At 66.3% G+C, this 45,364-nt stretch carries 40 protein-coding genes and 3 pseudogenes; 28 read left to right on the top strand and 15 right to left on the bottom strand.

The genetic code is table 11. The features are described 5' to 3' along the window. Positions 1-184 precede the first annotated feature (184 nt). The 3 genes from HUX53_RS09815 to HUX53_RS09805 are packed head-to-tail and all read left to right on the top strand — an operon-like array spanning position 185 to position 4,393. Complete coding sequence (locus HUX53_RS09815) at positions 185-2,131, top strand: CDP-glycerol glycerophosphotransferase family protein (RefSeq protein ID WP_176402834.1); 1,947 nt, start codon at positions 185-187, stop codon at positions 2,129-2,131. Continuing rightward, positions 2,074-2,544 (top strand): CDP-glycerol glycerophosphotransferase family protein, encoded by a 471-nt coding sequence (locus tag HUX53_RS09810; RefSeq protein WP_176402833.1) that lies wholly within the window; start codon positions 2,074-2,076, stop codon positions 2,542-2,544. Before HUX53_RS09815 ends, HUX53_RS09810 begins: the two co-directional genes overlap by 58 nt. Positions 2,545-2,557: 13 nt before the next feature. Beyond that, the gene (locus HUX53_RS09805) at positions 2,558-4,393 is read left to right on the top strand and encodes an arabinofuranosyltransferase (protein WP_176402832.1); all 1,836 of its coding nucleotides are present in this window, start codon (positions 2,558-2,560) and stop codon (positions 4,391-4,393) included. Here HUX53_RS09805 and HUX53_RS09800 read toward each other — a convergent pair. Beyond that, positions 4,390-5,610: an MFS transporter gene (locus tag HUX53_RS09800; RefSeq protein WP_176402831.1), complete on the bottom strand. Its 1,221-nt coding sequence runs from the start codon at positions 5,608-5,610 to the stop codon at positions 4,390-4,392. The genes HUX53_RS09805 and HUX53_RS09800 overlap by 4 nt on opposite strands. Before the next feature lie 16 nt (positions 5,611-5,626). Further along, positions 5,627-7,147: an FAD-dependent oxidoreductase gene (locus HUX53_RS09795; RefSeq protein ID WP_309237139.1), complete on the bottom strand. Its 1,521-nt coding sequence runs from the start codon at positions 7,145-7,147 to the stop codon at positions 5,627-5,629. An 89-nt stretch (positions 7,148-7,236) separates the two neighbouring features. On the opposite strand from HUX53_RS09795, the gene HUX53_RS09790 reads away from it, so the two are divergent. Beyond that, a complete protein-coding gene (locus HUX53_RS09790; RefSeq protein ID WP_176402830.1) occupies positions 7,237-7,602 on the top strand; it encodes a helix-turn-helix transcriptional regulator in 366 nt (121 codons plus the stop codon). Between the two features lie 4 nt (positions 7,603-7,606). Here the strand turns inward: HUX53_RS09790 and HUX53_RS09785 are convergent, their stop codons facing one another. The 8 genes from HUX53_RS09785 to HUX53_RS09750 form a co-directional block, all read right to left on the bottom strand. After that, the gene (locus HUX53_RS09785; RefSeq protein ID WP_176402829.1) at positions 7,607-8,392 is read right to left on the bottom strand and encodes a class I SAM-dependent methyltransferase; all 786 of its coding nucleotides are present in this window, start codon (positions 8,390-8,392) and stop codon (positions 7,607-7,609) included. 212 nt (positions 8,393-8,604) lie between these two features. Next, a complete protein-coding gene (locus HUX53_RS09780; protein WP_255205086.1) occupies positions 8,605-10,188 on the bottom strand; it encodes a BBE domain-containing protein in 1,584 nt (527 codons plus the stop codon). 275 nt (positions 10,189-10,463) lie between these two features. After that, a complete protein-coding gene (locus tag HUX53_RS09775; protein WP_176402828.1) occupies positions 10,464-11,624 on the bottom strand; it encodes a sulfotransferase in 1,161 nt (386 codons plus the stop codon). Between the two features lie 14 nt (positions 11,625-11,638). Beyond that, positions 11,639-12,421, bottom strand: a complete 783-nt coding sequence (locus tag HUX53_RS09770) for an SDR family oxidoreductase (protein ID WP_176402827.1) — start codon at positions 12,419-12,421, stop codon at positions 11,639-11,641. After that, a complete protein-coding gene (locus HUX53_RS09765) occupies positions 12,421-13,641 on the bottom strand; it encodes a hypothetical protein (protein WP_176402826.1) in 1,221 nt (406 codons plus the stop codon). Before HUX53_RS09765 ends, HUX53_RS09770 begins: the two co-directional genes overlap by 1 nt. A 103-nt stretch (positions 13,642-13,744) precedes the next feature. After that, on the bottom strand, positions 13,745-14,206 hold the full coding sequence (locus HUX53_RS09760) for a nuclear transport factor 2 family protein (RefSeq protein ID WP_176402825.1): 462 nt from the start codon (positions 14,204-14,206) through the stop codon (positions 13,745-13,747). 114 nt (positions 14,207-14,320) lie between these two features. Further along, positions 14,321-14,731 carry an SDR family oxidoreductase gene (locus tag HUX53_RS09755; RefSeq protein WP_217919281.1) on the bottom strand — a complete coding sequence of 137 codons (411 nt, stop codon included), beginning with the start codon at positions 14,729-14,731 and terminating at the stop codon, positions 14,321-14,323. Between the two features lie 50 nt (positions 14,732-14,781). Next, on the bottom strand, positions 14,782-15,066 hold the full coding sequence (locus tag HUX53_RS09750) for an SDR family NAD(P)-dependent oxidoreductase (RefSeq protein WP_303623162.1): 285 nt from the start codon (positions 15,064-15,066) through the stop codon (positions 14,782-14,784). 20 nt (positions 15,067-15,086) lie between these two features. Here HUX53_RS09750 and HUX53_RS09745 point away from each other — a divergent pair, with 20 nt between their 5' ends. Further along, a complete protein-coding gene (locus tag HUX53_RS09745) occupies positions 15,087-15,638 on the top strand; it encodes a TetR/AcrR family transcriptional regulator (protein WP_176402844.1) in 552 nt (183 codons plus the stop codon). A gap of 14 nt (positions 15,639-15,652) precedes the next feature. On the opposite strand, the gene HUX53_RS09740 is transcribed toward HUX53_RS09745, so the two are convergent. Further along, a complete protein-coding gene (locus HUX53_RS09740) occupies positions 15,653-16,474 on the bottom strand; it encodes a hypothetical protein (protein WP_176402824.1) in 822 nt (273 codons plus the stop codon). Between the two features lie 319 nt (positions 16,475-16,793). Here HUX53_RS09740 and HUX53_RS09735 point away from each other — a divergent pair, with 319 nt between their 5' ends. From HUX53_RS09735 to HUX53_RS09695, 9 genes and pseudogenes are all read left to right on the top strand, one after another. Then, complete coding sequence (locus HUX53_RS09735) at positions 16,794-17,357, top strand: hypothetical protein (RefSeq protein ID WP_217919280.1); 564 nt, start codon at positions 16,794-16,796, stop codon at positions 17,355-17,357. Continuing rightward, positions 17,354-18,034 (top strand): dihydrofolate reductase family protein, encoded by a 681-nt coding sequence (locus tag HUX53_RS09730; protein WP_176402823.1) that lies wholly within the window; start codon positions 17,354-17,356, stop codon positions 18,032-18,034. The genes HUX53_RS09735 and HUX53_RS09730 overlap by 4 nt, the downstream gene beginning before the upstream one ends. 219 nt (positions 18,035-18,253) lie before the next feature. Then, positions 18,254-18,908, top strand: a pseudogene (locus tag HUX53_RS09725) (transposase family protein); the annotation flags it as partial. 136 nt (positions 18,909-19,044) lie between these two features. Next, positions 19,045-20,508, top strand: coding sequence for a PIN-like domain-containing protein (locus HUX53_RS09720; protein WP_176402821.1), 1,464 nt, complete (start codon positions 19,045-19,047; stop codon positions 20,506-20,508). 86 nt (positions 20,509-20,594) lie between these two features. Continuing rightward, positions 20,595-23,117: an ATP-binding protein gene (locus tag HUX53_RS09715; RefSeq protein WP_176402820.1), complete on the top strand. Its 2,523-nt coding sequence runs from the start codon at positions 20,595-20,597 to the stop codon at positions 23,115-23,117. Then, positions 23,114-24,871, top strand: a complete 1,758-nt coding sequence (locus HUX53_RS09710) for a DEAD/DEAH box helicase family protein (RefSeq protein ID WP_176402819.1) — start codon at positions 23,114-23,116, stop codon at positions 24,869-24,871. Before HUX53_RS09715 ends, HUX53_RS09710 begins: the two co-directional genes overlap by 4 nt. Before the next feature lie 16 nt (positions 24,872-24,887). Beyond that, entirely contained in the window at positions 24,888-25,472 is a 585-nt protein-coding gene (locus tag HUX53_RS09705; RefSeq protein WP_176402818.1) for a hypothetical protein, read from the top strand. Between the two features lie 211 nt (positions 25,473-25,683). Then, positions 25,684-25,794 (top strand): annotated as a pseudogene (locus HUX53_RS42975) (IS481 family transposase); the annotation flags it as partial. 88 nt (positions 25,795-25,882) lie between these two features. Then, positions 25,883-26,863: a NaeI family type II restriction endonuclease gene (locus tag HUX53_RS09695; protein ID WP_217919279.1), complete on the top strand. Its 981-nt coding sequence runs from the start codon at positions 25,883-25,885 to the stop codon at positions 26,861-26,863. 73 nt (positions 26,864-26,936) lie between these two features. On the opposite strand, the gene HUX53_RS09690 is transcribed toward HUX53_RS09695, so the two are convergent. Beyond that, positions 26,937-27,443 carry a very short patch repair endonuclease gene (locus HUX53_RS09690; protein ID WP_176402840.1) on the bottom strand — a complete coding sequence of 169 codons (507 nt, stop codon included), beginning with the start codon at positions 27,441-27,443 and terminating at the stop codon, positions 26,937-26,939. Between the two features lie 106 nt (positions 27,444-27,549). Here HUX53_RS09690 and HUX53_RS42485 point away from each other — a divergent pair, with 106 nt between their 5' ends. Continuing rightward, positions 27,550-28,815 (top strand): DNA cytosine methyltransferase, encoded by a 1,266-nt coding sequence (locus tag HUX53_RS42485; RefSeq protein ID WP_176402817.1) that lies wholly within the window; start codon positions 27,550-27,552, stop codon positions 28,813-28,815. 145 nt (positions 28,816-28,960) lie between these two features. Here the strand turns inward: HUX53_RS42485 and HUX53_RS09680 are convergent, their stop codons facing one another. Together HUX53_RS09680 and HUX53_RS09675 are read right to left on the bottom strand one after the other, a co-directional pair. Beyond that, positions 28,961-29,140, bottom strand: coding sequence for a DUF397 domain-containing protein (locus tag HUX53_RS09680; protein WP_176402816.1), 180 nt, complete (start codon positions 29,138-29,140; stop codon positions 28,961-28,963). Further along, positions 29,137-29,952, bottom strand: coding sequence for a helix-turn-helix transcriptional regulator (locus HUX53_RS09675; RefSeq protein ID WP_176402815.1), 816 nt, complete (start codon positions 29,950-29,952; stop codon positions 29,137-29,139). Before HUX53_RS09675 ends, HUX53_RS09680 begins: the two co-directional genes overlap by 4 nt. 698 nt (positions 29,953-30,650) lie before the next feature. On the opposite strand from HUX53_RS09675, the gene HUX53_RS09670 reads away from it, so the two are divergent. From HUX53_RS09670 to HUX53_RS09660, 3 genes are all read left to right on the top strand, one after another. Further along, entirely contained in the window at positions 30,651-31,067 is a 417-nt protein-coding gene (locus HUX53_RS09670; protein ID WP_176402814.1) for an ATP-binding protein, read from the top strand. Next, the gene (locus HUX53_RS09665) at positions 31,055-31,420 is read left to right on the top strand and encodes a hypothetical protein (RefSeq protein WP_176402813.1); all 366 of its coding nucleotides are present in this window, start codon (positions 31,055-31,057) and stop codon (positions 31,418-31,420) included. Before HUX53_RS09670 ends, HUX53_RS09665 begins: the two co-directional genes overlap by 13 nt. Positions 31,421-31,609: 189 nt before the next feature. Beyond that, positions 31,610-32,995 (top strand): hypothetical protein, encoded by a 1,386-nt coding sequence (locus HUX53_RS09660; protein ID WP_217919277.1) that lies wholly within the window; start codon positions 31,610-31,612, stop codon positions 32,993-32,995. Here the strand turns inward: HUX53_RS09660 and HUX53_RS09655 are convergent. After that, a complete protein-coding gene (locus tag HUX53_RS09655; protein WP_309237138.1) occupies positions 32,937-33,512 on the bottom strand; it encodes an NUDIX hydrolase in 576 nt (191 codons plus the stop codon). The two genes, HUX53_RS09660 and HUX53_RS09655, sit on opposite strands and share 59 nt — an antisense overlap. 124 nt (positions 33,513-33,636) lie before the next feature. Here HUX53_RS09655 and HUX53_RS09650 point away from each other — a divergent pair, with 124 nt between their 5' ends. From HUX53_RS09650 to HUX53_RS09605, 10 genes and pseudogenes are all read left to right on the top strand, one after another. Then, positions 33,637-34,677 (top strand): hypothetical protein, encoded by a 1,041-nt coding sequence (locus HUX53_RS09650; RefSeq protein ID WP_176402812.1) that lies wholly within the window; start codon positions 33,637-33,639, stop codon positions 34,675-34,677. A 182-nt stretch (positions 34,678-34,859) separates the two neighbouring features. Further along, the gene (locus HUX53_RS09645) at positions 34,860-35,570 is read left to right on the top strand and encodes a hypothetical protein (RefSeq protein WP_217919276.1); all 711 of its coding nucleotides are present in this window, start codon (positions 34,860-34,862) and stop codon (positions 35,568-35,570) included. After that, a complete protein-coding gene (locus HUX53_RS09640) occupies positions 35,564-36,259 on the top strand; it encodes an HAD family hydrolase (RefSeq protein WP_176402811.1) in 696 nt (231 codons plus the stop codon). Before HUX53_RS09645 ends, HUX53_RS09640 begins: the two co-directional genes overlap by 7 nt. 137 nt (positions 36,260-36,396) lie before the next feature. Then, on the top strand, positions 36,397-37,143 hold the full coding sequence (locus HUX53_RS09635; protein WP_217919275.1) for a hypothetical protein: 747 nt from the start codon (positions 36,397-36,399) through the stop codon (positions 37,141-37,143). After that, a complete protein-coding gene (locus tag HUX53_RS09630) occupies positions 37,140-37,934 on the top strand; it encodes an AP endonuclease (RefSeq protein WP_176402810.1) in 795 nt (264 codons plus the stop codon). Before HUX53_RS09635 ends, HUX53_RS09630 begins: the two co-directional genes overlap by 4 nt. Beyond that, entirely contained in the window at positions 37,889-39,007 is a 1,119-nt protein-coding gene (locus HUX53_RS42480; RefSeq protein WP_176402809.1) for a glycosyltransferase, read from the top strand. Before HUX53_RS09630 ends, HUX53_RS42480 begins: the two co-directional genes overlap by 46 nt. 41 nt (positions 39,008-39,048) lie before the next feature. After that, positions 39,049-40,110 carry a phosphotransferase enzyme family protein gene (locus HUX53_RS09620; protein ID WP_176402808.1) on the top strand — a complete coding sequence of 354 codons (1,062 nt, stop codon included), beginning with the start codon at positions 39,049-39,051 and terminating at the stop codon, positions 40,108-40,110. Positions 40,111-40,153: 43 nt separating this feature from the next. Further along, positions 40,154-42,883 carry a hypothetical protein gene (locus HUX53_RS09615; protein WP_176402807.1) on the top strand — a complete coding sequence of 910 codons (2,730 nt, stop codon included), beginning with the start codon at positions 40,154-40,156 and terminating at the stop codon, positions 42,881-42,883. Next, positions 42,880-44,112, top strand: coding sequence for a phosphotransferase family protein (locus tag HUX53_RS09610; RefSeq protein ID WP_255205085.1), 1,233 nt, complete (start codon positions 42,880-42,882; stop codon positions 44,110-44,112). The genes HUX53_RS09615 and HUX53_RS09610 overlap by 4 nt, the downstream gene beginning before the upstream one ends. 361 nt (positions 44,113-44,473) lie before the next feature. Further along, positions 44,474-45,364: pseudogene (locus HUX53_RS09605) on the top strand (transposase); the annotation flags it as partial.

The raw sequence follows: 45,364 nt of genomic DNA, 5'->3' as shown, positions 1-45,364 counted from the left end.
CTCCGCCTACGCGGCTGGGCCAACACCGCCGCCGGACGCCGCGCCCACACCTACCCCGAAACAGCCCTCACCCTGCACGGCATCCCATAACCAGAAACCGGCATTTCGGGAACACGCCGGGGCCCTGCCGGCGTCCGGCAGCGGCGCGCACGCCGCCTGGCACTACGTCGCCGATGACGTGCGCGTGGTCCCGCTGATCACGCGCGGCGGCACGCTGCGGCTTCGGGTGGAGACGGTGCGGGCGCGCGTCACCGGCCACCGAGTCGCCGATGACGGCATGGAGATCCGTGGAACGATCCTCGGCGGTGTGCCGGACGGCGCCGCGGTCGTCGTGCGCAGGCGCGCCGGGACGCCACTGAACCGCTACCCGGTGACGCAGGACGGCGGCGGCTTTCGCGTGCGGATTCCGCTTCGCGAACTGATCGACGACATGCCCGTCCAGGGTGAGGCCGCAGATCGCCTCCTCGGTGCCCGCCCCGACGACGAGACCGGCTGGCGACTCGACCTGAGCCTGCCGAGCGACCCCGGAGAGGGAGGCGCCGCCGCGCCGGCGACCGCTGCCGCAGTGGCGGACACCTCCACTGTGGTGGACGAGCCTGAATCGGCGGACGTCCGCGCAACGGTGGAAGCTGACACTGGCGCGGAGACGGACGACGACGCCGAGGCGGACGAGGAGCCCGCAACGCTGGACGTCCCGACGACGGCGTCCGCAGCGGCGAACCGCCGCGCGGACACTCCCGGTATGCCGGATGATTTCGCCGCCGCCGAGGCCCCGGGCGCGGCCGACGATCCCACGCCGGCCGACGCCCCCACGGCAGCGGACGATTCCACGGTCGACGATTCAGCCGCCGACGAGCTGGTCCGGATCGTCTTGGACGACGACGTCCCCGAGGGCCTCTACACCCACGCCGACAAGGAATTCGTCGTCTACCGCTCCCGCCACGGCTACGCGGGCCTCAAGGCCCGCACCCCTCGCCCGCTGCTCACCCATGCGACCTGGGAGCAGGACGGGACGCTCGTCCTGACCGGCGACTACCCGTCCAGCGCCCCGGCGGACCCGGCCGAGCTGGTGCTCCGCAGCCGCGACCGCAACGAGGAGCGCGCGTTCCCGATGTCCCGCGCGGACGGCCGTTTCCGCGCCGAACTCCCGCTGAGCCGCCTGGTCTCCCTGGGCGGCGTCCTGCCGCTGCCGTCCGGCAAATGGGACATCCGCGTCCGGCGACCGGCGAGCGCGACCGAACCGGCCGGGCCGAGCCTCGCCGTCCCCTTGGATCACGCGGCCCTAGACCGCCTACCGGTCGAAACCACCCTGAACGGCCGCCGCTACGTCTTCCGGGAACAGGGCTACGACATACCGCTCGTGGAGGCCCATTCCGACCTAAGGCCGAACGAACGCGGCGCATACCGCCAGGCACGAACCCGCGCCCGCCACTACCGCACGCCCCGCCGCCTGCGCCCCCTCCGTCCGGCGGTGCTGTACGACAGCTACTCCGGCAAGCAGTACTCGGACAGCCCGCACGCCATCCACGAGGAACTCGTCCGGCGGGACGCCGACGTCGAGCACCTGTGGGTCGTCCGCGACGCGCAGGTGGAGTTGCCGGAGACGGCGCGTCCCGTCCGGCTGTGGGGAGCCGAGTGGTACGAGGCCATGGCCCGCAGCCGCTACATCATCACGAATGCGCATTTGCCCGAATGGTTCGGCCGCCGTCCCGGCCAGATCGTCGTCCAGACGTGGCACGGCACGCCGCTCAAGCGCATCGGGTTCGACATCGAGGACGTGCAGTTCGCCAACGCCCGCTACCTGGAGAAGGTCGCCAAGGAGACGCCGAGCTGGAGTTACCTGGTCTCCCCGAACGCCTTCAGCACGCCGATCCTGCGCCGCGCGTTCCGCTATGAGGGCGAACTCATCGAAACCGGATATCCCCGTAATGACGTACTCGCCTCCCCCGACCGCCACATACTGACCGAACGGGTGCGCGAGCGGCTCGGCCTCCCGCCCGGCAAGCGCGCCGTCCTGTACGCGCCGACCTGGCGGGACGACAGCTACTACGGTCCCGGCAGTACCGCCTCGACATGCGCCTGGACCTGGAGCGGGCGGCGGCCGAACTCGGCGACGACCATGTGCTGCTGATCCGGCGGCACCCGAACGTGGTCGACACCGTCCCGGAGGTCGCGGGCGGCTTCGTCCGGGACGTCTCGGCGTATCCCGACATAGCCGAACTGTTCCTGGTCTCGGACGTCCTCATGACCGACTACTCGTCCCTGATGTTCGACTATGCGTCCACCGGCCGTCCCATGCTGTTCTTCACCTACGACCTGGAGCACTACCGGGACGAGTTGCGCGGCTTCTACTTCGACTTCGAGCACGAGGCACCCGGCCCGCTGCTCGGCACGTCCGACGAGGTGATCGAGGCGCTCCGCTCGATCGACGACGTCGGACGCGCCTACGCCGCCCCCTACGAGCAGTTCACCCGCCGCTTCTGCGAACTGGACGACGGCAAGGCCGCGAGCCGGGTCGTCGACCGCATCCTCCGATCCGGCTGACGGGGCGTCCGGCATGACGCAATCCGATGTGCGGACGGACGCCCCGAAAACGGTCAGGCGGTCAGTGCGGCACCCCGCCGTCCTCGCCCTGCTGACCTGGCTGCCGGCGACCCCGGTGGCGATGCTGCTCCCCACCCTCGCCGACCGCAGCCCCTTCAGCCCCCAAGGCGCGGTACTCCCGGTCGGCGCCGGCGGCCTGCTCCTCGCCGCCGGACTCGCGCTCGCGGCGGCCTTCCCCCGCCGATGGCACACCGACGCGCCGGCCGGGGTGGCCGCCGGCCTCCTGGCAGCCTGGGTGGCGCTCGCCCTGCGCAACAGCCTGCACGGCACCCCCTTCGGGTTCGCGGGCCTGCTCGGGGACGAGGGCCGGATGAGCGCGATGGCCACCCGCTACAGCGCCACCGCGTTCCCGTCGGACGGCATCGTCGCCGGAGTCCCCACCGAATACCCGCCGCTGTTCCCGTGGGTGGTCGGCCGCGCCTCCGCCCTCCTGGACGTGGACGCCTGGCGGGTGCTCGGCGACGCGCAGATCCTCACCATCTCCGGCGCCGTCCTGCTGACGTTCATGCTGTGGACCCGCCTGGTCCCGGCGCCCGCCGCGCTGGTCGCGGTCGCCGACCCGCGCAAGGCACACGAGGTCGTCGCGCTGGCCGTGTTCATCCCATGGGTTCTGGGGACGTTCGGCCGTCCGCCTAGGGGCCGGTTGCACTGGCTGCCGGCCGGGGTCCTGGGCGGCCTCGTCGTCGCCACCTATCTGGGGTTCGTGCTGTGGGGCGCGGCGGGCATCGTCGTCCTGGCCGCGCTGACGTGGCGGACGTCCGCCAACCGCCGCCGCTACGTGCTGTACCTGGTGAAGGTGGTCGTGGTGGCCGCCATCACCGCAAGCTGGTACCTGGTCCCCTACGGCTGGACGCTGCTGACCGACGGCGGCCAGATGGTCTCCGACCTCTTCCCCGCACCCGCCATCACCAGCAGGCTGTTCCCATTCCTGGCCGCCACCCCGCTGGGCCTCCTGCAGACGATCGGGCTGCTGGGCCTCGTCTGGTACCGCCGCGCCGCATGGTGGGCCACGCCGCTGCTCTGCCTGGTCGCCGGCGCCTACCTGTACCGCGCGGTCGCCACCGCCCGGTACCTCGTCACCGGACATACCGGCCTCTACTACCACACCGACCGGATGATCACGGTGCTGCTGGCGATCGCGGGCGTCCTCACGATCGTCCACGCGGCGCCGGGCCTGATCCGCCGGTTCGCCACCCGCGACACCATCCCGCGCGGCCTCACCGCCACGACCGTGGCCGTGCTGATCGGCTGGTGCGGGTTCACCTACTGGCACGCCTGGACGCCCCCGACCACCGACCCCGGCGGTGTCGGCGGCACCCGCCGCTACGCCACCCTGGCCCACACAGAACCTCGTCCGAACGGCGCGCTTCCTCGCTACGCCCCGGACGAGCCGGTCACCACTTGGTTCCCCGTGAAACCAATCAGAACGGTCGTGGAGGACGTCCTAGGCCGTGACGCCGCTCCCCGGACCCTCTCCTACGACGAACGGCTGTTCGCGTACCTGCCGTGGCCCGGATACATAGCCGTCGACCGCACCGCCGCGTCCAGCACAACCCACTGGGACGACCGCCACGCGGCATTGGCTGCGTTGGCCGCCATCCCCACCCCGGACGCCTTCGCGGCGGCCGCCGCCAACACCCGCTACGGCGCGATAGACGTATTCATCCTGCACGCCGACTCGACCGCGTGGACGTGGAACGACGTCCACTTCCGTCCAGCCCAGTTCACGCCTGCCCACTTCACGGTGCGTACGCTCCCGAACAACACCGTCCTAGCCATCCGCCACTAGCGGTGTGGGGTTGTTGCGGGGGCGACGGCCGCGGCGACAATGGCGCAGGCGGTGAGGAGGAGGAAGAGGCTCGGGTAGCCGCCGAGCGTGGTGGCCAAGGCTGCGCCTGCCCAGGGGGCCAGGGCCGTGGCCATTGTGATGGGCGCGGCGAGGATGCCGGAGAGGGAGCCGTAGGCGGCGGTGCCCCAGCGGTCGGTGACGGCGGTGGCCTGCAGGAGGGTGGTGATCCCGCGCGGGGCACCGGCGAGGACGGCGATGACGGTGAGCAGCGCGACAGGCCCGGGCAGGACGGCCAGGCCGGCGGTGGTGGCCGCGACCAGGGACAGGATCCAGACCGTCCGGGCGCGGACGGTGGTGCGTCGGGCGAGGGTGCCGTAGCCGAGGCGTCCGGCGACCTGGCCGACGCCGCCGAGGCCGAGCGCCCAGGCGGCAGTGGTGGAGTCGGCGCCGCGCGAGGTCAGCAGCGGGATGAGGTTGGTCATGACCGCGTACATCGCGAAGGCCGACAGCGTGAACGCCAAGGCCAGCAGGACGAACGGGCGACTCCGGACGATGTCGTTCACGCGGTGCGGATCGTCCCCGCCGCGTGGCCGGTCATGGGCGGGCGGCCAGGGGTGGCGCAGCGCGACGGCATGCAGCGGGATGGTGACGGCGGCCAGGATCACGGCGAGCACGAGATAGACGCCGCGCCAGGTCAGATGATGCGCCAGCGCGTCGGTGAGTGGCGCGAAAACGGTGCTGGCCAGTCCGGCGACGAGGGTGAGAGTGGTCAGCGCCGGGACGTGGCGGGGCGCGTAGTAGCGGGTGAGCGCGGCGAAAGCGGGCTGGTAGAGGACGGCGGTCATCGCGATGCCCGCGAGCAGCCAGGCGGCGGCGAAGCAGGCGAGGTTGGGCGCCACGGCGATCAGGGCGACGGCGATGGCTGCGGTGATCGATCCGGTGGTCATGAGGACACGGGGGCCGTGGCGGTCGAGCAGCCGTCCGGCCGGGATGCCGCCGATCGCCGCCACGACGAGGGCCGCCGAGAACGCGGCGGTGGCGGTCGCGATCGACCAGCCGGTGTCGGCGGCGATGGTGGGCGCCAGGACTGCGAACGCGTAGTAGAGCACGCCCCAGCTGGTGATCTCGGTGACGGAGAGCGCGATCAGGGGAGTTGGTGACGTGCGCGCCGCTCCCGTCCCTGCGGCGGGATGTGCCGCGGGGACGGGGGCGGGCATGTCTCGGGTCACCCGATCAGGTGCTGGAGTGGCCGTGCTGGTGACCGGTGGCGAACCCGACACCGGCCGGTGCGCCGAATCCGATCGAGACCGGCTCCGGGGCCGTCGCGGTGCCGCAGCAGCCTGCCTCGTCCTCGTTCAGCAGGTCCGTGGAGCAGACGCCGGTCTCGGGCAGGTCGAGCTGGACGGTGTCGGCGGCCTCGCGGTCCCCGGCCAGCGCGGCGACGATCGAGCGGACCTGCTCGTAGCCGGTCGCCATCAGGAAGGTGGGGGCGCGGCCGTAGCTCTTGGCGCCGGCGAGGTAGAACCCGGTCTCGGGGTGGGCGAGGTCGCGTTCGCCGTGCGGCGGGACGGTCCCGCAGGAGTGGAAGTTGGGGTCGATCAGCGGGGCGAGCTTCACCGGCGCCTCGGTGGCGGGGTCGAGCTCGACTCTCACTTCGCGGAGCATCCCCAGGTCGGGCCGGAACCCAGTGGCCGCCACCACCGTGTCGGCGGCGAGCGTTGTGTCCCCGTCCGGCGTGATGCCGTGCACCTGCACGCCGGTGCCGGAGGTGGTGAAGCGGTTGATGCTGAAGCTGCGCACCAGGTCGATGGCGCCCGACTCGACGGCCAGCTTCAGCCGTGAGCCGAGTGCGCCGCGTGCGGGCAGGCCGTCGGCGTCGCCGCCGCCGTAGAGCCGGGCGACGGAGCTTGACCGGACGGCCCAGGTGACGCGGGTCCTTGGGGCGTCCTTGGAGAGTTCGGCTAGGGCGAGCAGGGTGTTGGCGGCGGAGTGGCCCATGCCGACGACCAGGGTGTGCTTGCCCGCGAAACGGTCGCGGTCGCGTCCGAGAACGTCCGGCAGCGGCCCGGCCAGGTGGGCGGCGGCCTCTTCCTCGCCCGGTGCCGGGAGCCCGGAGTGGCCGAGCGGGTTGGTGTTCCCCCACGTCCCGGAGGCGTCGATCACGGCGCGGGCGCGGAGGTCGGTGATCGTCCCGTCCGGCTCCCGGACGCGGAGGAGCAGCGGATGCTCGTCGCGGCCGACGGTGCGGGTCGTGTCGACGCCGTCGCGGGTCACGGCGAGCACGCGGGTGGACGTGCGGATGCGTCCGGCCAGCTGCGGCGTCCCCGCGAGCGGGACCAAGTAGTCGCGAAGAAGTTCGGCGCCCGTAGGTAGGACGTCGGCGGGCGGTGCCGTCCAGCCGGTGGGTTCGAGCAGGCGGCGGGCGGCGGCGTCGGTGTCGTACCGCCAGGGGGAGAACAGCCGGACATGTCCCCATTCGGAGATCGCCGCGCCGACGGTGCCGCCGGCCTCCAGGACGAGGAAGTCCTGCTCGCGCTCGGCGAGGTGCGCGGCGGCGGCCAGCCCGACCGGCCCCGCTCCGATGACCACGACGGGGAGCGGGTCGGCATCGTCGGCGACGCAGCCGCAGCCGGCCTCGGTCTTGGCCTGCCGGACGGTCGTCTCCGGGTCCACGGGCCGCTCGCCGGCCGTGCAGCACGCGCTCACGCCGCAACAACTCGACTCGGTGGCCTGCGGGTCTCTGGTCTCGGTCACTGTTCCTCCCTGGCCCAGTCTGCTGCTTCGATGGCCATCGAAGCAAGGCCAGGTTGCTCCTGAAGTTAGATGGATGTCAAATTAGATGTATGTCCAAGTTCCTACGCTTCGATGACGTCACTGGTCAGGCATGCTGCGCTCCACTGAGCGGTCCGCTGCTCGGCGAGGCGGAGGCGGCCGAGCTGGCGAAGGTGTTCAAGGCGCTGGCCGATCCGGCGCGGCTCCGGCTGCTGAACATGATCGCCTCGGTGGACGGCGGTGAGGCGTGCGTCTGCGACCTGACCGACGCCTTCGAGCTGACCGCGCCGACCATCTCCCACCATCTGAAGGTGCTGCGCCAGGCGGGCCTGATCGAGGGCGAGCGCCGCGGGACGTGGGTGTACTACAGGGTGGTGCCTGGGGCGGTGGCCCGCCTGTCCGGCTTGTTCGCGATCCCGCTCTTCACCCCGGCCTGACGCCTCAGGGCTCCGCGTGGGTGATGCGGATCTTGGATTGCCCGTGCGGGAGTTCTTCCCAGTCGTCCATGAATCGGGCCGCGAAGCCGTGGCGCGCGGCGAGCTTGGTCAGCGTTTCGGTGCGGTAGTAGAAGTCCTCGCGGAGGACATGGTGCTCGGCCCCCTCCGTGCGGTCAAAGGTGAAGTCGAAGAAACCGTCGGGCGCGAGGACGCGGCCCACGTGGGCGAAGCATTCGTCGATGACGTCGATGGGCGAATGGCTGAACACGCTGTGCGCATGAACGACGGTGAAGTGCCGGGACGGCAGGAACTCCAGCTCCAGATCGTCGACGAGGGACAGGTGCGGAAGCTTCTCCTGCAGATCCTGGTGGACGAGGGTGCGCTGCGCGGCGAGCAGGATGTCGGGTGAGATGTCGATGCCGTAGTAGTTGCCGGCGTCCAGATAGTCGATGAACCGCCAGCCGGCGCGCAGATTGCCGCAGCCGATCTCCAAGACCCGGTCGCCGGGCTTGAGCCCGTGCTTGAGCAGGTAGTCGAACTGCATCTGGCCGAGCTTCAGCCAGCGTTCGCGGGTGGGGCTGCCGACGGCGGCCTCGGGGCTCCTGGCCGCGTCCGACTTCATCACGGCCCGGTAGTAGGCCACGTGGCTCCGGTTGGCGACACGGAGTTTCACGTCGCGGGTGACTCGCGAGAGGTATGCCTTGATCTTGTCCGGGTTCTGGGTGGCGTAGCGCAGTTTGTACGTCAGGCTCGCACGGTTCCTCTTCACGCGCGGCGGCGGTTTCGTCATCGAGTTCATCCCCGTGGACGGTTCGGGCAGGTGTGGAGAGTGCCCTACCCCGGCCGCCGACCGCCCTACCCATGGCCTAGGGCCTGGGGTTCCGTCCATCTGGCAGCCTTGGCATCTCGGTGGCAAAGCCGCAGTAAGGCGGGCACCCGCCGGGGACGCGGCCGCCCGGCGGCGGGCGGTCTGGCGGGTCCCCAGCGGGCGGTCTTCCTCTGCTACGCCTGGATGGACTGGCTGTTGCGGAAGATGTTCAGCGGGTCCCAGCGCCGCTTCACATCCTGGAGGCCGAAGTAGGCGTCCTTGTAGTAGAGGGCGAAGGAGTGTTGGCCTGATGTGTTCCACATCGGGTCGTCCAGGTCGACGTCCGGGTAGTTGATGTAGCAGCCGTCGGTCAGCGCGTCCTCGTCATTGGGGAGGCCCACCGTGGGGACGCCGCCGGTGGCGGAGAACGTCGCCTGGTAGATGGTGCGGATCCACTCCAGATAGGTGGATTCCTTGGGGTCGTTCTTCGTCCAGTAGACCTGGTACTGCATCTTCATGATGGAGTCGCGCTGCGGCACCGCCGTGTCGTACGGAGGGTTGTTGATGGCGCCGCCGTAGGAGTCGATCTGGATGAGGGACTGCGGGTTGGTGTAGTCGCCGTAAGGGCCGTCCTTGCTGAGGTAGGACCACATTTCGTTGATCTGCGTGGGGCTGAAGGGCTTGCGCATGTAGGCGGACTTGTACTTTCCGCACTGGTCTTCGCCGCTGCCGTCCATGACCTGGGTCGCCGTCAGCCATGGCATGTCCCGCGGGATCTTCATCTGGGTGAGGGGCGGACGCTCCCCCATCGAGGTCAGCATGTCCGTCCACTCCGAACGAATTCCGCTTTTGACCTGGTTGAGGAAGTCGTCCATGGCCGCGATGCCCGCGGGGTCGTCGATGTCCACCTGCGCCGTGAGCCCGATCTGACCGTTGCTGTGGTGGTTGAGATGGAGCAGGGCGAACAGTTTCCCGGCCGCCGTGGACGGGTCCTGGTGGTCGCGGAAGTAGTTGCCGAAGGAAGTGAGCAGGTGGGTGAAGTCGTCCTTGGTGAAATCCTCCCAGTTCCAGGCGACGCCCGCCAGGCGCACCCGGCTGGGCGGTTCCGGAACGTCCTTGAACCAGAACTTGGTGATGAGCCCGAAGTTTCCGCCGCCTCCTCCGGTGTGCGCCCACCAGAGTTGCCGGCGCTCGGGGTCGGAGTCGTCGCGGCGTGCCACGACGAGTTCAACGGTTCGGTCTCGGTTCACGACGGCCACTTCGACCGCGTAGAGATAGTCGACGGTCAGGCCGAACTGCCGGGACATCAGGCCGTATCCGCCGCCCGTGATGTGGCCGCCCAGACCCACGGAATAGCAGGAGCCGCCCGGCAGGGCCCTTCCGCTCATCGGATAGAGGTGGCTGTAGACGTGCCAGTTGGCGGCGCCGGCCCCCACGCAGTAGGCGTCCATGTCGTCGTCGTAGCCGATGTCGCACATCTCGGAGACGTCGAGTATGACCCGCACGTCGTCCCCGCAGACAAAGTTCTCGTAGCAGTGCCCGCCGGACCGGACGGTGATACGCGTCCGCTTGGGGTCGCGCGGTGTCTCCCGTACCGCCAGCCGCATCTTCGCGTCCGGTTCGGTGATCCTGATGTACCTGTGCCGGTCGGGGCTGATCGGCGGCGGTTCGCATCTGTGCGGCGAACCGATGGTCAGGTTGGGTTTCTCATCGAGCGGCGGGGTGACGAAGTTCTGATGCTCGACGCGGATCGACGGCCCGAGACCGTGATCCCCCATTTGGCACTCCAGGGCGGCCGTCCCAGGATCGAACGGCCGGACGGGACGCTGCTGGGTGAGATGACCTCGGCGCGAGGGCACACCGTCGACGTGCATTCCATCGTCCATCCGGACGGCAGGGAGGTCGGGCGTTTCGCCAGACTTCGGCGCCGGACCTGGGCGTTGTGCCTGTCGCCGGAATGCTCTCCCGTCCTTGCCTACTCGGTCCTCGCCTACCTTTTCACCGAGGGTCGAGCTGACTGAATTGCTCTCTTGGTCGGTGAGGTCGCGCGGTGTCAGGTGCGGAGGGTGGCGGTGTAGTCGGCGAAACGCTCGTCCACCTGGTCGGGGGTGAGGCCGAAATCTTCGAGCGAGTAGCGGTGAGCCGGCTTGGCGGCGCCGGTACGGCTCTCATTGTGGAGCTGCGTCATCGCGGTTCGGGCTTCGTCGGTGAACGGGAGGCCGAAGCGGGCGTAGACGGTCTCGACGGTGCCGATGGGGTCGTGGACGAAGTCGTCGTAGTGGACGTCCACGAACTGGTCGGGATTGTGGCGTGCCCGCTCTTCACGGAATTGGTCGAGACCCCGGCTCCATAGGTCGAGCTGGTCGCGACCGATGGTGGCGCCGGTGAAGACGTCCGACCAACCGGAGGTGGCGTGCGCCGCAAGACTGCACATGGAGGCCATGGCGGTGCGCGGTGTCCGATGGGTCTGGATGATGAGCGCGTCGGGGTAGACGTCGAGCAGCGCGTCCAATGCGAAGAGGTGGCTGGGGTTCTTCAGCACCCAGCGCTTACTGACGTCGTTCAGGCCAATGAGCTGAAGGTTGCCGCGGTGCCTGCGGTAGGCAGGCGTCCAGTCCTGCTCGGCGAGCCAGGACGAGTAGGTCGGCAGGTGCGCCAGGCATTCGAAGGAGATCGAGAGCATGCTTTGGCGGAGGAGTTGCCAGCACTCTTCGACGGAGTCTGCCGAGATGTAGTGGACGCCCATGAACTCAGGGTTCTCGATGTGGTGGCGTCGATAGCCGGCGTCGATGGCTTGGAAGACTGGGTTGTCCGCCCAGGTCTGGCGGGGAGGACGCGGCTGCGGCACTTCGGCAAGCCAGAGGTCGAGGCCCTGGTGGGTGGGGTCGGCGGTGAGGAGCCTGTGCAGCGCAGTCGTCCCGGTGCGCGGCAGGCCGGTGACAAATATCGGCCGGTCGATGGGCACGTCCGCGTGTTCAGGGTGGCGCTTCCACGCTGCCTCAGAGAACTGCCGGGCGGCCAGCGCACCCCGCAACATTGACCGCTGAGCCTTGTTTCCGAGGGAGGTGAGGTTGGCGTCCTTCGTGAGGGACTCCAGCAGGACTTTCAACCCGTCCAAGTAGTCGTGATCGCCGAAGTCGTCCATGCCGGTGACCTTGCTGGCGGACGCATGGAGGTCGTCGACCGTCCCAACGCTGTCGCGGCCTGCGCTCATCGGTACGCCCTTTCCTAGTGGTGCCACTCGCCGGAATTGACGTCCAGGCATTGCCCGGTGACCGCGCGGGCCAGCGGCGACAGCATGAACACCACGGCGTCCGCGACCTCATCGGGTTCGGGCAGTTTCCGCAGGTCGGTGGTGGCGGCATTCTCGTCGTAGACGTCCTGCATCGTGACGCCGCGCTTTTTGGCGAGGTGGTTGAAGTACCACTGAAGGTTGTCGGCCCAGATGTATCCGGGGGCGATGGTGTTGACCCGAATGCCGCGCGGGCCCAGCTCAGTGGCCAGATTCTGTGCCATAGCGAGGAGGGCGGCCTTGGCCATCTTGTAGGCCCCGAACGTTCGGCGAGAGTGCCTGAGGACGGCCGAGTTGATCATTACGACGGACCCGCCGTGTTGTTCGAGTGCCGGGACGAACAACCTGGTCAAGTGCAGTGCTGCGAGGACGTTCGTCTCGAAGCCGGCCCGCACCCCATCGAGATCGACCTTGGTCAGATCGCGTAGCGGCGGCGTCGCGAAGGCGTTGTTGATCAGGCCGTCCACGCGTCCGAACGCTTCTTGGGCCGTCTCCGCGAGCCGCTCGCATGCCGCCGAGTCGTTGATGTCGGTCGGGACGGCGACGGCACGACGCCCGATGTCCTCGACTTCCTTGGTGACCTCGGCGAGGCGTTCCTCGTTACGCGCGGCGAGCACCACATCGGCACCGGCCTTGGCGCATTGGATAGCGAGCCCGCGTCCCAGCCCGGGCCCGACACCGGAAACGACGACGACCTTGTCTTCCAGAAGACCCGCCATCAGCCGAGCATCCTCTTCGCGACGGCGACCTGTCGGGCCGCAATCTTCTCTGCCCATTCCTGTGGACTGACCCGCTGCTTCCCATAGAACGGGAGGACGCGTGGGAGATCGTCGAACTTCACGACCTCGACGTTAGGCCCGTCCTCGGGTGTGAGGTCACGGCTGATGCGCTGCCAGCGGAACTGCAGATAGCCGCGCCGATGCCCCGTCCGCTCGATCCAGTTGGCGAGCCCAGGATCGCGTTCGCTGACGATGTACCGGATCATCCCGTCCTCGTCGACGCGGGCTTGGTCGGCGGTGAGGCTCGTCTGATGGTTGATGTAGTCGAGCGAGATGTACCACATGCTGCCGAGCTGGAAGCCTTGATAAGGCGCCACGTCTCGTTCGGTGGCCGGCGCAGTGATGACCATGACCTCGTCATCGTCCAAGTCGTAGTGTCCGACGGACGAGAACTGCGTGGCCAGGCCGCCCGGCGTAGGCCGCGGCTCGGTCAGCGTGTTGACCGGCAGTTGCAGGTAGTGCCATTCAGGGAAGGCCAGGAAGGTACGGATCCTGGAGACCAGCATCTTTCCCGCGATCTGGTACCGCCGGGCCATCCTCTCGGACGGAACGGAGAGCGGCGACGTACCAAGCGTGTCGGCCCGGTGGATGCGAATCTCTCCCGGCCGCTCACTCTCCCAGTCGCTGAACACTTCCCGGACGATGAGCATCGCGGCCCCGGAGGGAAGCGTGACGTACCAAGGTCCGGCGTCGTCCTTGGGCGGCCCGAACCGAAGCTGGAACGAGCCATCCTCGGCGATATCGAGTTCGCGGTCATCGAACGCGGTCAAGCTGTCGGGCGACTGCGTCGGCGAGTAGTCGCCGTTCATGACCTGGAAGCTCAGATCGGCCGTCGTCCCCCGCCGTCCGGTCACCACGTATTCGGCGTCGTCCCGAATGTAGGCGTGGAAGTACAACGTGTCGGGGTTGTCGAGCCCCAACTTCGTATACGGACCAGTGGAGGACGCGAAGAACGGATAGTCCTGCTGGTAGGCGCCGACCATGTGCAGCGAGGCTTTGATGCTGCCGGCGAGGTAGTCGAGCCCCTCGGCCAGGTCCTGGTCGGTCTTGACATGCGGCGCGCTACGGATGATGCGCTCCGCCTCAACGATCGCATCGGCGAACGAGCGCGTCGCGGCGTCGAAGTTGTCGGTCTTGCCTTCGGCTGAGTCGGTGGCCACCGGGCTCTCCTGGGGACGCAGGGCGCGAACGCCGTTGAGAACGCGACACTGGAAGACCAGAACCTAGAACCCGTTCTATGGACGGGTCAACGTTCGGTCCCGATCAATGGGAGGTCGTGAACTTCAGGCTCGGGGCATCGTCCAGCGAAACCATGTACTCGTACGTCCGCCGGTGCCCGGTCTTCTCGACCAGCCAGCGCCCGTCCTCGCCGCGCCGGTAGACGTCGTGGTAGAAGGCAGCGCCGCGAATCAGCAGGTTGTGGGCCGGAATGATGATCGTGTCGTCCAGCGACCAGATCCCCGTCGCCCGGTCCCCGTCGATGTCGATCTCCGGCGCCCCAGCCGTATGCGCGCTGATCTTCCCGCCGTCCAGGTTCTCCCGCATGTACTGGACGATCGCGTCCCGCCCCTCCAACCTGAGGGTCTTCTTGAGCACCGGGGTGTCGTACTCGGCGACGGCGTCCTCCGTGAACACCTCGGCGAACTCGTCCCACAGCTTCAGGTCGACGCAGCGCAGGTAGCGGTGCTTGAGCCGCCGGATCTCTTCCAGAGCAACCAGGTCCATGCGCCCAAGACTGGCCGCTGGAACGCGATTAGACAAGAACAGGTTCTATTTTTCCGACCGACGTCCGTCCCCGACCGGCCGCCTTGGGGACGAACGCTCATACGAGCGCCAGCCTCACAACCTGGCACCGCCAGTCAGCTCGACGCCCCGCCCGGTGCCCCAGCCGACGTCGCCAGACGCAAGGAACGACACGACGCCCGCGATGTCCTCGGGCTGCTCGACCTTGCCGAGCGCGGACGCCGATGCCGCGAAAGCCCGCGCCTCCGGGTTTCCCCTCAGCCATCCGGCGCTGGTATCGGTGTCCACGATCCCGGGTGCGATCGAATTCACGGTGATCCCCCGCGGCCCCAACTGCTTCGCGAGGTTGAGCGTGAAGGTGTCGAGTGCACCCTTGGCCGCCCCGTAGGCCATGATCTCGGGCAGGGCGAGGAAGGCCGCGCCGCTCGAAATGTTGATGACGCGCCCACCGTCCCTCAGCCGCCCAAGACCTTGCTGGACGATGAAGAACGGCGCCCGCACGTTCACCGCGAAGAGCCGGTCGAACCCGTCCTCGGTCAGCGACCCCCAAGTTCGAACTACGCCCCAACGCCGCGTTGTTGACGCCCGACCGCTCGGTCACAGCATCGAAGTCGTCTCACACATCCCGAGCATCCCCATGCCGCCCCAGTTCCGCCTGGATCGCCAAGGCGCGACCGCCGTCCTTTCTTGATTCGCTCGACGACCTCCTCGGCCGCCGCCCGCTCCCGCGCGAAGGCCACCACGACGATGGCCCCGTCCCGGCCGAGCCGCTCGGCGATCGCCCGTCCGATCCCCCGACTGCCGCCCGTGATCAGCACGACCTTGCCAGACAGCGTGTCCATCCTTCGACCGAGACGCGGCGCTGAACACAGCCGTCCAACTGTTCTGGGAGCGCGGCTACGAAGGGACGTCCATCGGGGATCTGACCGAGGCGATGGGCATCAGGCCGACCAGCCTCTACGCGGCCTTCAGCGACAAGAAGGCGCTGCTCAGAGAGGCAGCAGAAGCGTACGGACGCTCGCCCGAGGGCAGCTTAATCACCAGGGCCCTAGCCGAGGAATCAACAGCACACGCGGCCTTCACCCGCATCCTGCACGAGGCCGCCGTGATCTACACCGACCCGTCCTACCCGCCCGGCTGCCTGGCGATCACCACCGCCACCAACGTCACACCGCAGGACGCGGGGATAGCGACCTTCCTGCGCGACGTACGCGACGCCGACTTGAAGAGATTCGAGTCCCGTCTACAAACCGCCCAGGCCGACGGCGAACTCCCCGCCTCCGCCAACCCGAAGACCCTGGCCCAATACTTCGCCGCAATCATGCAGGGCATGTCCCTGCAGGCCCGCGACGGCGCCACCCGCAAGACCCTGACCCACATAGCCGACGAGGCCCTTCGCACCTGGCCGCACTAGCCCGCTGCAAATCGTCAGAGCACAAAGGCGTCAGGATCGGTGTAGTACTTCTCCGAGATCTTCTTCGCGGCGGCCCGCGCCGCCGGGTCCGTCCCCGGCGTCGGGACCACGCCCCCGGTCGGGTTGGAGAACCAGCACAGGAAAGCACACCGCTCCCGATCACCGCCCGCGCTCGTCCGCGCAGCATAGGAAGTCTGCGCCTTCATCCACGAGGTATCGATCTTGTGGGCGCAACCGAGTTCGGCGACCCCCCAGGGGACGTCCTTCAACGCGGCGAATTTCACCGCCGGTCCCCACAGGTCACGACCGCTGCCCGTGTTGGAGTAGCCGTCCACGGCATAGACGTCAACGTAACCGTCACCAGGCCACAGGTCCTGGTACCTGGTGCCCTTCTTCGGGTGCTGCCCCGACCAGGCCTCCACGATCTGCGCCGTGTACACCCGTGGCTTTCCCACCGATTTGACGACCTCGCAGAAGCGCCGAAACGCGGGAAGGTACTCCTCAAGCGTGAACTGCCCCTTGCGGATCTTCCCGTCCGGCTCATGCCAGCAGGTCACCACCGCGGCGTGTGAGTCAGGAATGGACTGCACGAACTCCCGCAGTCTCTCGTCCAGCTTCTTACTGGCCAGACGCGCCAGGTCAGGCTTGCACGACCACACCGACAAACGCTTCCCGACGTCGATCCCCGCAACCGACGCGGCCCAACTCTCGGGAATCTCCCTGTCATACGACCGCCGCACCGTGAACGGCCCGGCCACCGCGTCCAACTCCCCGAAGTCCTTCCCCTTCAGAGACACACTGCTCGCCCCGACGAGCATCCCGTCCTGCCTTGCCATCCGGGCCCTCCCGCACGCTGGCCGCCACGATCAGGACCCCGCCCAGGCCACCGGACACCGCCACACCGGCCAGTCCGCATTAGACCAGAAGCTCTCCCGACCAGCTTCGCAGGACGAAACGGACCGTTCCATAACCCGCCCGTGAGACTGCTGAACGCCCCGGCCAGCCACTTCTTTCCATCGTCATCGGCTTCATAGTCCGCCGCCGACCCACACTGCTCGACTACTCTCCGAGGTCAGACCCGCACAGGCGTTGAATTCGGGCGGCCCCGCCGCCCAACAGGCCACTGACCATCCGGTTCTGATCTGAAGGAGCCTCGTGCGCAGCATTTGGACGGACTTGCCGCACGAACTACGGCTCGAGATCGAGGCCAAGGCCGGCCCGATCGAGTCCATCGAACCGGCCCCCACGGGCAACCACACGGACACCGACGCCAGTGTGATCGACGCCGCCGTACGGTGCCTGGCCCGCCTGGTCATGAGCCGCAACTACAAGGTCAGCCATGGCCCGGTCGGCGTGGGCATCGAGGTCATGACCTACATCGCCGATCAGTACCGTCCCCCTGATATCGCCCTGGCCATCGGGCTGTTCGGGCATCGCAACGTCATCCAGGACGCGGAGTTCGTCATCGTCCTCGGTGGCGGGGCGGGCACCCAGGCGGAAATCGACCTTGCCCTGTCGATGGGCAAACCGATCATCGCCCTACCAGCCAGCGGAGGCACCGCCCGCCGCTTCTACCACCAAGCGGCCCGCGACCACCGTCTCCGCGACCCGCTGGACGATGAACAGTTCACCGATCTCAACGCCTGCGCCGACCCCGGTGAAGACTTCGTCCGTATCGCCGAGCAACTGATCAACAACTACCCTCGGAGCACCACATGACCGAACGCCCCTACGTGCTGCTGTCCTGCGCCGCCTCGGTCGACGGCTACATTGACGACACGACCGACGAGCGCCTCCTGCTGTCCAACGACGAGGACTTCGACCGCGTCGACGAAGTCCGTGCCTGTTGTGACGCCATCCTCGTCGGTGCCAACACCATCCGCCGAGACAACCCGCGCCTGCTCGTCCGGACCGAGGAACGCCGCAAGGCCCGCGTCGCCCGCGGCCTGCCCGAGAGCCCCACCAAGGTCACCTTCACCTCCCGCGGCGACCTCGATCCCGACGCCAAGTTCTTTGCCACCGGCGACGTCGAGAAGATCGTGTACTGCTCCAGCGCCGCGGTCGACAAGTGCCGCGACCGCCTCGGCGACGCCGCCACCGTCGTGGACGCCGGCGACCCCGTCGACCTCAACACCGTGCTCGCCGACCTCGCCCGCCGAGGGGTACAGCGCTTGATGGTCGAAGGCGGCGGCACCGTCCACACCCAGTTCCTCACCGCCGGACTGGCCGACGAGCTCCAGCTCGTGATCGCCCCATTCTTCGTCGGCGACTCCGGCGCCCCGCGCTTCGTCGGAACGGGCGAGTTCCCGCACCACCCCGGCAACCGGATGGCGCTCGAAGAGGTCCGCCCCATCGGCGACGTCATCCTCGCCCGCTACCTCCTAACCCGCTCCTGACCCCCAGGACCGTCGAACCAATCGAAAGCGATCCCCCGGCCGGACACGTGACGACCAGTATCGACGTCACAGGATCCATCCCTCATGTGCGGGCCGAGTTCCTCGCCGCGACCGGCGAAGCCGCCCTGCAGTGTCTCCGCACCCGAATCCCGTTCGATTAGCCGATTCCGACAACCAGAGACAGTTCAGGAACTCGGCAGAAAGGGCCGGGCCCCGCCGCCGGGCATACAGGCGCTGATGACGCTGGCGTACTTAAAGAACGGGGAGACGTTCGCGCAGCCCGGCACAGGGTTCGGGGTCGGAACCAACACCGCCTGGCGCTACGTCAACGAGACGGTGACGCTGATGTCGGCCCGATCACCCAGACTCAGCCGGGGAGCCAAAGCCCGCAAGGACGGCCTGACCCACCTGGTCCTGGACGGCGCGATCACCCCGATCGACCGCGTTGCGGCCGACCGGCCCTTCTACACCGGCAAACACAAGAGAAACGGCGTGAACCTGCAGGTCATCGCCACACGGGACGGGACCATCGGGTGGGGGTCGGGACCGCTGCCCGGCTCCGTCCACGACCTCAAAGCCGCCCGCTTCCGGGGCCTGGTCCGCGAACTGGCCACCGCCGGGCTCCTGGTCCTGGCCGACAAGAGCCACGTCAGCCGGCCTGCACATCAAGACGCCCTACAAGCGCAAGAACAAGCCCAAGCCGCTCAAGGACGCCGACCGCTCCCACGCCAACCTCCGCGGCCCCGGCGAACGCGCCAACGCCCAACTGAAGAACTGGAAGATCCTGACCAAGCTACGCCGCTGCCCGCACCGCGCAGGTCACCTGGCCAAGGGTATCCACGTCCTCCAGAACCGCGAGCTCCCCGCACGTTGAAAAAGGTTCGCTGGAGCCACACCGCAGCAAGGACCAGCATCCACAGCACCACTCTGCTGAGTCAGTCCATCTGCCAATGACTTCGTTGGCCCTTCTTGACCGCGCACGGGCAGAGCGGGAGGCTTTCCCTGACTGGATGGGGGTGTACGTGACTGAGCGGGCCAGCAGTCAGCATCCGTTGTTGCTAGAGCGGTATCAGGCGTGGATCGAGCCTGACCGTACGGGGGTCGCGGCTGAGTTCGAGCCCTTCCTTACCAGCGGGCTCATCGTCCTCGACACGAACGTCCTCCTCGACCTCTACCGGTACACGCCGCAGGCTCGAGGCCAGATCCTCGACGCCCTGCAGCTTGTCTCTCCCCGTCTCTGGCTACCACACCAGGTTGGCCTGGAGTTCGTCAAAGGCCGATGGGGGGTCGTAGCGGACCGTACTGACCAGCTCCGCAAGGCAAAATCGCAGCTCGACCCTCATTTCCGGGATGCGTGGAGGAACGTTCAGCAGGCGCTCAGAAGCGTGCATGCTCTTCTAGGCAGGTTTGCGGCAGACGAGGTCGGCCAAGCTGAGCTAGACAAGTTTATCAATGCCCCTGGATTCGATGAGCTGATCAGGCCGTGGCGGGAGGCGCTCGGAAAGCAGATAGACGCGCTTAGGAATGCTCAGGACGTCATGCTCAACGACATCGTTTCGGGCACTGATCCGATACTTCCACAGGTAGCAGCGCTGTACGGTGATCGAGTCGGCCCCCGGCCGACCGAGGAGGAGATCCAGCAACTCGTAGAGCATGCTGTCGGATACCGCTACCCAAACAAGATCCCTCCAGGCTTCAGGGATATGTCCAAGGACACCCCTCTCCTCGCCGCAGGCGATTATCTCCTCTGGGAGCAAGTGATTACCCATGTGGGGCAGGCAGGGGCGCAGGAGCGAGTGCTAATTGTATCGGGTGACGTAAAGGACGACTGGTACGAGCCGCGCGGGATAGACTCGGGCTCGCCCAGGCCGTGGCCTCCCCTAATACAGGAATTTCGCAGTCGAACCCATGCGGACTTGCTTGTGGTGGACAGCAAATCATTCTTCCAAGGAGTCGCCGATGTCTTGGATGCAAAGATCACACCAAGCACGGTCGAGGAGATCAGCCGTACCACGGAGGCTCGAGACAAGGCGAAGGACGAGTTCAAAGGGCCTGTCATAGCCGAGGACGCGGCCGCCTTGCCACCACCTGAGGGGGCGGCCCTTGCTGCATATAGAGCCGCTCACCTATCCAGCTCCGTGATCAGGAACGCCGTCACCAGCAGCAACCATCGCATGTTCCAGTGGTGGCTAATAGGTGCCACCGAGGAGTGCGGCCTCCGCGAGCGTGGCCCAGGCGAGCCGTCGGTGGACTTGATCGCCCTCTCAGCAGACAAGCTGCCTCCAGCCCCTAACTGGATTCTGGCCAATGTGCTGCGTCATGGAGAGGTTCCGACGCCCAGCACGACCTGGATCGCCCCGTGGATGGTGCAGGTCATCAACATGTCCCCGAGGGCGGATCGTGCGTCAGTGCTCCGGCTTGCCCGTCGGCAACTGGCCAACCGAGCCGAAGGAGATTCTTCAGTGGGCGGGTAAATAGTTTTCAAAGCTAAAACTTGGACCGCTCAGCTACCGAGTAGAACGATCTTCGCAGTGTCGCATCCTCACTTAAAGGACCTCAGATGGCTCATAAGCTGCTTGACATTACACCAACTCCCGAAGTCTTGTTCGCGCTCACCCGCACACCCATCACCCCACTCGACGCGCTAAGCGAGCTTATCGACAACGCTATCGACTCATTTCGGGCGGCGGAGATCGCCGGAACGCCGTCTCCGGTACGCCACGTAGTAATCGAAGTGCCCGGTCCTAGCCAGATCGAGCGTGGTGAGGGGTCCATCCGAGTTCGTGACACCGGCCCAGGTCTGACGAGTGAACAAATCGCGAACGCGATGCGTGCCGGTTATACTTCGAAGAATCATTTCGACACCCTTGGCCTCTTTGGTATGGGGTTCAACATTGCCACCGGAAAGCTCGGTCGGACTACTCAAGTAATCTCGGCCCGAGCTGAGGATGACCACGCCATCCGAGTGACACTCGACTTGCCTGAACTGGTGCGCAGCCGCGCCTTTGAGGTGAAGGCCGAAGAAATCACTAAACCAGCATGGCTCGAGCACGGCACCGTCGTTGAAGTGCGTGGGTGGTGGCCCAAAGGAGACGCTAACCACGGTTTCATCCGAGAGGTTGCGCGGATTACAAAAAAGACACTTCGTGAGCGAATCGGTCGGCGGTACGCGACTATCTTGCGTGGCGCCTCCGGCCAAGACGTACGGATCACTCTCAACGGAGATCCATGCCGTGCTTTTGAACATTGCGTCTGGGCCGAGAGTCGTTTCGTCGAACGAGCATCCTACGGGCGCATCCCAGCCTTCATTCCGGTTAACAAGGAAGTTGGGCGGTCCTACCGCTGCCTCCACGACGGTGTGGACTTCCGCGGCGCGGAGGTTTGCCCTCGATGCCATCGCTCCGAAAGCCGCGAGATCATCCAGCGCGTGCACGGCTGGGTAGGCATCCAGCGATTCGACGACAAGGACAGGTTTGGGATCGATCTCATCCGCAATGGCCGCGCTATCCGGGCGAATGAAAAGGAGGCTTTTTTTGTTTACCAAGATCCCACAACCGGCATAAGTGAGCGGGAGTACCCGGTCGACGGGCAGTATGGGCGTATCGTTGGCGAAATACATCTGGATCACGTTCCCGTAGACTTCCAGAAGCAGCACTTTCAGATGAGCAGCCAGGAGTGGATTGACGCCGTCGAGCTGCTCCGAGGAAAATCACTGCTTCCCAGTAAATGGCCCGACGGAGAACAGAACGTGACTCCGGTAGCCAGACTATTCTCCGGCTACCGGAAGGTGCGCAATTTTGGACGGGCCGACATGTACATGGGTGTGTATAATAACACGAAAGGTAAAGGCGCTAGAATCTCGCGCGAGATTGAGAAGCAATTTTATGAGCGTTTCTTGAATCGTGAGCCCGGGTACTATGATGACGCCCGGTGGTGGGACCTGGTAGAGACGGCCAACGAGCCTCCTATCGAAGAACTTCCCGAATGTCCGTCATGTGCTTTTCAGAACATCAAGACCACCGAGTCCTGTCAAGGGTGCGGAGAAGTCCTCCTTGGCAGGTCTTGCTTGAACGCCGACTGCAGCCGAAAAATCCTGCGCTCCGCAGAAACCTGTCCGCACTGCGGAACTGAACAGAACCCAGAGGTCCACTTCCCCTGGAAGTGTGCGTTTTGTCAAGCCGACAACAAGCCTGGGGAGGAGCGGTGCGGGACTTGCGGAAGCCCTGAGGGAAGCCCCCATCCCGCCTCCTCCGAGGTCCTTCGTGAGCGATCCGACGAATTGCCTGGGCTCGGCGCTTCATCACTTATGGTAACCCTGAGTAGCGGAAAGACAACTACGCCAATCGACATTGCTGTACGTAATGTCTACCAGCCCATCGTCGCAGCCTACGGGCGCCCCCCAGTCCCACTGGTAACTGAGATCAAGCCTAGCTTTCTCACGCTGTTTATGGATCTATCGCATGCAGTGTTCGCCAGCAGTGGACTGCGTCCCGAGTACCTGATCGCCTCCGAAGCGGCCCAATACCTCTACCAACTCCACCCGGAGCTACATGGGAAGCCAGGCCATACTGTAGCCGCGCTAACCACCGACCTTCTAATGCAAGGTTGGGGCGACGCGGTTACTGACAATCCAGAAACCGTGCGTGAGGAGATCCGTCAACTGTTCGACGACATCACCGGAAGAATCTTGGACGTCCCCGAGGCCCGTGACTTCTATGACGAGCTTCCGGAAGCGGATCAAATGACTATGGCTCAAGAGATGGTCAGTGCAGGAGTCGATCTAGCGGAGCTCGGCAGCCTCAAGACCGGCGGTTATCTAAAATACTGCTCTCGCAGTGTCATCGCCAACTTCTTCGGTAAGCACCCGGCCCCCTGGTTTGGCGGCCGAGTATGGGTTGACGCCTGGCCCAGTGAAACAGAGCTGGGGACGGTCATCGCCGCGAAGCTTCAGGACGAACTCGGCCTCAAGTACCTCAGCTGCCTTCAAGACTGCGCCTCATACCTACGCTACGAGCGCCCCGAACAGCTCTTGGTCGTCCGTGCCCGCGCTGCTGTCGAGTTCCTCACCAGCAAACTGTCATGAACGCCGCACAACGCTTTGTCAACGATCTCCTTATCGCCGACAGCAGTTGGCAGGGCTTCGAGCGAACGATCGAGCGTCTTCTCATCACGCGAGGCTACGAGGCAGTTCAACGGATCGGTTCCTCTGGCGATGGCGGAGCCGACGTGATCGCGTCCTTGAACGGGCAACGGTGGCTGTTTCAAGTTAAACGCTGGCGGCATGCCGTCGGCCCCAGCGTCGTAGCTGAAACGCTCGCCGCCTGCCGTCGATATGACGCTTCCATACCTGTTATCGTTGGCTTGAATGGCTTCGAGGCATCAGTGCATTTGCAGCGCAACCAACTTGCTGCTAGCGGCATACCTCTGCAACTATGGGACCGACGTGGTCTTGCCAAGCAAGCTGCTTTGGTGCCTAGCGCACCACTGTCCCAGCGTTCACCTGATCGATATTCGCTGCGCGGATACCAGACGCAGGCTGTTGATCGAATTATGAACGAACATCTGGCCGGTAGCCGCAGCGCCCTCGTGGTACTTGCAACCGGGCTCGGCAAGACTTTTGTCGCTGCCGAGTTCTATCGGCGCTATGCCGCGCGTAGGCCGACTTCTAAGACTCTAGTTCTGGCTCACCGCAACGAATTGGTATACCAACTTGAGCGAGCTTTCTGGCCGATGCTGACGACCGAAACGTCAACCGGCGTTTGGAACGGATCCGAACGCCCAGGACATGATGCTCTGGCCGAGTTGGATGTCGTCTTCGCATGCGTCGACAGCGTCGCTGGCGCCGTCAAGTCCGGTCGTGAGCTTCCGGAGTTCGGCCTGGTCTTCGTGGATGAATGCCACCATTTGGGGACCACGGCCTATGACACTGTGCTCTCAGAACTATCGGCCGGTGACGGGGGGGCGTTTCTTGTGGGCATGACCGCGACTCCTTGGCGTCCGGATGGTAGAGCTCTGAGTCGGTGGTTCGACTCGCCAGTAGTTGACATCGACCTTATTCGTGGTTTGCGCGAGGGGTACCTGTCCAACGTCGACTACCGCATGTATACCGACAACATCAACTGGGAAGCACTCGCACAGGGCATCACGAAGGACAGGCCGGCTCTCTCTCCGAGAGGGATTAATCGAACGTTGTTCATCGAGGAGTGGGACGATGCCGTCGTTACACGTGTCGCCGAGGCGTGGCGTGAACAGTCGAAGCCACGAGGGATAATCTTTTGCGGCACTATCGATCATGCTGAACGGATGGCTGCCAGGATCAACGCTCTTGGCTTTACCAGGGCCGAGGTGATTGCTTCTAAGACCAGCAGCGGCAAAGCAATGGACATCCCAACACGGAGCCGTATCCTCTGGGACTTTGCTGATGGTCGGACTGGTCTTCTATGCGCCGTCGACATTCTCAACGAAGGTGTGGATGTTCCTGACGTCAACATCGTGGTCTTCCAGAGGGTTACTCACAGCCGCCGCATTTTTGTCCAGCAGCTAGGACGGGGGCTTCGCCTCGCACCAGGCAAGGGACGTGTCCTCGTCCTGGACTTCGTATCTGATATCCGGCGCTTTGCCGCGGGGCTCGACCTGCAGGATCAGCTGCCCGCTAACGACACCCTCGGCCCCCGCGTCCGACTTGGGAGCAAAGTCACCTTCATGCATGCGACATCTACGGACCAGCCGGCCGCTGACTTTTTGCGGGAGTGGCTCGGTGATGTAGATGCTGCCCAGGATGCCGGTGAAGATGCTCACGTTCTCCGGTATCCTCCTGAAATGACGCAATGTAGATGAGACTGAGGGGGTTGCCGTGACGCCGATGGACGACTGGAACAGGCTGAGGCCTGACACCGAGCTCGCCGTTCAGGCGCTATACACGCAGCTCAGCTCCAGCCGGTCATCCCAAGATTTGATCGACTCTTATCTTTATACTAAGCGGCTTCTCGCTGAGGCTATGCAGGCGTTCGTCCGGATTGACCTTGTCGGTTCGAATCAGACGTTTCAAGACCTGAGGTCTCAACTCCAGAAGGAGTTGCTTGACCGCTACAAAGACCTGCTACCTGAGCGTTATCTCAGAGTTCCTTACGGCACTCGCGTCCACGAGGAACTGTTTACTCTGCTCTTGCAGCGGCTTGGGCAGCCCGTGCAGGCCGCGTTTCTCCGCATGGTGACCGCCGACTCCGTTCACGCCGAGCGTCGTATCCGCGAGCTCCGCGAGCTGGGCATCGACATCCGCACCTCCAAGGAAAATGGCTTCGACTTCTACATTCTCGGCAGCCTGAACGTGGACGTGAGTTTCGTTCCGAGCATCGTCGGAAACCAGATTAAGAAGAACAAAACACTTGGACGCGCCAAACGGAAAGAATATCTAGAGATCGTAGGCTATTCCGAGTAACGGGTGGCGCCTGCGGCATCACCCGCATCAAAGGCACCCTCACCGACAAGGCCTGGTGTTACCGCAACAGACACGGCTTCGCCTCCACCCTCACCGCACCGGGCGTCGCCACAGACTTATCCGCCCGCACTGCCCCTGAGAGAACGGCAGGGCCGAATGCTTCAACCGCATCCTGACCACCGAATGGGCCTAACAGCAGGTATTCACCACCAACCCCCAACGAACCAACCACCTGAAATCCCGGCTTGAGTACCACAACACCCAGCGCCCGCACACCTCACTCGGCGGCCAACCGCCCATCAGCCGACTGTTACCAACGTGACGGTCGAGTACATCTAGGGCGGCATCGGTACCGTCCAACAACCGCAGACCCGCGTGCTCCGGGCCATCCATCCTGTTAGCCTCCTGCCGTGCTCATCCCAGAAGACCAAGCTCCCCAGTTTCCCTCGCCTGTGCCGCCGGACCGTAACCTGGAGCTCGTCCGAGCTCATCTCCTCGGACTCGATCCAGATGGTTCTCGGATTGCTTCGGCCTTACGACGTTCTCTCGACATGCTGCTCGATGGCCCTCACACCGGCCGCTATGCTTGGCACCAGCTCTACAAAACCGAAAAGACACACTGCGGCACCCTCGTTGAGATCAACCTTCAGCGGGAATTCGGATTCCCCGGAGGCCTTAACCTGGACTACTCGATCGCCGGACACGATGTCGACTGCAAGTACTCCCAGGATCTACACAAATGGATGATTCCTCCCGAAGCCATTGACCATCTCCTACTGGTCGTCTGGGCCAGCGATCAGGATGGGCTCTGGTCTGCCGGTCTGCTGCGCGCCCGCAAAGAGTGGCTTAATCCCGGAAATAATCGCGACGGAAAAATTACCCTAAAGGCAACTCATCGCAACAAAATTCGATGGCTATTCCAAAAAGCGGCACTACCCGAAAATGCTTTGCTGCGTATTTCCCAACGAGATCTCGAAGCGATCTTCACAAAGAGCTCTGGCCAGCAGAGAGTAAACGAACTACTCAGCCGCGCTACCGGCGTACGATTGACCAGGAACGTGGTCTGGACCGTCGCGACCGGCAACGACAAGCCGAAAGACGACCCAACGCGGCGGATCCGTAGCGGCAAAGAGGGCGCCCGAGGACAGTTGAGACCCAAAGGCATCGTGATCTTCGGCGACTATGAGAGCCACCGCGAAGCTGCACGCACCCTCGGCCTGCCTGCCCCAGGCAACGGTGAGTACGTCAGCATCCGACTTACCCGTCGGCGACTCCGCCACGGAGATGCTCCGTTCCTCCGCCTCGACGGGGAGGATTGGGTGGTAGCCGGCCCCGACGATCCTGTCGAGACAGCCCCGCTGCTTCCCGACGTCAGGAAGAGACAGCGGTAGGGTTCCTCATGTGTGTCAGCACGACACACTGATCGCTGTTACGCAGCGGCTGATTGCTCGTCACCTTCGCGCCTTACTCAGCCTCTGATGAATCTTCGAACTTGCGTTCGACTAGAGTGGGTCCGATCGCGTCTGTAACGGCCTGAAGGGCAGCGGGGAGGGGCTCGTGTTCCCACAGTCGCACGACACGCCACCCAGCCGCTTGAAGCGCGGCATCGGCTGCGCGATCCCGCTCAACGTTGCGCCGGAGCTTGGGCGTCCAGTACCACTCGTTGCTGGTGGGCTCACGCCCATGCTCGGGACATACATGCCAGAAGCAGCCATCTACAAACACCGCGACCTTGCGCGCAGTGAAGACGATGTCCGGACGGACCCGCACGCCGCTGGGCAGGTCCAGCCGGAAGTCCTTCCGGTACCGGTAGCCTCGCGCATGCAGTGCGCGGCGGAGGGCGATCTCAGGCTTGGTGTCCGAACGGCGGTTCGCCTTCATGTTCCGCGAGCGTCCCTCGCTCGCGGGCCGAGGGTAGGTTCCTGCGGCCCAGGCCCTCTCCCGTCGGTCCTTGCTGCTATCACTGGACACAGTGTTGCCGTCACTCACTCGAATCACTCTGCGGTGGTTGCATGGGTGAAGATACTGCGTATGACCTCATCCCCGCTGAACACACGAACATCATCAGGAGGCCAACGTGGCGGATCTTGAAATAGTCGAGATCTGCGCTGGTGCTGGCGGTCAGGCGCTCGGCCTGGAGCTGGCAGGGTTCAGCCATCGCCTGGCGGTCGAGCTGGATGACAACGCCGCGACCACCCTGGCCGAGAACCTGGAAGCCCGGCGGGGGTTGTTGCCAGACTCAATCGTCCAGCGTGGGGACGTGGCGGACCCGGAGGTCTGGAAGCCCGCTGATCACCAGGACATCGCCCTACTTGCAGGTGGAGTCCCTTGCCCACCGTTCAGCATCGCAGGCAAGCAGCTTGGTGCCAACGACGAGCGCGACTTGTTCGCCTGGGCCGTTGAGCAGGTCAACTACATGCATCCCCGTGCACTGCTACTCGAGAACGTCCGCGGGCTAAGTATGCACCGCTTCGCCGGCTATCGCCAGCATGTACTGGACCGCCTCCAGGAGTTCGGCTACGTCGCCGAGTGGCGTCTGCTCAACGCCTCGGACTTCGGCGTCCCCCAACTACGGCCACGGTTTGTGCTTGTAGCGCTCCAAGAAGAGTACGCCCCTTACTTCTACTGGCCAGAACCAGCCGGACCACCTCCAACCGTCGGTGAAACCCTCATCGACCTGATGGCTGCCAACGGCTGGGAGGGGGCCGAGGAGTGGGCAGAGAAGGCCAACAAGATTGCGCCCACCATCGTTGGCGGGTCCAAGAAACACGGCGGCGCAGACCTGGGGCCGACACGGGCCAAGCGCGCCTGGGCACAACTCGGCGTAGACGCCCTCGGGGTCGCGAATCACGCCCCGGAGCCTGGCGACACGTTCGAGATTGGCCCCAAGTTGACCTGTGAGATGGTGGCCCGCATCCAAGGATGGCGCGACGAGTGGGGCTGGGAGTTCACGGGCCGCAAGACCTCGCGATACCGCCAGATTGGGAACGCGTTCCCGCCGCCCGTTGCTCGTGCGGTTGGAGAAGCGATCGCCCGTGCCCTCCAGAAGCAGGGGACTCCTCGCGAGCGGGATATTGATCGCCATCATGATCCACTCTATCGCGCACTTCGCGATTACGGTGACTACATGACCGTCGCTCAGTTGCTGCGTGCATCGAAACTAGATCTTGATGTACCTGAGCTAGAATATCGGATGTCACTGCTCAGCCGAGATTTCGAGATCGACAAGCGCGTCACCAAGAGCACAACCGCTTACAAGCTCGGCCAGTTCAAGGCCTTTATAGGCCAGGAGGTCCACGACCGCCACGAACGTTTCCTCCAGCATAGAGCTAAGATCAGCTGACCTGGTGGACGGGGGTCAACTGACACTGCTTCAGACGGCCTCCATATTTCCATGCGCGCCCACCCGGCAATGGCGGCCCGTAGCGGTCAATAAGCTGTCCGATGAGGTCGACGGGCGGCCATCCCCTTGCCGGAGATCACGGTTCTCATCGCTCGGTCACCCGTCGGAGGGCCTGGCGGAGGGCCGCTGGGGGGACAATAAGGGGGCTGTTATCGGGGTCTTTGGAGTCGCGGATGCCGATGCCGGTGGACAGTCTGGCCAGTTCGACGCAGGTTGCGTCGTTGGCTCCGCCGCTGTACGAGCTCTTGCGCCACTGCTCGGTCATGGGTAGGTCTCCAGGTAGCGTTCGATGAGGGAGCGAGAGTCGTCCTCAGACGCGGCTTTCGCGCCGATACGGTCGAATATAAAGCTCAGCTCCCTGGCCTCGCTTGGGCCTTCGATCAGGCGGCCGCCCTTCTGGGCTCCGGCGTAGCCGATGTCCCTGTTTTCCAGGCCGATGACCTGGAAGTATCCGTCGACGCCGCGGTGTGCTCCGGCCGTGAACGGAACGACGCGCACGCTCGTGTGCGGTAGGTCCGTCATCGCACGGAGCTGGCGGAGCTGCGCCTCCATGACTGCGGGACCACCGACTTGGGAGGCGAGGGCTGCCTCGCCGAGCAGGAGCCAGGTGAACGCCGGCTCGGTACGTCCGAGCATGGCCTGCTTGCGTCCGAGGCGCGCGGTCAGCTCGGCCTCCAGGTCCTGGCTGTCGCTCACCTGGACGAACGCCTTCGTGTAGTCGTCCGTCTGGAAGAGGAGCGGGATCAGGCCGCCGTGGTAGATCTTCGTGAACGTCGCCTGCTTCTCGTACTCGGTGTACTGGCGGAACCAGTCGGGGTTGTGGGCCGTCCGGGCAAACCAGAGGAGCAGCTCGAACAGGCGGCCGGTGCCGAAGTGGCGGTCGATGAGCTTGGCGTGGTCCTCGTGGATGCGGTGTCGGCCGGCCTCCATGTTCGAAACAGTAGAGCGGGCAGCGCCGATGATCTTCCCCCACTGGGTTAGCGAGAGCCCTTCCTTCTCCCGGAAGAACCGCAGGTAGTACGAGAGCAGGTGCCACTGGGAGATCTTGGGGTCGAGCGGGTCGCGAACCTTCGGCATGGCCCCTCCAGTGTTTTGTGTTCTTGAGAGTAAAGCCGAGCCTAAGCACAACGCCTCATTCTTGGGAAGCGGAATCGCCAAGCAAAATTCCGGGGATGAGGAGGCAATCATGATCGCGAAATTCAATTGTCCGATTATGTCCATGCTTGCGCCATCGGTGGCGAGTGTTGCGACAACTCTCGACACGCGGGCTCTCCTCGGACGGCGATCTATCCCCTTTTCGGGCATATCAGGCTCGGTCGGCTTCGGGGTGACGGTGAATGCGCGGATATACGCCGGTAGTTCCGGCCATGTCTCGGACGCCTTCCCCCTCGGGACGGGAGTGTGACCGTGCTATCGGACGCAACGGTCCCTATAGACACCAGACCGATCGTCCGCGCTGAGATCCAGCACCTGGCGGTTCGGTTCGGTGTGGTCGCGTGGTTCGGGTTCTACACCCGTCGGTGGTGGGCGGTCGTAGAGGGCCGTCTCGTTGAGGCCGCCACCCCGGCGAGCCTTGCGGACGCGGTCATGACGGTGCTTGGCGCTGACGTCCGCCCGCCCCGGACCGCTCGTCCTAGCGAAGAAGCGCGGCGGCCACGGCAGCCGGTGAGGCCCGCCCGCCAGCGTCGCGCTCGCCGCCGAGCGCGAACGCCGTCCGGACACCGGCGAGGGCTGGACGTGCCCGAACTCACGACGGATAGGGAAGGTGGAACGCGTTGAACGACCCCGAAGAGGACGAGAAAATGATCGTCCACGTGGGTGATCTGGAGCTGTTTGTTCGGGGGCCAGCCGAGCGCGCCCCCGGGGCCGCCCGGCAGTTCGTCGGCGAGTGGTTCCAGGATCGGGGCATCGATGACGCCTACACGGCGCAGCTCATCGTGTCCGAGCTTGTGACGAACGCACTGCTGTACGGGGAGGGTCTGATCGTCGTTCGTGTGGTACGGGACGCGGCGGACGGGCTGCCGATCATCGAGGTCGAGGACGGCGGCGATGGGCTCCCCAGCGTGCAGCCGGAAAGCGAGACCGCGATCAACGGTCGCGGGCTCCTCCTGGTCTCCGCGCTCGCCAAGGAGTGGGGCACGTGTGCGCTCTCTGAAGGACGGAAGGTCACGTGGGCGAAGTGCGCGCTCTGAGTCTCCGGGCCGAACGTCAGGTGCTCCGCCTGCGCACTCGGCTCGGTCGGCGAACCGCCGTCCGCTACCTGGAAACACTCGCCGTCGCGCTCCAGCCGCAGGGGTGGCGCTTCGTCAAGTTCTACCGGCCCGAGGAGTTCCCGACTCCGCTGCCCATGCTTTGGGTGCACGCCGGTTTCTCAAAGGAGGTCGGGATCGTCGTCTCCGCCCGGGCCACTCCCGGTGGGACGTGGGGCTACTACGAGACGCTGCGCGGTCGGCAGGGGTTCTTGTGGCCCTGCGGGGACGCGAAGTCGGCCGCCGAGCAGATCGATCTGTTCCTCAAGGGCCGAATGTTCCCGGGCACCTGGTAGCTCGCGGACGAGTGACAGAGGCAAGCCAAGTACGTCGCCGAAGCAGTCGGCTTCTCATCCTTGAAAGCTGAATGACTATCGGCACGAGATACGGGTGCGTGAAAGGGGGGCGTGCGTCGCCGGTATCGGGTCGCTACTGGAAACCGCCAGTGCAAGACTGTCGGGCATTGGCCCAGGAGAGGTGCGGCGATGAAGGAGAAGCAGCCTAATCATCAACTCGCGAGGATGATCACGGAAGCCGGCTTCTCGAACAGGGGGTTGGCGGACCGCGTAGTTCGCCTAGGTGACCTACGCGGTGCCCCTGACCTGCACTACAACCACAGCTGGGTCGCCAGGTGGCTGCGCGGTGAGCAGCCGCGGCACCCGGTTCCGGAGATCATTGCCGAGGTCTTCACGATCGAATTGGGACGGCGGGTATCGGTGCCCGAACTCGGAATGAAACCGCATGTGTTGTCCAGGAGTGTCGGTTTGGAACTGCCGATGAACCAGGCCGGGATCGCGCGCACCGCCAGCATCTTGTGGAAGGCCGATCTCGATCAGCAACGGCACCTGGTCGACGCGGAGGTCGACTCGTCAGCCTTCGCCACCTCGGCCCTGCGCTGGCTCCTCGGCCCGTGGGATCCAGCGCCGGCGCCTGCCAGTGGACGCCGCGTCAGCCCACGCGATGTGGAGGAAATCCGGCAGGTCACTCAAGCATTCCGAATTCTGGATAATCGGCTCGGTGGCGGCCACGTCCGGAGCCCGGTGATCGAGTATCTGCACACCCACGTGGGCCCTTTGCTGCGCGACGGCCGCTCGACTGAGGAGATCAGACGCGGCCTGTTCGCCGCAGCCGCCGACCTGACCAAACTGGCCGCCTGGCTCTACCACGACCTGGACAAGCAGGGCCTCGCCCAGCGATACCTCATCCAGGCTCTCGCGATGGCGAAGTTCGGCGGAGATGACGGGCTGTGCGGTGAGGTCCTCGCCGCGATGAGCCAGCAAGCCCATTACCTCGCCCAACCGGCGTGCGCGGTTGACCTGGCGCGGGCGGCGCAGACCGCCGCGCGTCGCGCCGGCCTGCCCGCACTGATGACCGAATGCCTAGTCATGGAGGCGCACGGATACGCCGCTCAGCGTGAAGCCCGCGCGTGCACGCTCGCGCTGACCCGCGCTGAGGGCGCCTATGAGCGCGTGACAAGTTCGGGCCTGCCCGATTGGCTGACGTACTTCGGTGACGCCTACTTCAGCGCCAAGATCGCGCATTGCTTTCGGGATCTGGGAAGGGCCTCGGAGACTGAGCGGTACGCACTCCGGTCGCTGGATATGGATCCGGCGTATAGGAGGGGCAAGACTTTCAATATCGCGGTGCTGGCGATGGCTCTGGCCGCGCAGGGCCGCCTCGATGAAGCCTGCGAGCAGGGCCGGATGGCGATCGACATGGCATCCGGCCTTACCTCCGCGCGCGTCTACCGCTACATACGCGATCTGACTTGCGCATTGAACCCGTACGAGGCTGAGCGGGAAGTGCGTGATCTCATGGATTACGCGGAGGAGCGGTTGCCCGCCCTGCGAGTGCGTGGAGGACGGCCATGACGGTCGCGGCACCGATGATCTCGCCGCGCTGGATCCGCTGGCTGGCCTCGTCCAGCGGCATCCAGCGGACGGCTTCAGCCTCATCGACGTGGGGTTCGCCGACGAGATCGGCACCGCGGGCGAGGTACAGATCTTGCGGGGCGTCCGCAGAACCGATCATGGGCTGGTACGAGAACAGGAATTCCAAGTTCTTCGGCCGCCACCCGGTCTCTTCCTCAGCCTCTCGTGCGGCGGCGAGGGCCGGGTCCTCGCCGGGCTCGGCATACCCGCCGGGTACCTCCCAATCCCACTGGTCGACGATGAACCGGTGCCGCCAGATGAGGAGGATGTTCTCCCCCAAATCGTCGAGGACGGCCGTCATCACGCATCGGGGCACGCGAAAGACGTACTGGTCGAACACCACTCCATTGGGCAGTTCGATGTTGGCCATCGACACTCGGATATGGCGGTTCTCGTCCAGGACCCGTTCGCTGTGGACGATCCATTTGGTGCGTTCTGCAGGGCTATCGCGCGTCACTGACCTGACGGTAGCAACTTGTCCGTTCCTGGCGACAAACGCGCTGGAGGTGAGCGGTATGGCGAGGCGAGCGCGGTCCGCGTGGGCGGAGGCCGACCTCCATCTGGCCGGGTTGAGGTTGCACGTGATCACGCCACGCGATCATGTGCTTGAGCGCGTGACGGAGATGCTGGTGCCGCCGTGCGCATTGCAAGCACCCGCGGCCCATCCGGATTGGACAGTACGAGTCGACGATGATGCGGTATGGGACCAGTCGGGAGCACAGGCCGCCGAAGGCCCGGAGCTGGTCTTCCCACGTGGTGGTCCGCGGTTGCGGGTGCTGGATAACCAGGCCGGTCGTATTCGGGTTCTCGGCTTCTACCGTCCGTACTCGGCGATGGTCGTCATCGAAGCGGACGCGTCGATGCGCATGACGCGCTTCGCGTTGCCGTCTGACGACGTGAGCGCGGTGCGCTGGGCCGACTGGCTGGGGAAGGTGTTCTTCGCCTCCCGGCTGCTGGATGCGGGGTGGCTGATGCTGCACGCCTCTGCCGTGGCAGTCGACGGTGTCGCGCTGGTGTTCCTGGCCGAACAGCGCGGCGGCAAGTCCACCCTTGCCCACCGGGCGTGCACGGAGTTGGGCGCCGCCTTCCTCGCGGATGATCTGGTTCTTGTCGGTCTCGACGGGACCGTCATCGGCTGGCCCACCCGGGTGTGCCTCCCCGATGATCTACCGGTCCCGGATGGAGCGGGGACGGTGCTGGACCGTGTCGTGCGCGGTCGGACGCGGCGGCGCCGATTGCTGACCCCGGCCGAGCACCGTACGGCCTTGGGGATGACTCATTCTCCGCCGGTGCCTCTCGGCGCGGTGGTCGGCATCACCTCGGCCGACCACCGTGGACTCCCCGTTGTTCAGGGAGTCCGGCTGGAGTTCGACCAACTCGCGTCCACAGTGGCGGAAGCGCTCACAATACCGGCCCAACGCCTCTACACCAGCGATCTGCTGGGGCTGACCGGTGGGCCGCGCACGACCGGCCCCGCGGCCGATGATGCAGAGGTGGTGCACCTGCTGTCGCAGGTCCCTGGCGCTCTGCTGAGCGTCGGCGACCCGGCGGCACTGTCGACGGCGCCGGTCTGGGACGCGCTGAAGGCCCTCGTTCCCGGGATGGCTGGAGCAGCGCGATGAGCGGTACGCAAAGCCCGGGGGTATTCGCCGTTCCCAGCGCGGGCCGTGTCCTGCGGGTGGCGGCGGACGCCCGATTCACCGAACGGTGGCCGTGGATCGCCCCGCACGTACCAGGCAGCGCCCCGGGCACTCTCACCACCGCTGAGGCGGGCGTTCCGGTAGCTCTGGCCCTGGAGCGCCAGGTGAGCCTGGGCGATGCCAGGAGGCTCATCAATGCCCACCTGCATCGGATGCATCTCGGTCACGGCACTCTGTGCCTGCATGCGGTCGCGCTCCGCTGCCCGGGCGACTGCGGAACGGTCGTTCTCTTGGGCGGGCACGGAGCAGGCAAGACGCTGGTTGCGATCGCGCTTGCCGAGCAAGGATGGTGGCCAGTCGCCGGCGACCTTGTGCTACTCGATGTTGGTCACGTGCCCGCGTTCCGGGGCGGGACGAGCGCCTTCCTGGCCCGCAGCGACGCGCTCCGCCGCTGGTTCCCGAACATGCCTGCCGGCTCGTCGCATGAGGAAAAGGTTGATCTCCGCAGCCAGTGGGACGACGGAGGCGGCGACGACCTGGGCAGGACCGCCCCCTTGCTCGCGGCCGTTCTGGTCGACGTCGATGGTGATCCCCGGGCGCATACGGCCGGCCTGGGGTTGGCGGACGGCCACACTGCCGCCACGGCGTGGCTGCGCGCCAGTACGCACGTACTGGACCGGATCCTGGACTCCTCCTCCACCGTGCTGCGACTGGTGGAAAGCGCGGACGGCGCCCACCACCGTGTCGCGCTTATCAGGAGGCTGGCTCGACACGTACCGCTGCACATGGCGTGGGGCGCGCCGCAACGTATCGCCGCACAGGTTGATCAGCTCACCCGTGCGGTACCGATCCCCAGTGGAGGAGCGGCGTGGTGACGGTACGAGCGCTGGCGGTGGACTTCGGCGGCACCCTGGCACAGCCGGGCCCGAGTCCGGACGGCGCTATGGTCGCGGGTGCGCTGAGGAACCTCAAGGGCACCTCGGTTCCAGAGGACTTCGCCACCGCGTTCGACGCCGTCGCCCGCCAGACGCGGCGGGAAGACCGTGCGCACGGCACGCAAAGCCCCTTCGCCGACCAACTGATGGCCGCAGCGCGTGCATGCGCAGCCGTGATCCCGGATCCGCACGGCGCCACCGAGGCCGTGTTCACGGCCGTCCCCGACGCCGGCATCCTCCCCGAAGCCGCCGCGACGCTCCGGCGCCTGCATAGCGACGGCCTCGTTTGCGTGCTGGCGTGCGATACCCAGCGTCCCGAGGCTGTACGGCGCCGCACGCTGCGCGCCGCCGGCATCGAGGATTGTTTCGAGGCGCTGGTCCTCTCCAGCACGATCGGGGTCCGCAAACCCCATCCGTACTTCTACAACGCGGTTCTGGAGAAGGCCAGGTGCCCGGCCGAGGAGGTCATGTTCGTCGGCGATATGCCGGAAAAGGACGCCATAGGGCCGCACCGCCGCGGCATGCGGGCCGTTTTGATCAGCCCTGGCTCACGCCCGGACAACTTGCCGGATCCCGTTGGGGTCATCAGGCATTTCACCGAGCTGCCCGGATATCTGGAGGCCCTGTGACAAGTTCCGCGGCATATGCCGGTGCACGGATACGTTTCGTCTCTGGACGAGCCCGCTTGCAGCCCGCTCGGCCGACGCCGGACGGCATGCTGGGCGGGCGAATCAGCATCCTCAGCCCCGGGACGGAACGACGGCAGATGGACGACACCGCGGGCGGCGGGATCCGGGATGCCGGTTACATGTGTCTTGGCGAGTCCGGTGGCGGTTGGGTCCTCGCCCCCGTGCCCCACGGTGCCGCCTTCGCCGCCGATATCACCGGAGCGCTCGCGGTCCCGCCCGGGACGCCACTGCCCACTGCGGCTGTCGGCCGTTTCCAGCTCATGGCAGCCCTCGGCCTGAACCGCCTGCCAGCGGCGACCATGGTGCGGAACGCCATGGTGGTGGGGTCCGGCCCGGTCGCGCTCGGTGCGGCACTGGAACTGCACCGTCGCGGCGCCGAACGGATACCGGTCCAGACGGCCCGGCCGTCCCCACCCATTGGCCGGGCGCCAGGTGCGAAATGCGTGCCCACGGGAAAGGCCGGCGGCGTTGAGCTGGTCCTTGACGCCACCGGACGACCCGAACATGCGGCGAACCTTGTGGCGCCAGGCGGCACCCTGGGGCTTCTGGGCACCCCGGACGACACCAGCGTTCTTCCCACGCTGGCAGCGCACCGGGGCGGCTGGACCATCGTGGGGATGCACGAGCTTCTTCCCGTCCCGGATGGCGCCTACCAGCAGACCTACACCGACACCGTGTCGTGGCTCAACGAGCACGTGGACCCGCGGCTTGCCGCTTCGTGGTGCCGGCGTGTGCCCGGCCACCTCGCACCGGGGGTCTTCGGGCAACTCAACCGGCCAGAGCGCGTGGACGAACCCATCGTCTTGTTCGACTGGGTGCCATGAGCGGCCCCGCCCCGGTCGGGCTGTACAGCATTTCCGTGCGCGGTCTGGAGGTCCCCGAACTGCTGTCGTGGGTGGCGCGCCACAACATCCCGTCCGTGCACCTGCGCGGTGGAAGCCGCGGATACGACATCGCCGGGCAAGACGCGGGGACATGGTCGCGATGGCGGCAAGTAAGCGCGGCCACGGTTCCGATCACCGGCATCACCGCAGATACGGATCTGGCCGACCTGATCAGCAGCGATTCCGCTGTGCACGCCCGAGCCCATGACCAAGTGCGCCGACTGGCGAACGCCGCCCGTTCACTCGGAGCGGGCTGGGTGCGTCTACTCGCCCGGCACCCGCTCCACAGGTTCCCCGGCACTCCGCTTGCGGAATTTGCCGTGCCGCTGCTGGTCGAGCTCCACCACAGCGCGTGGCTGGCCAGGCGCCCCCATTCGGTGCTGCTCCGCCTGCTCAAGCAGCAGCCGAACCTGCGTCTTCTCGCCGATTCCGCGCAACTGTCCAACGCACTCGCACAAGTGGACGATGGACGCGCCGATGAACGGCTGAGGCAGCTTGCACCGTGGATCGGGGTCCTGCATCTGTCCGACCCCGGTCTGGGACTCACCGGCCTGGGACATGCGCGGGTCGCCGACCATGTCATCGACCTGATCGCGGACGGGCAGCACATCGAAGTCGCCGTGGAGTGGACGGGCACCGACCGGGCCCCGTCCACGGCGCTGGTCCGATACCAGGAGGCCGTGACGTGGTGGGCTCGGCGGCATGCCACGCGATGGGGGCAGGACCGGTGAGCGCGCATGTCACCGATCGAACCGGACCGTGGGTGGTGATCTGCAATTATCCGGCGTGGCCCAGCCCGTACTTCGCCGAGATGGAGCGCCATTTCCCGCACGCTCTGCGGCTGGACTTCGCCGCGCACCCCAACATGCTCGCCAAGCATCCGGGGCCTCCCGGGGTGATCAACCTGCACCGGCTCAAGCGGCTTTACCGGAAGCCGAGCGGGCAGGGAACCTGGGCTGCGGCCGAAGTACTGGTGCGGCGGCTCGAGACCCTCCGCGTCGCCGGTTGGAGGATCGTGTGGACCGTCCACAACCTCCTGCCCATCGACGGCGGACCCCCCACCGCAGCGGACCGGTACGTCGTACGGCGCGTCCTCGACCTCGCCGACGCCGCCATGACCCACACCCATTCCGACGCGGCCCACATCCGCTCTCTGATCCGGGCTCCCGTCACCGTCACCGGATGGGCGGCCCCCACCCCGGCCTCGGGCCGGCTTCCGGCGGCGGCCCGGCGACTGGCACGCGACATGGCCGACGTGGACCGCGCGGTGCTCGTGCTCGGCAACATCACCGCCTACAAGGCACTGCCAACAGTGGTGGACACCTTCGCCCGTGCGACCCGGCGAGCGGAGTTGTTCATCGTCGGGCCGAGCCGCGATGCCGGCCTCCTCCGCGAGCTCGAACTCCGGGCGACCCGTGCCGGGCGCGTCCATCTGTTCCCCGAGCGGATTCCGCCGCGACACGTCCACGCCCTGTACCGGGCAGCCGACGTCGCCTTGTGCCCGTACCGCATCGACGGGGAGTGGGAGTTCTTCACCCGGGCGCTCTACCCCGGCTCGGTCGCCACCGCGCTCGCGTGCAACACGCCGGTCATCGCGCCCGATCTGCCCGCCATCCGGGAAATGACCGGAGGAGCTCCGCATCGCCTGTACACGCCCTCGGCCGGACCAGGCCCCGCGCTGACCGCAGCAGAAGATCAAGCCACCGCCAGGCTCCCACCCGACACCGGAGAAGTAGGCGCGGCGCGCTGGCGTGCCATGGGAGCCATCTATACGCAGCTCGCACGAACAATCCGCACAACATGAGCTCATTGACGCCCTTTGCCCGCGCCGCCAAGGAGTATCCGATGTCTGCACCAACCCCTGTGCCTCCGACCGAGGCCATAACCGCGGTCCTCACCGACCGCTACGACTTGGCCGTCCGCACCATGGTGCAACTGCCCATCGGGCAGGGAACCATCAACTATCGGGCCACCTGCGACGGCTCTGACGTGTTCGTCAAGCACTACCCGCCCGGCACCGATACCGCGGCTGAGCAACGGGCGGTCGCGCTGTCCGAACTCGCCCGCCACCACGCCATCCCCGCCGCCCCGATCGTGCTGAACCGTCACGCCGAGCTCATCGACGACAGCACCGGATATGCGGTGTCGGTCTGGGAGTGGATGCCCGGCCGCGTAGTCACCACCCTGAACACCGGGCAATGCGCCCGAGCCGGAGACGTGCTCGGCCGCATCCACGCTGCCTTCGCACCGCTGCCCGAAAGCGCCATGCCGTCCACGGAGGCCGACACATGGTTCCGCGTAGACCCCGCACGCCTGGCGTCGACCGTCGACAGCCTCATGGACGTCATCACCGAACGCATCAAAGCTGGGACCGCGGACGCTTTCGACGTCCATGCCTCCCAAACCTTGAACGAGCGGCGTACGATGCTCGATCGCATACCCGGCCTGATCAGCGAACTCCCTCCGTCTCTGACCACCCAGGTCCTGCACGGGGACTACAGCCCCGTCAACCTGCTCTACGCCGGTGACGACCTCACCGCCGTCCTGGACTTCCGCCCACCGAGCCCGTTCCTGGTCGCCTACGACCTCGGCCGCATGGCGTTCTACCCGAACACCGTTGCCTGTGACCCGGACTGGATGGAGTCGGCACGCACCCTCATCCGTGCCTACCAGGCCGCGAACCCGGCCGTAGCGGACGCCGACATTCTCGCCTGCGGCCGCGTCGCCCTGCTGCAACTCCTCGGCAGCCTGTATGGCGTCAAGCAGCACTACCTGAAGCCGGGACTGTTCCAGGACGACCTCGACGAATTCTGGACACTGCGGCACCGAACCGCCGCAGCCCTCCTCGATCACCTGGAAGAAGTCGACCAGCTCCTGGCCGACCTCATTGCGTCCACCGGACGCTGATCCGCTCACACCTTCACTAAGCTGTCCCGAGGGGAGAACCACCGTGCCCATCGTGCGCGAGCGCTCTGTTCCGCGCCCCGTTTGGCGGACCCTGCGGGGCCCCATCACTCCGGCCGACCTGCGCGACGTAGTCGCTGAGTTCGCCAGTCGCCACCGGCTCCACGCCGAATCCTGCGGAGAGACGAGCCTCGCCCTCACCGCCGGCGGCGGCGTACGGACCGCGAGCCGCTCCGACCAGATCACGCTGCGTTGGCGCGCCTACGCTCCGGAGCGGCCGGACACTCTCAGCCACGTCCTGCCAACCGGCCACCTGGAAATCCTCCTCGATCATCAGCCGGAAGCTCGCGACGCAGCCGCCGAACTCGCCGACGTACTCCAGCAGGCGACACGGCGATTCCACCCGGACGAACTTCACCAGATCGCCACGTCCATGCCCCTGCTAGAGCAGTTCATCCCTGCCGCGAACTCGATCGCAGACTGGGCGATCATCTTCCGCGACCACTACGTCGAGAACACCCTCGGTTTCCTCATCGCCCTCCAGCGCGCCGGCGTCCCCGCCCGGTGGATCTACGCTCTGGCCAAGGGCGACCGCACCCACAACCGCGACCGCGTCCACGCCACCCTCCTCAGCCAGGGATGCGCGAGCGGGCTGCTGGACAACACCGCGGTCAACGCGCCCGGCACCCACCGCGCCGAACTCGCCCAGGCGATGGGACGAGTCGACGCGTTCATCGACACGGCGCACGCCGCCGGCCGCAAGGTCCTCGCCATCGACGACGGAGGCCTGCTCGCCCAGGGCTACGGCAGCCACGAGGCGCCCCGCCGCGTCGACGCCGCCGTAGAACTCACCGTTTCCGGCCTCAAAAGAATCACCGCGGCCGGAGACCTCGCCGTACCCGTCCTCAACCTGGCCCGTTCCCAGCTCAAGACCTGCCTGGCCTACCCCGAGATCGCCGATTCGTGCCTGCGCCGGTTGCGTACGCTGCTGCCCGCCGCCAAGGTCATCGGGCGTCGCGTGCTCGTCCTCGGCTACGGCACCCTCGGCTCCAGAATCGCCACCGCCCTCCAACATCAGGGCTGCCAGATCCACGTCACCGACCCCGACCCCATCGCCCTGATCAGCGCGGCCGAAGCCGGCCACACCACTCATCGCACCGCCGCCGACGCCTTGCGCGCCGCGCCGCCTTTCCTGATCGTGGGGACCACCGGCGAAGACGCCCTCACTCTCCGCGAACTTCCGCTGCTGCCCCACGGCGCCTACCTTGCCCCCTTCGCCACCCGCGACTTCAGCGTCCTGGCCGATCCCGACCACGGCCTGCCCGCCGTCGAGATCCCCGGTGTCGGCCGCCGCTACCGCCTGCCCTGCCAAGGCGACATCACCCTCCTCGGCGACGGCCGCTCCATGAACCTCTTCGAGGCCGACTCCATCCCCAACCAGGGATACGACGCCTATCGGGCCGGAACCCTGATCGCGGCTGACACTGCCTGCCGGCTCGCCGGCAGCTTGCCCCCCGGCGTCCATACCGATCTCGTCAACGAGATCATCGCGGAGTCCGGCCTGTACTCCGCCTACTACGACACTTACCTCGCTACCGACAAGGGCCCCGCCTCACTCGGCACGACGGTCCGGAGCACACGCACCGCTCCCCTTTCGACGACGTCCGCCTGCGTCATCGGGTACGGCGCAGCCGGTCGGCTGCATGCCCAGATCCTCTCCGAGCAGGGCGCGAATCTGATCATCGTCGACCCCAAACATCAGGACCTCCCCGCGACGTACACGGGGTTCCCGCACGGACTGGAGAAGATGCCCGAGACCATCGGCTCCACCATCGGCCTGTGGTCGGTGTGCTGTCCCACCGCCGACCACCTGCCCGTCCTGCAGATGATCCTCACCAAGGACCCGGGCGCTCGCGTCCTGCTGGAGAAACCCGCCTGTCAGGGGCACGAGATCGATGCCCTCACCGATCTACTCGCCGCCCACCCCAGCGCGCGCGTCATGGTCACCGACCAGTACCGGCACGCCCGCGCCTTCGAGGTCCTCACCGAACTGATGGACCGGTTCGAACCCGATGTGGCACCCGACCATGTCACCGTCACGTTCACCAAGGACCGGACCGGCGACATCGCCGGTGGCCGCTTCATCGACCATTCCTACGGCGTGCTCGGCTACGAATGGCTCCATATGCTCGCCGTTATACGCCAGGTCCTCCCGCCCGAGGCAGCCGCCGCATACCTCGCTTCCGACCCCCGGCGCGCCGAGTTGCTCGCGACCTACGATCCTCGGCTCTTCGTCTCGGCCCTCACCGAACGCTCAACCATCAACCACGGGCCCAACCGGCTGCGCATCGAACTGATCTCCAACATCGCCAGCCCCACCGTTGCGTTGGGGAGCAGCACGCCACCCACCGCCCCCGGCAACCCCGCACTCTGGCGCCGTGGGGTTCACCCGGCCATCGACCGTCACCGCAAGATCACCGTGTACGCCGGCCGGACGCAGTTCTCCGCGCACCTCGACCCGGTCACGGTCCCCGGCGGCTGGCAACTCGACCGCAACCATCACCGTGTCACTGCCGAACGGGACGGAGTCGTGCTGCACGACGAAGTCATCCACGACTCGCCTCTGCACACAGCGATCCGGCACGCCGCCGCCGTCCTCACCGGCACTGGTCCGGTTCCCGAGCCAGACCTCGGACCGCTGCAAAGAATCGCTGCGCTGGCCGAACTCTTCCGCACGCAACAGCCCAGCGAGCTCACAGAGCACGTCTCCGCATGACATCAACGACTCAAGCCAATGAAGACGACCATCACCTCGGCAGGTGGGCCACCCGCCAGGACCGGCTCCCGCGCGACCGCGCCGACCTGCTCACCGCCGCCTGGTGGGCGGGCAATCGCAACGTCGCCGCCCTGGCACGCGCGGCCAACGTCGGCCGTGACACCGTCTACGCCGATCTGCGATCCCGTGGGATCGACGTTGCGGACCGGGATGTCCGCACCGCACCTGCGCGGGGCATGCCACTGGACTACCGTCCACTGGCCAGGGGCGAGGGGGCGTTCCAGCAGCCGCTGACCGCCGACGAAGTCCGCGCGGTGATGCAGCGGGTCTTCGGGGTCGGCTGCCAGGTCATGTCCGCCGTCGAACTGGGGGCGGGCATGTACAACTCCACGTACCGCGTCGAGATTGCGGATACCGAGCCGGTGATCTTGCGCGTGGCGCCGGAGCCGGACCGCCAGTTCCGCAGCGAACGTGAGCTGATGCGCAACGAGCACGCCTCGGTGCCCTGGCTGTCGGTGATCGCGCCGTTGATGCCGCGGGTGATCGCCGCGGACTGGTCCCACGAGGTGATCGGCCGGGATTACATGGTGCAGAGCCTGCTGGAGGGTGTCCCGGCGCCCGAGCGGCTGTCGGCCTATCCGCGCGAAACCTGGGGCGGCTACTTCCGGCAGCTCGGCGAGATCACCGCCGCCGTGCACCGGGTGCGAGGCCCGCACTTCGGATCGGTCGCCGGACCGGGGCACGCGTCCTGGTCGCAGGCAGTGCTCGCGTCACTGGAGGACATCGCCGCCGATGTGGAGAACGAGGGCTTGGACCCGGCCGACCTGCGCAAGGTCGCCGCTGTCGCCGCTGACCACCGTGCCGTCCTGGACGAGGTCACCCGACCCCAACTGCTCACCGGAGACCTGTGGACGGTCAACGTGATGCTGTCGCAGACGGCGTCGGTACCCAGGATTAGCGGTGTGCTGGACTTCGACCGCACCTGGTTCGGGGACCCCGCCGCCGACTGGACGATTCGGATGGCGACCGCCAAGGACGACGAGCGGCGCGCGTTCTGGGACGGATACGGGACCCTGGGCCGCACCTCGCCAGGGGCAGTGCTGCGGTCGCAAATCTACGAGGCCCGGCACCTCGGGTCGCTGCGTCTGGAGCGGTTCCGGCTTGGCCACCATGACGCGGTGGCGCGCTCTTACGAAGAGATGGCCGCGGTGCTGTCCACGCTGATCTGAACCGCCGCCCTGTCGTTGACATCGATATAGGCCGTCGACCGCCACTCCTTCCTCACCTACTCCAGCAGCACCATCATCGTCCTCGCCCAGCAATGGGCCGAATCCGACGCCGTCCCAGCCCTATCCCAGCTGACGGGCCACTATGTCGATGATTTGAAAACCGGAGAGACCACCACCACGGGTGGCCGTTCCATGTGTCCATTCACGGGTCATCGTGAGCTAGGCGGTTGTGGCGTGAGTGTGCCGGGCTGTCTGTGTTGATCTTGCTGGTGTGATCGACGAAGATCATGGGGTGTCTTCGTCTTCGTCCGTGCCGACCTCGTATGAGGAACTGGTCGGTCTGGTCGAGGTGCTGGTCGGCCGGGTCGAAGCGCTGGAGGCCGAGAACGCCGAGTTGAAGCGCCGGCTGGGGATGGACTCGACGAACTCGGGGACGCCGACGTCCAAGGAGAGCATCGAGGCGGTGGCGGAGCGGAAGGCTCGGCGTCGGTCCTCGCAGCGCGTGCGGTCGAAAGACCGCAAGCCGGGCGGGCAGCCCGGACGCAGGGGTGCCGGGCTGGAACCGGCGCGCGGGGATGAGATCGATCGGAGCGAGCGGGCCGATCCGCCGGCCGAGTGCTCCTCATGCGGTACCGGGCTGGGCGGGGCCGATGATGCCGGGGACGGCTGGGCGCAGATCTGGGACATCCCGCCGATCACCCTGGAGAGGGTGCATTGGGTGCTGCCGCGCCGCCGGTGCGGCTGCTGCGGCGCGATCACCACCGGTGCGGTGCCGTTCGCCCAGGCCGGGACCGTGGTGTACGGGCCGGGCGTCAACGCCGCCGCCGTGCTGTTGTGCAGCGAGGGCAACGTGCCGGTCGAGCGGGCGGCGATGCTGATCGAGTCGCTGCTGGGCGCGCCGGTCGCGGCCGGGTTCGTCGCCCGCGCCGCCGAGCGGGTCTCGGGCCGGCTGGAGGCCGCCGGGTTCGATGCGGCGATGCGGGACGCGCTACGCGCCGAACGGGTGCTGTGCGCCGATGAGACCCCGGTCAACGTCGCGTTCAAGGACGTCGATCCCGAAACCGGCGCACCGGTCCCGGGTGCCGAGCAGGTCGTCACCGTCCGCACCCCCGACGAGCGCCTGGTGCTGCTGGCGGCGACACCCTCCAGATCGAAACAGGCCATCCGCGCGGTCGGGGTGCTGGGCGGCTGGCACGGGTTCCTGGTCCGCGACGACTACGCCGGCTGGCACCAGTTCGACGCCGAACTGGCC

Origin of the sequence: Actinomadura sp. BRA 177, assembly GCF_013372625.1 — a bacterium.
In the GTDB taxonomy this organism is placed as follows: Bacteria; Actinomycetota; Actinomycetes; order Streptosporangiales; family Streptosporangiaceae; genus Spirillospora.
Note: the sequence above shows the minus strand (reverse complement) of the source record. Positions and strands in the feature narration are given on the sequence as shown.

What these genes read in the sequence shown, in the direction of transcription:
- HUX53_RS09715 (WP_176402820.1), top strand. Translation starts at nt 20,595, where the DNA reads ATGGCTCATAAGCTGCTTGACATTACACCAACTCCCGAAGTCTTGTTC.
- HUX53_RS09750 (WP_303623162.1), bottom strand. Translation starts at nt 15,066, where the DNA reads ATGGACACGCTGTCTGGCAAGGTCGTGCTGATCACGGGCGGCAGTCGG.
- HUX53_RS09610 (WP_255205085.1), top strand. Translation starts at nt 42,880, where the DNA reads ATGACATCAACGACTCAAGCCAATGAAGACGACCATCACCTCGGCAGG.
- HUX53_RS09805 (WP_176402832.1), top strand. Translation starts at nt 2,558, where the DNA reads ATGACGCAATCCGATGTGCGGACGGACGCCCCGAAAACGGTCAGGCGG.
- HUX53_RS09635 (WP_217919275.1), top strand. Translation starts at nt 36,397, where the DNA reads ATGGACGACACCGCGGGCGGCGGGATCCGGGATGCCGGTTACATGTGT.
- HUX53_RS09810 (WP_176402833.1), top strand. Translation starts at nt 2,074, where the DNA reads ATGCGCCTGGACCTGGAGCGGGCGGCGGCCGAACTCGGCGACGACCAT.
- HUX53_RS09790 (WP_176402830.1), top strand. Translation starts at nt 7,237, where the DNA reads ATGTCCAAGTTCCTACGCTTCGATGACGTCACTGGTCAGGCATGCTGC.
- HUX53_RS09720 (WP_176402821.1), top strand. Translation starts at nt 19,045, where the DNA reads ATGGGGGTGTACGTGACTGAGCGGGCCAGCAGTCAGCATCCGTTGTTG.
- HUX53_RS09775 (WP_176402828.1), bottom strand. Translation starts at nt 11,624, where the DNA reads ATGAGCGCAGGCCGCGACAGCGTTGGGACGGTCGACGACCTCCATGCG.
- HUX53_RS09680 (WP_176402816.1), bottom strand. Translation starts at nt 29,140, where the DNA reads ATGACCGAGCAGTGGCGCAAGAGCTCGTACAGCGGCGGAGCCAACGAC.
- HUX53_RS09780 (WP_255205086.1), bottom strand. Translation starts at nt 10,188, where the DNA reads ATGGGGGATCACGGTCTCGGGCCGTCGATCCGCGTCGAGCATCAGAAC.
- HUX53_RS09730 (WP_176402823.1), top strand. Translation starts at nt 17,354, where the DNA reads ATGACCGAACGCCCCTACGTGCTGCTGTCCTGCGCCGCCTCGGTCGAC.
- HUX53_RS09740 (WP_176402824.1), bottom strand. Translation starts at nt 16,474, where the DNA reads ATGGCAAGGCAGGACGGGATGCTCGTCGGGGCGAGCAGTGTGTCTCTG.
- HUX53_RS09675 (WP_176402815.1), bottom strand. Translation starts at nt 29,952, where the DNA reads ATGCCGAAGGTTCGCGACCCGCTCGACCCCAAGATCTCCCAGTGGCAC.
- HUX53_RS09760 (WP_176402825.1), bottom strand. Translation starts at nt 14,206, where the DNA reads ATGGACCTGGTTGCTCTGGAAGAGATCCGGCGGCTCAAGCACCGCTAC.
- HUX53_RS09800 (WP_176402831.1), bottom strand. Translation starts at nt 5,610, where the DNA reads ATGCCCGCCCCCGTCCCCGCGGCACATCCCGCCGCAGGGACGGGAGCG.
- HUX53_RS09710 (WP_176402819.1), top strand. Translation starts at nt 23,114, where the DNA reads ATGAACGCCGCACAACGCTTTGTCAACGATCTCCTTATCGCCGACAGC.
- HUX53_RS09770 (WP_176402827.1), bottom strand. Translation starts at nt 12,421, where the DNA reads ATGGCGGGTCTTCTGGAAGACAAGGTCGTCGTCGTTTCCGGTGTCGGG.
- HUX53_RS09620 (WP_176402808.1), top strand. Translation starts at nt 39,049, where the DNA reads ATGTCTGCACCAACCCCTGTGCCTCCGACCGAGGCCATAACCGCGGTC.
- HUX53_RS09630 (WP_176402810.1), top strand. Translation starts at nt 37,140, where the DNA reads ATGAGCGGCCCCGCCCCGGTCGGGCTGTACAGCATTTCCGTGCGCGGT.
- HUX53_RS09660 (WP_217919277.1), top strand. Translation starts at nt 31,610, where the DNA reads ATGAAGGAGAAGCAGCCTAATCATCAACTCGCGAGGATGATCACGGAA.
- HUX53_RS09785 (WP_176402829.1), bottom strand. Translation starts at nt 8,392, where the DNA reads ATGACGAAACCGCCGCCGCGCGTGAAGAGGAACCGTGCGAGCCTGACG.